The organism is Reyranella sp. GW821-FHT14A01 (genome assembly GCF_058803965.1).
The window spans coordinates 1-55,881 of record NZ_JBXAPM010000022.1; the positions used below are offsets into that span (position 1 = coordinate 1).

Here is a 55,881-nt window from a genome sequence, read left to right on the forward strand (position 1 = left end):
CGCCACTCCAGTGGCGCTCATGAATCATGATTGCGCCACTGGAGTGGCGCGCTCCAATGATTCAGGTCGTCATGACAGAAGCAGCATCCGCACGAGCGGCAAGGTCACGAAGGCCAGGATCGTGTCGACCATGATGACGAAGGCCAGCGTCTCCTCGTCGAGCTTGAACTTGCCGGCGATGACGAAGGACAGGATCTGGCTCGGCATCGCGCCTTCCAGCACGGCGGCGTTGCTGTAGACGCCGGTGATGCCGAGCGGCGCAACGGCCAGGAAGACGACGAAAGGTGAGAAAGCCAGCTTGATCGCCGAAACCGGAATCGCGAGCGCCATCAGCGGTGTCGGCGAGAAGCGCAGCGCCATACCGAGCGACAGCATCAGGATGCCGCTGACCGCCACGGCGAGGATCGAGGCCGTGTCCATGATCAGCGCCGGGCAGGGGATGCCGGACAGCTTCCAGGCGATCGCGACGAACAGCGCCCAGAGCGGCGGCAGCTTCAGCGCCTCCAGGGCGGTCCGTTGGAAGGTGATCGGTTCCTGGCTGCCATAGGCGATGGCGATCATGGCGCCGAGCGAGAGGTTGAGCGACGATTTGGTGATCTCGAACAGGACCGAGACCTCGGAGACGTGGTCGGCCTGGCCGGGGAAGACGCCAAGCAGCACCGGCAGGCCGAGAGCGGTGACATTGCCGAAAGCCGCACCCAGCATCATTGCGCCCTTGGTCGGTCCGGGAATCGGCAGGAAGTGAAAGACCAGGAAGCCCACCGCCAGACAGGACAGCGTGCCGATCGCCGCCGCTGCGGGGATTTCGAGGAACAGGCCGTCGATCGTGCCGTGCATCACCGTCCGGAAGACGAGGGCCGGCAGGAAGACGTAGAGCACCAGTTTGTTCATCGATTGGCGCGTCTGCTCCATGCCGGGAATGAAATGGCGGAGCAGGGTACCCATCAGGGCGATGGCGGCCAGAGGCAGGAACGCGGCGATCATCTGTATCGAACTCTAGTCGAGAAACTCTACCCTGGGCCACAGCTCGCGCCAGCGCTTGGCCTCGACCCGCGCATCGTATTCGTGGCGTCTGGTGCGGCCGAAAGGCGTTGGGCGGCAGCGCAGGTTCAGAAGATCGTCGGTGCCGAGCGGCGCGATCACCGACAGCGTGTCGTCGGTCTCCAGGCGCACGCCGATGCCCGTCACGGTCTCCAGCCAGTAGATCATCGAGTCGGCGGTATCGCGATGCGGCGGCAGGTCCTTCCAGACATGCATGCGCGCCTGGTTGCGCACCTGCCACGGCAGGCCGGGCAGCAGCGTGTCGAGCCGGCGCTCGAAGGCCGCCTCGCTCTCCCGCGAAACGTCGCCTGCGTCGAAATAGATGACGTCGATATCCACAGGCAGTCGTGCCGGCACGATGCCGTGCAGGTGGTCCCAGACGCGATTGCGCACGAATCCCGCGGCAATACACCAGTCCGGCAGCGCCAGTTCACGCACCGCACGAAGCTGTTCCATCGCGATGGCGTCTTCTGCGATGATGCGGGCGACGATCGCTGAGCTTTGGGACATGGCTCAGTCTAGCCGGCCTCGATGGGGATAATGCCAAGCTTTCGATTCGAATTGCGTTGTGAAGGACGTGTCGCCGGCATCGACGAAGCCGGTCGCGGGCCGCTGGCCGGGCCGGTCTATGCGGCGGCGGCCGTCATCGATCGTGCACGGGCGGCGCGCAAGCTGCTGCGCATGATCGACGATTCCAAGAAGTTGACGCTCGAACAGCGCGAGGAAGCCTACGAGGCGATGATCGCCTCGGGCGTCGTGCAGTTTGCCGTGGCCGAGGCGAGCGTCGAGGAGATCGACCGCATCAACATCCTGCAGGCCACGTATCTCGCCATGCGCCGCGCCGTGCAGGCGCTGGCCGAGCAGCCGGAGGTCGTCCTGGTCGACGGCAACCGCGCGCCGCCGCAACTGGGCTGCCGTGCCGAGACCATCGTCGGCGGCGATGCGCATTCCTATTCGATCGCCGCCGCCTCGATCTTCGCCAAGGTGACACGCGACCGCTACATGCACGCGCTGGCGGTGACCTATCCCGGCTACGGCTGGGAGACCAACCGTGGCTATGGCAGCCAGGAGCATCTCGAGGCGCTGTCGCTGCTGGGGCCGACGCCGCATCATCGGCGCAGCTTCGCGCCCGTCACGCGGCTGGTGTGAGCACCATGGGAATCGGATCGATCCGCAACCTAGACTATGTCGTCCTGCTCTGCGAGGACCTGGTCCGCGCGCGGCAGTTCTATCTCGACGTGATGAAGCTCCGCATCGAGCGCGAGACGCCGCGCTGGGTGAGCTTCCATGTCGGCTCGGGTTTGCTCTGCCTGCGGCCGCGCACGCTCGAAGGTGTTTTCCAGGACGGGCCGGCCGGCCCGACGGGTTCGGCGTCGGTGCAGCTCGCCTTCCGCGTCTCGCCGCCCGAGATCGACGAATGCCAGGCGGAGCTTGCCGCCAGGGGCGTCGCATTGATGGGCCCGCCGCGCGACATCCCGTCCTGGGGCCATCGCGCGATCTTCTTCCGCGACACCGAAGGCAACGTCATCGAGATCTACGCCGAAGTCTGACGTCTGGAGACCGCGATCATGCTCAAGCTTTACTACGCCGCCCATTCCTGCGCGCTCGCCACGCACATCGTGCTGGAGGAGGTCGGTGCCGACTATTCGACGGTGCGCATCGAGTTCGCCAAGGAACAGCAGAAGTCGGCCGAATATCTCAAGGTCAATCCGAAGGGCCGCGTCCCGGCGCTGGTGACCGACAAGGGCATCCTGACCGAGACGCCGGCGATGCTGGTCTATGTCACGCAGAGCTTCCCGGCGTCGCGGCTCGCCCTGATGGACGATCCCTTCGCCTTCGCCCAGGTGCAGTCGTTCAACTCCTATCTCTGCTCGCACCTCCACGTGGCGCACGCGCACCGCATGCGCGGCCATCGCTGGGTCGATGCCGACGATGCGGCGTCGATCGCCGCCATGCAGCGCAAGGTGCCGGAGTCGGTCGGCGGCGCCTTCGAGCTGATCGAGCGCGAGATGCTTAAGGGCCCGTGGGTGATGGGCGAGCACTACACGATCTGCGACCCCTATCTCTTCACCCTCGCCCAGTGGCTGGAGAAGGACGGCGTCGATCCCGCCCGCATCCCGCGCGTGGTCGATCACCGCCAACGCATGTCGGAGCGGCCGGGCGTGAAGGAGGCGATCGCCGAGGAGCTCGCCTGAGGTGGTTCGTTCGGACCGGGCAAGGCCCGGCTCGTTCCTGACGTTCATCAAGGCCGCACACACGATCGTGTGGGCGTTCTTCGTCGTCTGTATCCTGGCGATCTGGGTCTTCGCCGCGCGAGCGGAATTTCTCAGTGCCGCGCTGTCGATCGGGATCGTCTTCGTCGAGGTCGTCGTGTTGGGATTCAACGGTTGGCGATGCCCACTCTCGGCCGTTGCCGCGCGCTTCACGGACGATCGTCGCGCGAATTTCGACATCTATCTTCCGCAATGGCTGGCGGCGCACACCAAGCCCATCTTCGGCCCGCTGTACGGGGCGGGCATCGCATTCACTCTCGCGCGATGGGCCCTTGTGCCGTCGTAGACGACCGTTGCGCGCGATGTCCCCTTGACCGAATGTTTTTCACCGCCTCGATGAGGTCACGCCATGCCCCGACTCGTTCCGTCACTGATCCTGATTCTTGGCCTCATAGCGGCCGGTGCCGCATCGGCCCAGCAGCCTCCCTCTCCGAGAGAGGCGATCGAGAAGAGCAGGGAAGCCGCTGTTGAGCGCGCCCGTGCGATGGGGCCCGAACTCAAGGCGCTGCGGGACGAGATGACGGCGCAGGTCGGTGAGTTGCGGGCGCTGGTCGACAGGAAGGTCGACGAAGCCGGTGCCAAGGCGATGACCTACGCCATATGGGCGGCCGTGGGCTTCTTCGCGCTGATGGTCCTTGCCTCCGTGCTGGGCGGGGTGATCGTTGCGCTGCTGTTCCGGCGCAACCGCGCCTAACTTGCCAACACCAGATCGCTCGCCTTCTCGGCGACGGCGGTCACGGCGGCGTTGCTCATCGCAGCCGGCAGGCCGGGCAAGACCGACGCATCGATGACGCGCAATCCCTCGACGCCTTTGACGCGCAGGGCGTCGTCGACGACGGCGCCGATGCGGCAGGTGCCGACGGGATGGTGGAACGAATCCGTGGCCCGGCGAATGAAGTCGTGCCGGTCTGCTTGGTTCGCCCAAGCCGGCCCGGGATAGACCTCCATCGCCCGCCAGTCGTCGAACGCTGCGGCGGCGCCGATGTCGCGCGCTATGTCGACACCCTTTGCCAGCAACGCGATGTCGTCGGGCTCGGACAGATAGCGCGGATCGATCAGCGCCGGCGCGCGCGGATCGCGAGAGGCGAGCCTGACGATGCCGCGGCTGCGCGGCCGCAGGAGGCAGGGCACGAGGACATAGGCCGGCGCGGGCAGGGGGCCGACGGTCGGCCGCACGAACGGCACCGACAGGCACATGACGAGAATCTCGGGGCTCTCGCCGGGAGTCGCGTGCGGCACGTAAAGCAATGAGTCGGCGTGATTGTAGTGCGAGAGCGGAACGTCGCGACGCGCCTGGTAGGCCACGCCGGCCAGCAGCGGATGATCCTCCAGATGGCGGCCGACATCAGGCAGGTCGACGGCGCTTGCGATCCCAAGCGCACGCAACTCATCGGCCGGGCCGATCCCCGACAGCATCAGCAGGCGCGGCGAATCGATCGCGCCGGCACAAAGCAGGACATCCCGCTCGGGTCGAACGATCCCGCCGGCCAGGCGGACGCCGCGGCATCGGCCGCGCTCGATCTCCAGGCCGAGCACCTCGGTGCCGGCGAGCAGATCGACCGACGCGTCCCCGGAACCGCTCTCGAGGCTGTCCAGATAGGCGGTCGCGGCATCGTCGCGCGCATGGCCCCTGATGCTGAGCTGGTTCCAGCCGACGCCGGTGGTGAGTTCGCCGCCCAGGTCGGGTGTCATGGGGAATCCCGATTGCTGTGCGGCCGCCATGAAAGCCGCGGCGACCGGCGTGCGATCCGTGACGTCAGCCAGCGACAGGACATGCAGCGGGCCGTTGCCGCCCCGCCAGGCATTGGCGCCGCCGGAGAAGGTTTCGGCGCGCTTGAAGTAGGGCAGGAGGTCGGCGTGACGCCAGCCCGTCGGCCAGCGATCATAGGCTGCCGCATGGCCGCGCTGGTAGGCCAGCGCATTGATGATGCTCGATCCGCCCACCGCCTTGCCGCGCGGACAGGTGATCGCGCGACCGCCAGCCCGGGTTGAGGCGTCGTCACGTATCGCCAGTCCAGCGCGCTCTCCTGGAGCCGGGGCCAGTCCGGCGGGACCGCGACCGCCGGCAGGTCCGCCTGCAAGCCGGCCTCGACGAGGAGCACCCGCCGCCCGGCCCGCCCCAGTCGATGCGCCAGGACGCAGCCCGCCGATCCCGCGCCCACGATCACATGGTCATAGGCCGCACGGAGTTGCTCGGGCGAGGTCAGCGTGCGGATGCCGGTGGCCGCTCTCGCCGGAGACGAGAGGCCCGAAAGCGCGATGCCGCCCGCCATCGCCGCGCCCAGCGCTTCGCGGCGTCCCAACCGGCCCCTGCCGTCGCTGTCTTCGAATGATCGTGTTCCGCTCATGCCTACCCGATGCGCCCCCGTGGCTGCCGGCTCGACATGGTATGTAAGCAGCGGCTCGCGTTAAGTCAGTCCTCAGTGAGCGGTCTTGCCGCCGATCGCGCTCAGTCGGGCGAACATCTCGTCCGATAGCTTGAGGTCGGCGGCGGCCAGGTTCTGCTGCAGGTGATCGACCGAGGACGTGCCGGGGATCAGCAGGATGTTGGGCGCGCGGCGCAGCAGCCAGGCGAGCGCCACCTGCATCGGTGTCGCGCCCAGTTCCTTGGCGATGTCCGAGAGGCTCGATGATTGAAGCGGCGTGAAGCCGCCGAGCGGGAAGAAGGGCACATAGGCGATACCCTGGTCTGCGAGTTCGTCGATCAGCGCATCGTCGCCGCGATGGGCGATGTTGTACTGGTTCTGCACGCAGACGACCGGCGCGATGGCTTGCGCTTCCTTCACTTGGGCACGCGTGGCGTTGCTGACGCCGAGATGGCGGATCAGGCCCTGCCGCTGCAGCTCGGCCAGCGCGGTGAACTGCTCCGCGATCGAGCCTTCGCCGGGCCCATGGCCGTCGCCCATTATGACGCGCATGTTGACGACGTCGAGCGCCGGCACGCCGAGGTTCTTCAGGTTGTCGTGAACCGCGCGGGTGAGATCGGCCGGCGTCTGCGCCGGGTTCCACGAAGCGTCGCTGCCACGCACGGCGCCGACCTTGGTCACGATCGTCAGGTCGGCGGGATAGGGATGCAGAGCCTCGCGGATGATCTGGTTGGTGACGTGCGGGCCGTAGAAATCGCTGGTGTCGATATGGTTCACACCGCTCTTCACCGCCTCGCGCAGGACGGCGACTGCGGCGGCCCGATCCTTGGGCGGACCGAAGACGCCGGGGCCGGCGAGCTGCATGGCGCCATAGCCCATGCGCTTCACGGATCGGTTGCCCAGTTGGAAAGTGCCGGCGGCGGTAATGTCGGTCATGAAAACCTCCGAAGTTGAACAGATCCTACATAGGCGTCGTGCATTACAACGATAATCCCGCATAATCGGAACAGGCTGTGCGGGAATATGGACAATGACGGCTGACCTCAACGATCTCTCGGCCTTCGTGGCGGTGGCGCGCGCCGGCGGATTTCGCGATGCCGCGCGGCTGGGCGGCGTGTCGGCCTCCAGCCTGAGCGGCGCCGTGCGGCGGCTGGAGGCGCGGCTCGGCATGCGCCTGCTCAACCGCACGACCCGTAGCATCGCGCCGACCGAGGCGGGCTCCCGTCTCCTCGAACGGCTGAGGCCGGCGCTGGGCGAGGTCGAGGCGGCGCTCGACATCGTGAACAGTCTTCGCGACCGGCCGGTCGGAACGCTCAGGCTCAACGTGCCCGGCACCGCGGCGCGCCTTGTGCTGCCCAAGATCGTCGCGCCGTTCCTCAAGGCCTACCCGGACATAAGGCTGGAGGTCGTCGTCGAGGACGGCTTCGTCGATATCCTGGCGGCAGGCTGCGACGCGGGCATCCGCTACGACGAGCGGCTGGAGCAGGACATGATCGCGGTGCCGATCGGCCCGCGTGTGCAGCGCTTCGCGACGGCCGCCTCGCCCGCCTATCTCGCGGCGCGCGGCCGGCCGGAGCATCCCCGCGATCTGCTCGGCCACGCCTGCCTGCGCGGGCAATTCTCCAGCGGGGCGATGCCGACTTGGGAGTTCGAGCGCGATGGCGAGATCGTCCGGGTCGACCCCACCGGGCCGTTGGTTGTCAGGCTGGGCGCCGCAGTGGATCTCGCGATCAGCGCCGCCGTCGACGGGGTCGGTATCGTCCATCTTTTCGAGGAGTGGCTGCGCCCTCATCTCGACAGCGGTGCGTTGGAGCCGGTGCTGGCTCCCTGGTGGCAAAACTTCTCCGGACCCTTCCTCTATTATCCCGGTCGTCGTCAGCTTCCGGCGCCGCTGCGCGCCTTCGTCGACTTCATCCGGAATTAGGGGCGTCGGGCCGCCTCAAGGGCTGGTGGGTCGGTTGGTTTGTTGCGACTCCATCTTGTGGATTGATCTCGTAAACAATTGAATCAATTGTAATTTCTTGACCAGAACTCCCTGTGGACTCATTTTCCACAGATGATCGAAGACAAGCAGGACCGTGTATTCGTGGGCGATTGCATCGAGCTGATGCAGGCCCTGCCCGAAGCTTCCGTCGACATGGTCTTCGCCGACCCGCCCTATAATCTCCAGCTCGGCGGCGACCTGCTGCGGCCCGACAACAGCAAGGTCGATGCGGTCGACGACGACTGGGACAAGTTCGGAGACCCCTCCGCTTCGGTCGGGGCAAGCTTTGCCCTCTACGACCAGTTCACGCGCGCCTGGCTGGCCGCCGCGCGCCGCGCGCTGAAGCCCGAGGGCACGCTCTGGGTGATCGGCAGCTACCACAACATCTTCCGCATCGGCACGGCGCTGCAGGACCAGGGCTTCTGGCTGCTGAACGACATCGTGTGGCGCAAGTCGAACCCGATGCCGAACTTCCGCGGCAAGCGCTTCACCAACGCGCACGAGACGCTGATCTGGGCGGCGCGCGACAAGGCGGCCAAGCGCTACACCTTCAACTACGATTCGATGAAGGAGCTGAACGAGGGCGTGCAGATGCGCTCCGACTGGCTGCTGCCGCTCTGCACCGGCGGCGAACGCCTGAAGGGCGAGGACGGCAAGAAGGCGCATCCGACGCAGAAGCCCGAGTCGCTGCTGTTCCGCTGCATCATGGCCGCCTCCAATCCCGGCGACACGATCCTCGATCCGTTCTTCGGCACCGGCACCACGGGCGCCGTGGCGCGCCGCCTTGGCCGCCGCTTCATCGGCCTCGAGCGCGATCCCGACTATGCCGCGATCGCGCGCAAGCGCATCGCCGAGATCGAGCCGCTGGCGCGCGAAGACGTGACGCCCAAGCCCAGCAAGCGCGCCGAGCCGCGTATTCCGTTCGGCGTGCTGATCGAGGCTGGCCTTTTGCAGCCCGGCACCGTACTCTCGGACCAAAGCGGCCGACTGCAGGCCCGCGTGCGCGCCGACGGCACGCTCTCGGCCTCCAATTCGATGGGCGACCATCGCGGCTCGATCCATCAGGTGGGCGCTGCGGTGCAGGGCGCCCCGGCCTGCAACGGCTGGACCTTCTGGCACATCGATGTCGCCGGCGCCCGCCGCCCGATCGACCATCTACGCCAGCAGGTCCGCGCGGGCCTCTAGCAGGCGAATAAACGAAATAAACGAAATATTCGAAACAAACGAATCGAGAGGGACGGCTCCCGTGTTGGGGTAACCCGGTAACGATCTAAGCCTTGACGGCGTGCTCGATCACCTTGCGCATGACCGTCGGGAGGGCGCGTTCGTCCAGCCGGTCGAGTTCGCACCAGCTCGTGCCGGGGGCCAGCGCCGCGAGCCGGCCGGTTGTGGCGATGGCGCGGGCGACCGTGAGTTCCAGATGGAAGTGCGTGAAGGTGTGACGCACCAGGCCGTTCATCACCGTCCAGCGCGCGGGGACCGGCGTCTCCGCCATCGCGCTGGCCTCTACGAAGGGACCCTCGCGCCAGGCGCTTGACGGCACTTCGTCCATGCCGCCGAGCAGGCCCTTGACCGGCCGCTTGCGCAGCAGCACCGCGCCGTCCTTGCGCAGCAGCACGAAGGCGAGGCCGCGGCGGGTCGGCTTCTCGGCCTTGGGCGCGCGGCGCGGCAGCTCCTCGGCGATGCCGAGCTTGCGGCCCTTGCAGCCCTGCATCAGCGGGCAGATGACGCAGCGCGGGTTACGCGGGATGCAGACGGTGGCGCCGAGATCCATCATCGCCTGCGCGTAGTCGCCGGCCCGCTGCTGCGGCACCAGCCGCGCGGCGCGGACCTGGATGTCGGGCTTGGCGTCGGGCAGCGGCGTCTCGATCGCATAGAGGCGGGCGATCACCCGCTCGACATTGCCGTCGACCGCCGACGCCGGATGGTCGAAGGCGATGGCCTGGATGGCCGCCGCCGTGTAGCGGCCGATGCCGGGCAGCGCGAGAAGGCCCGCCTCGTCCTCGGGGAACCGGCCGCCATGGGCACCCGCCACGGCCTGGGCGCAGGCGTGCAGGTTGCGCGCGCGCGCGTAGTAGCCGAGGCCCGCCCAAGCCGAGAGCACATCGTCCAATGGTGCCTCGGCCAGCGCCTCGACCGTGGGCCAGCGCTCGATGAAGCGGCGGAAATACTCACCCACCGTGGCGACGGTGGTCTGCTGCAGCATGATCTCCGACAGCCAGACACGGTAAGGCTCCGTGCGTTCCCCCGGGGCTGCGCGCCAGGGGAGGGTGCGACGATGTCGATCATACCAGGCGAGCAGTCGGGCGGCGTGGGTCATGGTCACTTGCGGGGGCGTGGCCTACCATACGGAGCGGCGTTTGAAAGGGTCCATGCGCGAAAACGGCTTCCGTGCGATCGGCGGTCTGGCCCAGAAGCTCACCTCCGGCATGGCCCGCGGGGGAGCGAAGGGAGGCCGTGGCGCTTCCCTCGCCCGACTGAAGGCCGACTGGCCGGCGGTCGTCGGGCCGGAGCTTGCGCGCACGACGCTGCCCGATGCGCTGCTGGCCGGCCGCGGCGCGCGGGCCGGCAAGGCGTTGCGGTTGAAGGTGGCCGGTGCTGCTGCCCTCGAGGTCCAGCACAGGAGCGGCCAGATCGTGGAACGGGTGAATGCCTATTTCGGGCACAAGATGATCGACGATGTGCGGATCGTGCAGGGCGTCATCTCCGCGCCGCCGCCGGCGCCGAAGGTGCCGCGTCGCGATCCCGTGGCCGAACGCGAGGTCGCCAGCCGCGCGGCCAGTGTGCAGGACCCCGACCTGCGCGCGGCGCTGACGCGCCTGGGTGCCCGCATCGCCACGAACCGGCGCGGCCTTCTGCTCGCCGGGCTCGGCGGCCTGGCCACGCTGGGGCTCGGCGATGAATTGCGGGCGCAATCCCCGGATCAGGCCAGGCTGCTCGATCCGCAACCGGACGATCACGTGCTGGGCAAGGCGGACGCACCCAACGTGCTGATCGACTATGCCTCGTTCACCTGCCCGCACTGCGCGACCTTCAACGCCGCGGTGATGCCCGTCCTGAAGCGGGACTGGATCGACACCGGCAAGCTGAAGCTGATCCACCGCCACTTTCCGTCGGACGCCATCGCCACGCGCGCGGCCCTGCTGGCGGAGTGTGCCGGGCCGGACAGGTTCTTCGCCGCCGTCGACACCCTGTTCCGCACCCAGGTCCAATGGCTGACCGCGCCCGACCCGGCGGCCGACCTGATGACCGTGCTCGCGAAGCAGGGTGTGAGCGAGGCGGAAGCGCAGGCCTGCGTCGCCAACGACCGGCTTTTGGACAAAGTGATCGCCGACGTGCAGTCCGGCCAGACGCTGGGGGTTCAATCCACCCCCTATTTGTTCATCAACGACCAGCCATACGCCAATCCGGGCGGGATGGATGCCATCGTATCGATTTTACGCCAGGTGGGCCGTTAACGTTTGACTCCCCACAGGCGTAATTCCCAAGATGTAGTGGAGAGGGCAGAGGAAAATGCGGAATATCTTGATCGTCGCCGGCGGGGTCGTGGCGGTGGCTGCGATAGCGGCTGGCGTCTACTTCGGCACCCGTGCGCCTGCGCCCGGTCCGACTCCGGTCGCCGCCGCGTCGGCCCCCAACAAGGCCGCCCTCGAGACCGTGCAGCCCGGCGACCATGTGCTGGGCGACCCGAAGGCGCCGATCACGGTCATCGAGTATGCGTCGCTGACCTGCTCGCACTGTGCGCATTTCCACACGCAGATCCTGCCCGACATCAAGAAGAAGTGGATCGATACCGGCAAGGTGAAGCTGGTCTATCGCGACTTCCCGCTTGATCAGATCGCGGCCAAGGCCGCCCAGATCGCCGAATGCGCCGGCAACGACAAATATTTCGGCGTGGTGGACATCATCTTCCGCGGCCAGCCGCAATGGGCGACGGCGGCCGATCCGCTGGCCGAGCTCGCCAAGCCGCTGCGCATCGCCGGCATGGGCGAGAACGAGATCAAGGCCTGCCTCGCCAACGACGCGATGAGCAACGCCGTGATCAAGGACTACCAGGGCGGCGAGGCGATGGGCGTCAACTCGACGCCGACCCTGTTCATCAACGGCCAGCTCTATCGTGGGTCGCGCTCGGTCGAGGAACTCGACGGCGTGTTCTCCAAGCTCGCCAAGTAAGCAACAGAACAAGACAGGCGTGGTGTAATGGTCCAGTTCGACAAGCTCCGGCTCTCCGGCTTCAAGTCCTTCGTCGATCCGACGGAGCTCAGCATCGAGCCCGGCATGACCGGGATCGTGGGGCCGAACGGCTGCGGCAAGTCGAACCTGGTCGAAGCGCTGAAGTGGGTGATGGGCGAGACCTCCGCCAAGCAGATGCGCGGCAGCGAAATGGAGGACGTCATCTTCGCCGGCTCCGGCCAGCGGCCGGCGCGCAACATCGCCGAGGTGATGCTGTCGCTGGACAACAAGACGCGCACCGCGCCGGCGATGGTGAACGATACTGACCAGCTCGACGTCGTGCGCCGCATCGAGCGCGGCCACGGTTCGGCCTATTCGGTGAACGGCAAGGAAATCCGCGCCCGTGACGTGCAGACGCTGTTCGCCGATGCCGCCACGGGTTCGCGTTCCACGGCGCTGGTCAGCCAGGGCCGCATCGGCACGCTCATCAACGCCAAGCCGGCCGATCGCCGCTCGGTGATCGACGAGGCGGCCGGCATCACCGGTCTTTACGCTCGCCGTCACGAGGCCGAGCTGCGCCTGCGCGCCGCCGAGCAGAACCTCGCCCGCGTGCAGGACGTGCTGGTCGCCCTCGAAGAGCAGCATAAGGGGCTGAAGCGCCAGGCCCGTCAGGCCAGCCGCTACCGCAACCTGTCCGACCATATCCGCCGCGCCGAAGCCGCCGTCTTGGCGCTGAAGCTCGCTAATGCCGAGCGCGATCTCGCGGAATCGGCCGAGCGCCTGAAGGAAGCCGAGGCGCAGGTCTCTGACCTCACGCGCCTGGTCGGCCTCGCCACCACCGCGCAGGCCGAAGCCGCCACCGCGCTGCCGCCGCTGCGTAACGACGAAGCGGCCGCCGCGGCCGCGCTGCAGCGCCTGCGCGTGGCCCACGATGCGCTGACCGCCGAGGCCGAGCGCGTGGCCTATGCCCAGCTCGAAGCCGAGACCCGCCTGCAGCAGACCGTGCAGGACCTCACGCGCGAGATGGGGCGCAAGAACGACGCGGAAGCCGCCATCGCCGAGCTCGACAGCCAGCGTGAGCGTTTGGAGGAGGAGCGGTTCGGCGAGGAGGATCGCGCCGCTGCCGCCGAGGAGGCGCGCGATACCGCGCGCAGCGAGACCAACGTGGCCGAGGTCGAGCTCGATCGCCTGACCCGCCAGATCGCCGACGACGAGGCGCTGCGCCAGAGCGTGTCGCGTGAGATCGCCGAGTTGCAGGACCGGCTGCGCCGCCTGACGTCGCGCCGCGACGAGGTCACCGCGCAGCAGCGCCAGATCGAGACCGAACTCTCGAACCTGCCGGCGCTGCCGGAGGTCGAAGCGGAACTCGAAGCGGCCCGCGCCGCGCTCGAGGAAACGCGCCTCACCAGCCAGGAATCGATCGAGGAGGCCCGTGAGGCCGAGCGCTACGAGTCCGAGGCCGCGCGGCAGGCCGTCGCCAAGGCCGAAGCCGAGCGCCTCGACATGGAAAAGGCCCGTGCGGCCGAGCGGCAGGCCGCGGAAGCCAGCCACGCCACCGCCGTCGAGACGCTGCAGAAGACCAACGCGCGCCTGACCAAGCTGCGCGCCGAGGAAGCCGGCGTCGCCGCCGCGCTGAAGTCGGCAGCCGATTCGCTGTGGCCGCCGCTGCTCGATGCGCTCAACGTCGAGCCGGGCTTCGAGAAGGCCTTGGGCGCGGCGTTCGGCGACGAGCTGGAAGCTTCGTCGGATCGTGGTGCGCCGGTGCACTGGCTGCCGCTCGACCCGCTGGCCGAGGTGCCGGCTCTGCCGGAAGGTGCGACGCCGCTCGGTGCGCATGTCGGCGCCCTGCCGGAACTGGCCCGCCGTCTCGCCTTCATCGGCATCGTGGCCAACGACGAAATCGGTGCGGCGCTGCAGCCCGGCCTCAAGCCCGGCCAGCAGCTGGTCAGCCGCGAGGGCGCCGTCTGGCGCTGGGACGGCTACACGATGCGCGCCGGCGCGCCGTCGACCGCCGCCGTGCGGCTGAGCCAGCGCAATCGCCTGGCCGAGATCCGCCATCAGATCGACGGTGTCGTCGCCGAGCACACGATCGAGCAGGCGAGGGTCGACGCCGAGAAGAGCTGGCTCGCCGCCGCTCGCGACGCCGAGAAGACCTGCGTCGACCAGGCCCGCGCCTATGAGCGCAGCGTGGCCGAGGCCGCGCGCCGCAAGGCGCAGGATGCCGGCGAAGCGACCCGCGCTGCCGAGCGCGCCGCGCAGTCGGCCATCGGCACGGCCGAGCGGCTGGCCACGCAGGCGCGCGACCGTCACGTCGAGATCGCCCGTCGCACCGACCAGCTTCGCACCCGCCTCGCTGGCATCGAGACGGCGGTGGCGGAAGCGCTGGGCGACATCGCCGAAGTCGAGATGCGCCGCACCTTCCGCGAGGCGCGCCTGTCGTCGATCTCCGACACGCAGGCCGACCGCGCCGAGGCCGGCGCGCTGCGCGTGCGCATCGCCGAGCTGCGGGCCGCGCTCGTCGAGGCCGAGGGCCAGTGCGACCGTCTCGCGCGCGAATCGAAGATGCGGGTCGAGCGGCTGGCGCAGATCGCGCAGGATCACGAGGGCTGGAGCAAGCGCCTGAGCGAGGCCGATGGCCAGATCGTCGAACTCGACGCCCGCCGCGAGCAGACCGCGGCCACGATCGCCGACTTGGCGGCCAAGCCGGCCGAGATCGAGGAGAAGCGGGTCGTGCTCGGCGAGGAGATCTACAAGGCCGAAGCCAACCGCCAGGAGACCGCCGATCGTCTGGCGATCGGCGAGACCCGCCTGGGCGAGGCCGACAAGGCGCTGCGGCAGGCCGAGACCGAGATGGGCCAGGCGCGCGAGACCCGTGTCCGCCGCGAAGGCCAGGTCGAGCAGGCCACCAAGGATCGCGAGGCGGTGGTCGAGCGCATCATCGAGCGGCTGCGCTGCGAGCCCGACGGCGTGATGGCGCTGGCCGAGGTCCAGTCGATCGAGGAACTGCCGGAACTCGACAAGGCCGAGCACAAGCTCGAGCGTCTGGTGCACGAGCGCGAGACGATGGGCGCCGTCAACCTGCGGGCCGAAGAGGAAGCCAACGAACTCGAGCAGCAGATCACCGGCATGACGAGCGAACGCGACGACCTGGTCGCCGCCATCGGCCGCCTGCGCCAGGGCATCCAGAGCCTCAACCGCGAGGGCCGCGAGCGCTTCCTCGCCGCCTTCGAGCAGGTGAGCGGCCACTTCCAGCAGCTCTTCACCAAGCTGTTCGGCGGCGGCAAGGCCGAACTGCGGCTCACCGAGTCGGAGGATCCGCTCGAGGCCGGCCTCGAGATCCATGCCTCGCCCCCGGGCAAGAAGCTGCAGGTCATGTCGCTGCTGTCGGGCGGCGAGCAGGCGCTGACGGCCCTGTCGCTGCTGTTCGCGGTGTTCATGACCAACCCGGCGCCGATCTGCGTGCTGGACGAGGTGGACGCGCCGCTGGACGACCTGAACGTGGAGCGCTTCTGCGGCCTGGTGAACGACATCGCCGGCCGCACCGACACGCGCTTCCTGATCATTACCCATCATCGCGTCACGATGGCGCGCATGGATCGCCTCTACGGCGTGACCATGGCCGAGCGGGGCGTCTCCCAGCTCGTCTCGGTCAACCTGCAGGAGGCCGATCGCATGGTGGCCTAGGGCCGCCCAAGAGTTCAGCTCAAACAAGCAAGACTATCTTCCTCTCAAAACAACTGGGCGCCGGCTGGCCTGACGGCGCCCTTTTCTTTGCCTGCCTTCCCGAGGCCACCCTTCTCAGGGCAGGAGCGGGCCTGTAGTGTCCGGCCCATGCCCGATACGCTCAGCACCAACGCCACCGATGTCATCGAACTGACGCGTACGCTCGTCCGCTGCGAGAGCGTGACGCCGCGCGAAGCCGGTGCCCTGCAGCTCCTGGAGCAGACGCTGGCGCCGCTCGGCTTCACGTGCGAGCGCATGGATTTCACCGAGACCGGGACCGACGATGTCGCCAACCTCTATGCCCGCATCGGCACTGAGGGTAAGCACTTCTGCTTTGCCGGCCATTCCGACGTGGTGCCGGTGGGCGACCTCTCCTCGTGGACGATCGGACCGTTCGCCGCCGAACTGTCGGGCGGTTACCTGTTCGGTCGCGGCGCGGCCGACATGAAGGGTGCGATCGCCGCCTTCACCGATGCCGCTGCACGCTTCCTCAGCAAGCGCGGCCGCGATTTCGGCGGATCGATCAGCCTGCTGATCACCGGCGACGAGGAAGGCCCGGCGGTGAACGGCACCGTGAAGATGCTGCAGCGGCTGGCCGAGCGCGGCGAGACGATCGATGCCTGCATCGTCGGCGAACCCACCAGCTCGAAGCGTTTCGGCGACATGATGAAGATCGGCCGGCGCGGCAGCATGACGGTCGACCTGGTCGTGCGCGGCGTGCAGGGCCATGTCGCGTATCCCGAGCGGCTCGACAATGCCATCCATCGCCTGTCGGCGATCATCGAGGCGCTGGTGCGCGAACCGATCGACAAGGGCAGCACTCATTTCCAGCCGACCTCGCTGCAGTTCACCACCGTCGATGTCGGCAACCCGGCGACCAACATCGCACCGGGCACCGCCAAGGCGCGCTTCAACACGCGGTTCAACGATCTCTGGACTTCGAAGACCCTGCTCGCTCACCTCAAGGAGCGCATCGAGCGCGCCAACGCTGCACTCGGCGGCAACGGCATCGTCGAATACAGCGTCCAGGTTTCCGGCGAATCCTTCTACACGCCGCCGGGACCGCTGAGCGATCTCGTCGCCGGCGCGGTCCGCGACATCGCCGGCGTCGAGACCGAGCTGTCGACCACCGGCGGCACGTCGGACGCGCGGTTCATCCGCAGCTACTGTCCGGTGCTCGAATTCGGGCTGGTCGGCGAGAGCATGCACAAGGTCGACGAGAAGAGCGCCGTCGCCGATCTCAAGACGCTCGCCCGCGTCTACGAAACGGTGCTCGACCGTTACTTCGCGGCCTGAGGACGTGCTCAGCGCGGCTGAAATCGCCCGGGGGATGCAGGGTGCGCTCGGGCTCCTGAAGCGCGACCCGGCGGCGCCGTCCTGGTTCGACAACACACTGGAAGCCTGCGTGCGCTCGTTCCAGGTGATGATCCTGGTCGCGCCGCTGCATGCGACGCTCCTGCTGATCCGCTATTCGAGCGTCTCGACGACATCCGACGATCTCGAGATCGTGCTGGTCGAAGCGCTTCGCTACGTCGTCGACTGGTTGCTGTTTCCCGTCCTGTTCTACGAGATCGCGCGGCGGCGGAACTGGCTCGGCCATTTCCCGCGCTACATCTCGGCGCTCAACTGGGTGAACCTGCCGGCCATGATCGTGGCGGTGATCGGCGTGGTGCTGGCCACGCTCCTGCCCGACTCGCTTGGCAATGCCATTCGCTACGCCCTGCAGGGGCTGTTCTTCTACTGGTTTCTCGTGACGACGCGGACGATGGTCGGTGTGAACTGGCCGATCGCCTTTCTCTTGCTGGTCGTCAACTGGGTGCCGTCGGTCTTCCTGTCACTGATCGTCGATCGCTTCCTCGGGGTCGCCGCTGCGGTCGGCGCCTGACTCGTAGAGCACTTCCATAAGGCACAGCCCGTGCGGCGGCGCCGTCGGGCCGGCACGGGCGCGGTCCCGGGCGGCCAGCGCTTCCTCGACATCGCGGCGGGTCCACTGGCCGCGGCCGACGAGATGCAGCGTGCCGACCATGATGCGCACCTGGTTGTGCAGGAAGGAGCGCGAGCCGACATCGACATGAATCTCCTCGCCGTGGCGCCTGACCTTCAGCAGGTCGAGCGTCTTCAGCGCCGAAGGCGACTGGCAGGAGGTCGAGCGGAAGCTGTTGAAGTCGTGCCGCCCCACCAGCACGGTCGCAGCATCCGCCATCAGGTCGACGTCGAGCGATCCCGGCACGTGCCAGAGCTGGCCGCGATCGAGTGCGGGCGGCGCCCGGCGGTTGATGATGCGATAGCGGTAGCGCCGCCACGTCGCGGAGAAGCGCGCGTGGAAGCCCGGCGGCGCAGGCTCGGCGACGAGGACGGAAACCGGCTGCGGCTTCAGGTGGAAGTTGATCGCCGAGCGGATGGTCTCCACCGGGCGCTCGCTCGACAGGTCGAGATGAACGACCTGGCCGCGCGCATGCACGCCGGTGTCGGTGCGGCCGGCGGCCTGCACGGGCGGACGTTCGCCGGTGAAGGCGAACACGGCCTCTTCGAGCGCGGCCTGGACGGAGGGACCGTTGGGCTGGCGCTGCCATCCGACGAACGGCTCGCCGTCATATTCGATGGTGAGCTTGTAGCGCGGCACGGTGTCAGGTCGGCAGGGACGCGACGGCGGGCGGCATCAGCACCGTGTCGGCCTCCAGCGCGAAGCCGCGCAAAAAGGCATCCGCCGACTGAGCCGACTTGCCGGGCCGCTGCAGCTTCAGGAGCTTCAGCCCGCCGACGCCGCAGGTCACGACCGGGAACCCGTCGCGCGCGATGCTGACACTGCCCGGCGCGCCGCCGGCCAGGGTGAGCGCCGCCGCCAGCACCTTGATACGCTCGACGCCGCCGTCTTTTGGCGCCTCGAACGAGGTGCCGGGCCAGGGATGGAAAGCACGCACCTTGCGCTCCAGCTCGGCCGCCGGACGCCGCCAGTCGAGCACGCCTTCTTCCTTGCCGAGCTTGTGGGCATAGGTGACGCCGTCGGTCGGCTGGACCACCGGCTCGATGCTCCGGCGCAGCAGCCCGTCGAGGGTCGAGACGACAAGCCGCGCGCCGAGATCGGCCAGCCGGTCGTGCACGCTCTCGGCGGTGTCGGCGGCGGAGATCGGCGTGCTCTCGGCCAGCAGCATCGGCCCGGTGTCGAGGCCTTCGTCCATGCGCATGGTGGTGACACCGGTCTCGGCATCGCCGGCAAGGATCGCACGATGGATGGGCGCCGCGCCGCGCCAGCGCGGCAGCAGCGAGCCGTGGATGTTGATGCAGCCCAGCACCGGCGCATCGAGGAAGCTTTTCGGCAGGATATGCCCGTAGGACACGACCACGGCAGCGTCGAGGTCGAGCGCCTTGAAGGCTTGGGCCTCTTCGTCGTTCTTCAGGGTGCGCGGCGTGCGCACCGGCAGGCCGAGTTCGTCGGCGAGTTCGTGGACCGGCGTCTTGCGCTCCTGCTGACCGCGGCCGGCGGGCTTGGGCGCCCGCGTATAAACAAAAGCGACGTCGTGGCCGGCCTCGACCAGAGCACGGAGGGCCGGCACGGCGAAGGCGGAAGTGCCGAGGAACGCAATCTTCATCGCCGCACCTTATAGGCAGCCGCGCGGCGGTGAGCTAGGTATGCCGCCGTAATGGAGTCCAGTCCCCCCTCGACCGGCAAGGGCCCACTCGCCAACCTCGCCGCGCGCCGCGCCGCGGGCGAGATCCACGCCGATCCCGTGCAGGAAAAAGTCGTTCTGCGATTGCAGGCGATCCACGACCAGCTGGGCGCCATGGCTTCCGCGCAGCCGGTCAAGCCAGGCTTCCTGGCCCGTCTCGGCTTCGGTCACGTGCCGAAACCGCCGGAAGGACCGCACGGCCTCTACATCTGGGGCTCGGTCGGCCGCGGCAAGTCCATGCTGATGGACCTCTTCTTCGCCGACGCGCCGGTGACCAGGAAGCGCCGCGTGCACTTCCACGAATTCATGCTCGAAGTACAGGCGCGCCTGCACAACCGCCGCGAGGAGCTGGCGGCCAAGGGTGCGCCGCCGGAATCCGACACGATCGTGCCGATCGCCAAGCAGATCGCGGCCGAGACGCGGCTGCTCTGCTTCGACGAGTTCCAGGTGACCAACATCGCCGATGCGATGATCCTCGGTCGCCTGTTCGAGACGCTGTTCGAGGAGGGCATCACCGTGATCGCCACCTCCAACCGCGCGCCCGACGATCTCTACAAGAACGGCCTGCAGCGCGACCGCTTCCTGCCCTTCATCGAGCTGGTGAAGCAGCGTCTCGAAGTGCTGGAGCTAGGCGGTGCGCAGGACTACCGGATGGGCCGGTTGCGCGAACTCGATCTCTACCTGACGCCGCTCGGCGCCTGGGCGACCAAGAAGCTCGACGAAGCGTTCCGTGCGTTGAGCAACGGCGCCGACGGCGATCCGCGCGTGCTGCGCACGCAGGGGCGCGATGTCGAGGTGCCGCGCGCGGCGCCCGGTGTCGCGATGGCGCATTTCATGGACTGGTGCGCCAAGCCGATGGGCGCGGCGGACTTCCTGTGCATCGCCGATAATTTCCACACGGTCATCGTGGCGGAGATTCCCAGGATGGGACCCGACAGCCAGGACAAGGCGGTTCGGTTCGTGACGATGATCGATACCTTTTATGAGAAGAAGGTGAAGTTCATCTGCTCGGCAGCGGCGCTGCCGGCCAAGCTCTATCTCGAGGGTGACGGCGCGTTCGAGTTCCAGCGCACCGTCTCGCGTCTCATGGAGATGCAGAGCCCCGAGTATCTGAACCTCGATCACATCGCCTAATTGTGATTGTGGGCCGGTGGGCCTGCAGCATAGGCTCTGCCGCGTTTTTCAGACTGAGGAGGCAGGACATGGACGGCGATCGCATGATTTCCCTGAACGAAGGCGGCCTGTCGCGGCGCAATGCCATGAAGGCGACGGCGACCGGCGCGGCGCTCGGCACCACCTTCGCCCTGTCGGTGCAGCCGATCCAGGCGCAGACGATGATCACCACGCCGGCGGATGGCCTCACGGCCGGCGTCGTCAAGGTGAAGACCAAGGACGGCAAGGAAATGGACGCCTATCGCGCCATGCCGGCCACGGGCCAGGCCTTCGCCACGATCCTCGTCGTGCAGGAGATCTTCGGCGTGCACGCGCACATCGCCGATCTCTGCCGCCGCTTCGCCAAGGCCGGCTACTACGCCATCGCGCCGGAACTCTATTTCCGCCAGGGCGACGCCAAGGCCGTCAGCGACATGCAGGCGCTGCTGCGCGACATCGTCTCGAAGGTGCCGGACGCGCAGGTCATGGGCGATCTCGACTCGACCGTCGACTTCGCCAAGGGCGAGGGCAAGGCCGACACCGCCAAGCTCGGCATCACCGGCTTCTGCTGGGGCGGCCGTATCGTCTGGCTCTACGCCGCCCACAACGCGGCGCTCAAGGCGGGCGTGGCGTGGTACGGCCGTGTCGTCGCCGCAGCGAATAACGACGCGGCCATGACGCCCAAGAATCCGATCGACATCGTCAAGGATCTCAAGGCGCCGGTACTCGGCCTCTACGGCGGCGCCGACACCGGCATCTCGAATGAAAGCGTCGACCAGATGCGCGCGGCGCTGAAGACCGGCAGCCCGGCCGCGCAGAAGTCGCAGATCGACACCTATCCCGACACGCCGCACGGCTTCAACGCCGACTACCGCCCGTCCTTCCGCAAGGAGCAGGCGGAGGACGGCTGGAAGAAGGCGCTTGCCTGGTTCAAAGCCAACGGTGTCTGATCGGCTTATGGCCGAAACGATAAATCTCAAGACCCGATCGGGCCTGACATTCACCGTGGATGTCGACGGTCCGGTCGGTGGGCCGCTCGTGCTGATGCTGCACGGGTTTCCCGAATCGAGGCATAGCTGGCGGGCGGCCCTGCCGGCGCTGGCAGCGCACGGCTATCGCGCCGTCGCACCGGATCAGCGGGGCTACTCAGCCAATGCGCGGCCCGATCCGGCCGATCTTTCCAACTACGCCTTCGACAAGTTGATCGACGACGCGATCGAGATCGCGGCGGCGGCCGGCTACGAGGGCAAGCGCTTCCATCAAGTCGGCCATGACTGGGGCGGCCAGGTCTCCTGGGGTGTTGCCGCGACATATCCCGAGCGCGTCGCCTCGCTCACCATCCTGTCGCGGCCGCACCCGCAGTCGTTCCGGCAGGCGCTCCTCAAGGAAGACGGCGACCAGAAGCATCGCTCGCGGCACCATCGCGCGTTCCTGGAGCCCGAGACCGGCAAGCTGCTGCTGGCCGACAATGCCAAGCGCCTGCGCGACGGGCTGTTCGGCCAGGGCGTGCCGTCGGACGCGCTCGAGGAGCATCTCTCCGTGCTCGGCAATTCCGAGGCGCTGGAAGCCGCACTCGCCTGGTATCGTTCCAACAAGGGGCTGGCGGCCGATATCGGGACCATCACGGTGCCGACTCTCTACATCTGGGGCGATGCCGATGCGACGGTCGGACCGGACGCGGCCTACGGCACGGCGGAATTCGTGAAGCCGTCTTTCGCGATGGAAGTGCTGCCCAATGTCGGCCACTTCGTGATGGACCAGGCGCCGGCCAAGGCGACCGATCTCCTGTTGGCGCACCTGGCGAAACACCCCGTCTGAAGCCGCCTGCCTTGCTGCTGTGGGCGAATCGCGCTACCACGCGACGCCTTTAAGAACGGGAGTTTTTCGCATGGCTCGCAAGAAGATCGCGCTGATCGGCGCCGGACAGATTGGCGGCACGCTCGCGCTGCTGGCCGGTCAAAAGGAACTGGGCGACATCGTCCTGTTCGACGTTCCCGCCGCTGAAGGCACCGCCAAGGGCAAGGCGCTCGACATCGCCCAGCTCAGCCCGGTCGAGGGCTTCGATGCCAAGTACAGCGGCACGTCCGACTACAAGGACATCGAGGGCGCCGACGTCGTCATCGTCACCGCCGGCGTGCCGCGCAAGCCCGGCATGACCCGCGACGACCTGGTCGGCATCAACGCCAAGGTCATCGATTCGGTCGGCAAGGGCATCAAGCAGCACGCCCCGGACGCCTTCGTCATCGTCATCACCAACCCGCTCGACGCGATGGTCGGCCTGATGCAGGAAGTCACCGGTTTCCCGGCGGCCCGCGTCGTCGGCATGGCCGGCGTGCTCGACAGCGCCCGCTTCCGCTCGTTCCTGGCCGAGGAGTTCAACGTCTCGGTAGAGGACGTCACGGCCTTCGTGCTGGGCGGCCACGGTGACACGATGGTGCCGCTGCTGCGCTACTCGACGGTCGGCGGTATTTCGCTGCACGATCTGGTCGACATGGGCTGGACTACCAAGGAGCGCCTCGAGGCAATCGTCCAGCGCACCCGCGACGGCGGCGCCGAGATCGTGGCCCATCTCAAGACCGGCTCGGCCTTCTACGCCCCGGCCGCATCGGCCATCGCCATGGCGGAGTCCTATCTCCGGGACAAGAAGCGCGTCATTCCCTGCGCCGCGAAGCTGAACGGCGAGTACGGCGTGAAGGGCCTCTACATCGGCGTGCCGGTCGTGATCGGCGCCAAGGGTGTCGAGCGCATCGTCGAGGTCGAGTTCAACGCCGAGGAAAAGGCGATGTTCGACAAGTCGGTCGCCGCCGTGCAGTCGCTGATCGACGCCACCAACAAGATCGTTGGTCGCTAAGTCCGCTGTGAAAACAGGGTCTTTCGACCTTCGTCGAACGACCCTAAACGTTCATCAGTCCGTCGTTGCCAAGGGCTTGTGGCGCTCATAAAGTGCCGCATCCCTTGGTCAGTTTCGTTTAAAAACTGAGGGAAGCATGCCCTTGCGGGCTGTCCCGACGAGAGGACTCGATGAACATCCATGAGTATCAGGCCAAGGCGTTGCTGGCCAAATTCGCCGTCCCCCTTCTGAAGGGCGGCGTTGCCTATACGCAGGACGAGGCGATCGATGTCGCCCGCAAGCTGGGCGGCCCCGTGACGGTCGTGAAGGCGCAGATCCACGCCGGCGGTCGCGGCAAGGGACATTTCAAGGAAGATCCGAACGGCAAGGGCGGCGTGCGCATCGCCAAGTCGGCCGACGAAGTCGGTGCGGCGGCGGCGGCGATGCTCGGCCACGACCTCGTCACCAAGCAGACGGGACCGGCCGGCAAGAAGGTCCAGCGCCTCTACATCGAGGACGGCTGCGACATCAAACGCGAGCTTTATCTCTCCATGCTGGTCGACCGCGCCGTCGGCCGTATCGCCGTGGTCGCCTCGACCGAAGGCGGCATGGACATCGAGACCGTCGCGCACGAGACGCCCGAGAAGATCGTCAGCCAGGCCATCGATCCGGCCGCCGGCTACCAGGGCTACCAGGGCCGCAAGATCGCCTTCGCCCTCGGCCTCCAGGGCAAGCAGGTCGGTGCTTTCGCCAAGCTCCTTGGCAATCTCTACCGGGCCTTCATCGAGCTCGACTGCTCGCTGATCGAAATCAATCCGCTGGTCGTCACCGGCGCGGGCGACATTGTCGCGCTCGATGCCAAGATGAACTTCGACGACAACGCTCTCGAGCGGCACAAGGAGCTGGAGGAGCTGCGCGATCTCGACGAGGAGGATCCGGCCGAGACCGAGGCCGCGAAATACGCGCTGAACTACGTCAAGCTCGACGGCCAGATCGGCTGCATGGTGAACGGCGCGGGCCTCGCCATGGCCACCATGGACATCATCAAGCTCTACGGTTCCTCGCCGGCCAACTTCCTCGATGTCGGCGGTGGCGCCACCAAGGAGCGCGTGACGGCGGCCTTCAAGATCATCCTCAAGGATCCCAACGTCGAGGGCATCCTGGTCAACATCTTCGGCGGCATCATGCGCTGCGACGTGATCGCCGAGGGCGTCGTCGCCGCGGCCCGCGAGGTCAATCTCCACGTTCCGCTGGTCGTCCGGCTGGAAGGCACGAACGTCGAGCTCGGCAAGAAGATCCTCAAGGAATCCGGCCTCAAGATCACTTCGGCAGAAAACCTCGCGGATGCGGCCGAGAAGATCGTCAAGGCCGTGAAGGAGAACAACTGATGGCCGTCCTGGTCGACAAGAACACCAAGGTTATCTGCCAGGGCATCACCGGCTCGCAGGGCACCTTCCATTCCGAGCAGGCGATCGCCTACGGCACCAAGATGGTGGGCGGCGTGACGCCGGGCAAAGGCGGCTCCACGCATCTCGACCTGCCGGTCTTCGACACGGTCGCGGAAGCGGTCGAGAAGACAGGCTGCAACGCGTCGGTGATCTACGTGCCGCCGCCGTTCGCGGCCGATTCGATCCTCGAGGCGATCGACTCGGAGATCCCGCTGATCGTCTGCATCACCGAGGGCATCCCGGTGCTCGACATGGTGAAGGTGAAGCGGGCGCTCACCGGCTCGAAGTCGCGCCTGATCGGCCCGAACTGCCCCGGCGTCATCACGCCGGGCGAATGCAAGATCGGCATCATGCCGGGCCACATCCACAAGCGTGGCAGGATCGGCATCGTCTCGCGCTCGGGAACGCTGACCTATGAAGCGGTGGCGCAGACCACGGCCACGGGCCTTGGCCAGACGACCTGCATCGGCATCGGCGGCGATCCGGTGAACGGCACGAACTTCATCGAATGCCTCGACATGTTCATCCGCGATCCCGAGACCGAGGGCATCGTGATGATCGGCGAGATCGGCGGCGACGCCGAAGTGAAGGGCGCCGAGTTCCTCAAGGCGTCCGGAACGAAGAAGCCGGTCGTCGGCTTCATCGCCGGCCGCACCGCCCCTCCGGGCCGCCGCATGGGCCATGCCGGCGCGGTGATCTCGGGCGGCAACGACACGGCGGAGTTCAAGGTCGAGGCCATGCGCTCGGCCGGCATCAGGGTTGCGGAGTCCCCCGCGGCATTGGGCGAAGAAATGCTTAAGGCCCTGAAGGGCTGACAGGCAGATCGGCCGCCAAGCCTCTGCCAGGCGGCAAACAGATACGGGCCAGGGAGTAAGGGCCATGAGAGCAGAACAGACCTCGTTCCTGTTCGGCGCAAACGCGCCTTTTATCGAGGAACTCTACGCACGGTTCCTCGCCGACCCCCAGTCGGTCGACAGCGAATGGCAGACCTTCTTCGGCGCCTTGGCCGAGCAGAAGGGTGACGTGCTGGCCGAGGTGCGTGGCGCCTCCTGGGCGCCCAATGGCGCACGGGTGATCGGCGCCGTCGATCCCGACGCCGTCCCGGCGCCGGCAAATCGCAACGTGAAAGGCGGCAAGGCGGCCAACGGCGCGGCAGCACCCGCCGCTCCCGCGATCGCCGGCAAGACCGAGGAAGAAATCCGCACGGCCGCGCAGGACACCGCACGCGCGCTGATGCTGATCCGCGCCTACCGGATCCGCGGTCATCTCGCGGCCGACCTCGATCCGCTCGGCCTGGTGCGCCAGGCGCCCCATCCCGAACTCGATCCGGCGACCTACGGCTTCGCCGAGGCCGACTGGGACCGCCCGATCCTGATCTTCGGCTCGCTGGCGCTGGGTGAATCGGCGACGCTGCGCCAGATCATGGAGCGCCTGCGCAAGACCTATTGCGGCAAGATCGGCGTCGAATTCATGCACATCTCCGATCCCGCCCAGAAGGCGTGGATCCAGGAGCGCATCGAGCATATCGAGAACCAGACCGAATTCACCGTCACCGGCCGCAAGATGATCCTCGAGCGGGTCGGCGAGGCCGAGGGGCTCGAGCGCTACCTGCACGTGAAGTTCGTCGGCACCAAGCGCTTCGGCCTCGACGGCGGCGAATCGCTGATCCCCGGCATCGAGCAGATCCTGAAGCGCGGCGGCCAGCTCGGCGTGAAGGAAGTGATGCTGGGCATGCCGCATCGCGGCCGCCTGAACACCCTCGTGCACGTCATGCACAAGAGCTACACCGCGCTGTTCTCCGAATTCCAGGGCCGCTCCTCGCAGCCCGAGGAGATGCGCGGCTCGGGTGACGTGAAGTATCACCTGGGCGCCTCGGCCGATCGCGAGTTCGACGGCAACGTGATCCATCTCTCGCTGTCGCCCAATCCCTCGCATCTCGAGGCGGTGAACCCGGTCATCCTGGGCAAGGCGCGCGCCAAGGAAGACCAGCGCGGCGATACCGACCGCAGCCAGGTCATGTGCATCCTGATGCACGGCGACGCGGCCTTCGCGGGCCAGGGCCTGGTGGCCGAGAGCCTCGACCTCTCCGACCTCGCGGGCTACCGCATCGGCGGCACCATCCATTTCGTCGTGAACAACCAGATCGGCTTCACGACTCTGCCGACCGAGTCGCGTTCCGGTCCCTATTGCACGGAAGTCGCGAAGATCGTGCAGGCGCCGATCCTGCACGTGAACGGCGACGATCCCGAGGCGGTGGTCCATGTCTCGCGCATCGCGACGGAGTTCCGCCAGCATTTCAAGCGCGACATCGTCATCGACATGTTCTGCTACCGCCGGCACGGCCACAACGAGGGTGACGAGCCGATGTTCACCCAGCCGCTGATGTACAAGGAGATCGGCGCGCATCGGTCGGTGAAGGAAGTCTACGCCGCTTCGCTCGAAGCCGCGGGCGTTGTGACGGCCGACGAGGTCGCCGCCATGGACAATGCGCTGCGCGAGAAGCTCGACAAGGCGCTGGAGGCCGCGACCAACTACAAGCCCAACAAGGCCGACTGGCTCGAGGGCAAGTGGGCGGGCATCACGGTTGCGCCGGGCGAGGAGGATCGCAAGGGCGTTACCGCCGTCGGCCTCGACAAGCTCAAGGCTGTCGGCCGGGCGATCTCCGAGCCGCCGGCGCACTTCGAGCTCAATCGCAAGATCGTTCGCCAGCTCCAGGAGAAGCGCAAGACGATCGACACGGGCGAGAACATCGACTGGGCGACCGCCGAGGCGCTGGCTTTCGGCACGCTCCTGTCGGAAGGCACGCCGGTGCGGCTCAGCGGCCAGGACTCCGGCCGCGGCACCTTCTCGCAACGCCATTCGGTGCTGGTCGACCAGGCGACCGAGGCCAAGTACATCCCGCTCAACCATGTCGCGGACGGCCAGGCCCGCTTCGAGGTGATCGACAGCCCGCTGAACGAGGCGGGCGTGCTGGGCTTCGAGTACGGCTACTCGCTGGCCGAGCCCAATGCGCTGGTCCTGTGGGAGGCGCAGTTCGGCGACTTCGCCAACGGCGCGCAGGTCATCATCGACCAGTTCATCTGTTCGGGCGAGAGCAAGTGGCTGCGCATGTCGGGCCTCGTCCTGCTTCTGCCGCACGGCTACGAGGGTCAGGGACCGGAGCACAGCTCCGCGCGCCTCGAGCGCTACCTGCAGCTCTCCGCCGAGGACAACTGGCAGGTCATCAACCCGACGACGCCGGCCAACTACTTCCATGCGCTGCGTCGCCAGATGCGCCGCTCCTTCCGCAAGCCGCTGGTGGTGATGACGCCGAAGTCGCTGCTGCGTCACAAGGATTGCGTCTCGACCCTGGCCGACTTCGGACCGGGCGGCTCGTTCCGCCGCATCCTCGCCGAGACCGACCAGCTGGTCGACAACGCCAAGGTGCGCCGCGTCGTGCTGTGCTCGGGCAAGGTCTACTTCGATCTCGTCGCCGAGCGCCGCAAGCGCAAGATCGACGACATCGCCATCATCCGCATCGAGCAGCTCTATCCGTTCCCGTTCACGCGGCTCGGTGTGCGGCTTTCACAATATCCCAATGCCGAGATCGTATGGTGCCAGGAGGAGGCCGAGAACATGGGCGCCTGGCACTTCGTCGACCGCCGCATCGAGCGCGCGCTGGCGAACATCGACGTCAAGGCGAAGCGGCCGATCTATGTCGGCCGCGCCGAAGCCGCGTCGCCCGCCACCGGTTCGGCGCGCACGCATCTCAAGGAACAGGCCGATCTGGTCGACCGCGCTCTCACGATCGGTTGAGCGCGGGCAGAGAAGAGGAAGTGTAATCATGGCCGTCGAGATCAAGGTTCCCACTCTGGGCGAATCGGTCACCGAGGCGACCGTCGCCAAGTGGTTGGTGAAGGCGGGTGATGCGGTCACCGTCGACCAGCCTCTGTGCGAGCTGGAAACGGACAAGGTCACCGTCGAGGTGAATGCCAGCGTTGCCGGCACCATCACTGAACTCGCCGTCGAAGAAGGCGCGTCCGTCCAGGTGGGCGGCGTGCTTTGCCACATCGAGGCGGGAGCTGCCGGTGCCGCTGCGCCGAAGGCTGCCGCTGCGATCGCGCCCGCGCCGGCTGCACCGAAGCCCGCTGCGCCCGCACCGGCGCCGGCCGCCGCGCCCGCCGGCGCCAATCTTGCCGCCTCGGGGCCCGCGACGCGCAAGCTCGCCGAGGAGAAGGGCGTGTCCGCCGCCGCCATCCAGCCGACCGGCAAGGACGGCCGCGCGACCAAGGAAGACGTGCTGGCAGCACTTTCGTCGATCCCGGCCGCTGCCGCGCCGGCCGCCAAGCCCGCCGCGCCGTCGGGCCCGCGCCTCAAGGCCGACCGCGAGGAGCGGGTGAAGATGACGCGGCTGCGCCGCACCATCGCCAACCGCCTCAAGGACGCGCAGAACACCGCCGCCATGCTCACCACCTTCAACGAGGTGGACATGACCGGCGTGATGGCGCTGCGCGACCGGCTGAAGGACGATTTCGAGAAGAAGCACGGCGCCCGGCTGGGCTTCATGTCGTTCTTCGTGAAGGCCTGCATCGCCGGGCTCAAGGAGCTGCCGGCGGTCAATGCCGAGATCGAGGGCGACGAGCTCGTCTACAAGAACTATTACGACATCGGCGTCGCCGTCGGCACGCCGCAGGGCCTCGTCGTGCCGGTGCTGCGCGATGCCGATGTGCTGGACTTCGCGGGTATCGAGAAGGGCATCGGCGATCTCGGCCGCAAAGCGCGCGACGGCAAGCTGTCGATCGCCGACCTGACGGGCGGCACCTTCACGATCTCGAACGGCGGCGTCTACGGCTCGCTGATGTCGACGCCGATCCTGAACCCGCCGCAGTCGGCCATCCTCGGCATGCACAAGATCCAGCAGCGGCCGATGGTGGTCGGCGGCGAGATCAAGGCGCGGCCGATGATGTACCTCGCGCTGTCCTATGACCATCGCATCATCGACGGCCGCGAAGCCGTGTTGTTCCTGGTCAAGGTCAAGGACTGCCTCGAGGATCCCGAGCGCATGCTGCTCGGCGTCTAGTTCAACAACCGTGTCATCCCGAGCGCAGCGAGGGATCCTTCGCTGCGTTCGATCAAGGATCCCTCGCTGCGCTCGGGATGACACCGATTTTTCGATAATCACGGTGCGTTCATGGCAAACGAATCCTTCGATCTGGTCGTGATTGGTGCCGGGCCCGGCGGCTACGTCGCCGCGATCCGGGCATCGCAGCTCGGGCTCAAGGTGGCCGTCGTCGAGAAGCGGGCGACGCTCGGGGGCACGTGCCTCAACGTCGGCTGCATCCCGTCGAAGGCACTGCTGCAATCCTCGCACCTGTTCGAGGAAGCGGGCCACGATCTCGGCGTGCACGGCATCCTCGTCGAGGCGCCGAAGCTCGATTTCGCCCAACTGATGAAGCGCAAGGGCGAGGTCGTCGAGGCCACCACCAAGGGCGTCGCCTTTCTGTTCAAGAAGAACAAGATCGCCTCCTACACCGGCGCGGGCCGCATCGAGGCGGCGGGCTCCGTCGCGGTCCTCGGCGACGACGGCGCGGTGAAGGATACGCTCGCGACGAAGAACATCCTGATCGCCACGGGCTCGGAAGTGACGCCGCTGCCCGGCGTGACGATCGACGAGAAGAAGATCGTCTCCTCGACCGGTGCGCTCGAACTCGCCGAGGTGCCGAAGCGTCTCGTCGTGGTCGGCGCCGGCATCATCGGCCTCGAACTGGGCTCGGTCTGGCGCCGCCTCGGCGCCGACGTGACCGTGGTCGAGTTCCTCGACCGCATCACGCCGGGCGTCGACGACGAGATCACCAAGTTCTTCCAGCGCACCCTCACCAAGCAGGGGCTGAAGTTCAAGCTCGGCGCCAAGGTCACCAAGGCCGAGACGACCGATGCGGGCGTGACGCTCACCGTCGAGCCGGCGAAGGGTGGTGCGGCCGAGACGCTCGAAGCCGATGTCGTGCTGGTCTCGATCGGCCGCCGTCCCTTCGTGCAGGGGCTGGGCCTCGACAAGATCGGGGTGAAGATGACCGAGCGCGGCCGCATTGCCGTTGACGGCCATTTCCAGACCTCGGTGCCCGGCATCTACGCCATCGGCGACGTGATCGACGGGCCGATGCTGGCGCACAAGGCGAGCGAGGATGGCGTCGCCTGCGTCGAGACCATCGCGGGCCAGAAGGGCCATGTGAACTGGGATCTCGTGCCCTCGATCATCTACACCCAGCCCGAGGTGGCCTGGGTCGGCAAGACCGAGGAACAACTCAAGGCAGCGGGCGTTGCCTATAAGGTCGGCAAGTATCCGTTCACCGCCGACCCGCGCAGCCGCGCGAACGGAACGACGGAGGGTTTCGTGAAGGTCCTGGCCGACAAGGCGACCGACAAGGTGCTGGGCGTCCATATCTTCGGCGCCGAAGCCGGCACGATGATCGCCGAGGCCGCCATGGCCATGGAATTCTCCGCCTCGGCCGAGGATATCGGCCGCGTCTGCCACGCCCATCCCACGGTCAACGAGGCGATGAAGGAAGCCGCCCTCGCTGCCTGGGACAAGCCGATCCATCTCTAGGCCGCCATGCGCAAGCCCCTGATGGTGCTTGCGATCGCTGCCTGTCTGGTGATGTCGGTGGTCGGCGGCTTCGTGCCGATCCTGCAGGGCTGGATCTTCTTCGTGATCGCCCTCTATCTGCTGGCCACCGAATTCGAGACCGGCCGCAGATGGGTGACCTCGGCGCGGCGGCGCTGGCCGAAGCTCGACGAATGGATCGTGAAGGCCCGTGACCACAAATGGGCACCGCGCCACCTCAAGGAATTCGAGGATCTGACGGATCCGTCGAAGTAAAAGTTAACTCTTCCCTTCAAACCCGCGATAGACCGCCTCGGCGATCGGCAGCAGCTCGTCGCGGCTGGCCGTCGCCGTCACCGCGAAGCCGAAACCCTGGTCGATCCAGGCGAAGGTCGAGGCCTCGCCTTCCTTCTGGAAGCGGAACGCGGTCTCCGTGCCGTCGGCGGCGCGGACATAGATGGTGAGCCGCTTGCCGCTGGTATCGTCGTACATGAGCTGGGCCGCTGCGCCGTTGGCGCCCGGCAGCAGGCGGCCGCCCATCAATTTGTAGCCGAAGCGCGAGAGGTCGGGCGCGGCGAGCTTGCGGCCGAGCCGCTTGGAGAGCCACTGCAGCAGATGCGCTTCCTGCTGCACACCGACCTCGACCGGATGGGCAACCTCGACCACGAAGGTGCGGTAGGCGGCATGCGCGCCCTGCGCCACGCTGGCGGTCGGCGCGATCGGCAGCGGTGCCGGGGCGATCTCGTTGGCGAACCAGCCGGCTGTCGCACCGGTCACGAAAATGACGACCGCAGCGGCGGCGGCCGTCCAGCTGCGCGCCCAGAAGGTGCGGCGTGCCGCGCGCAGGTTGGCGATGCGGAGGCGGGTAGGGATGGGCTCGGCGAACTTGGCATCGAGGCGGCTGCGCAGGATGGCGCGCTGGCGACGCTCCAGGGCAATGCGCTCGGCCAGTTCGGGATGGTTGGCGAGATGGGCTTCGACGGCGACGCGGCGCTCGCCGTCCAGCCGCTCGTCGACGAACGCCTGCAGCTCGTCCTCGCCGATGGGATACTCGCTCTTTGGGGTATTGGGGCCGGTCATTTCACTCTCCGCAGGAGCGTGGCGCGCCCCGTCTCCAGCAGCGCGCGCAGCCGCTGCCGGCCGCGCGACAGCCGCGACATCACGGTGCCCGCCGGCACACCCATGACCTTCGCCGCGTCGTCGTATGAAAAATCCTCGACCCCGACCAGCAGCAGAAGCGACTTTTGCTCCTCCGGCAACTGGTCGAGCGCCGCCAGGATATCCTGCACCTCGACGCCGCTTTCCTGCTGAGCGGCCATCGAGGGTGTCGTCGCCTCGTCGAGCTCGACATGGGGCCCGCGCCGCCGGTCCTGCCGCAGCGCCGAGATGTAAAGGTTGCGCTGGATGGTGAACAGCCAGGCCCTGAGGTCGCCGTCGCTCCGGCGCAAGGTCCAGCGCGACAGCGCGCGCTCCAGCGTGTCCTGCACCAGGTCGTCGGCGGCATCGTGGTCGCGCACCAGCGCGTAGGCATAGCGGCGCAGCGCGGGGATCAGCGGTTCGAGCAGGGCTTCCGCATCGGCCATGGCGATACTCTACAACAGGATGGGTGGTGCCGGCCGAAACGGGGCCGGCGCCGGTTCCATTGTCGTTACTTCGCGATGTGCCAGGCGCCCTGCAGGAAGCCGTCGCCGGTCGTGTCGCCGGCCTTGGTGTCCTTGGCGAAGGCGTAGACCGGCTTGCCCTTGTAGGCCCACTGCTTCAGCCCGTCGTCGCGCGTGACGATCGTCCAGTCGCCCGCCGCCTTGGCGCCGTCGGCGACGAGGGCCGGCGGCCAGTTGGTGGCGCATTGCCCGTTGCACACCGACTTGCCCGGCGTGGCGTCCTTGTCGAACGTGTAGAGCGTCATGCCGCTCGCGGTGACGAACATGCCGTTCTTCATCATCGGCGGCGTGGCGGAGGCGGGATCGGCGGCGAAGGCGCTGCCGGCGGCGAGGATCGCCAGGGCGGCGGCGGTCGAGAGGATCGTCTTCAGCATTCTGTGACTCCCATGCAGCTGTTGGTCTGCAGGGAGAGAGACGCCACGCCCGGTGGAATTATTCCGCGCGCGTCTGGATTTTCTTCCACGATGCCGCACGCGGCCTGCGGATGCTACGATGATGTGCAATTCACAATAAGTGCAAACGCCGCCACATCTCTTTAAAATCGTTGTTCCTCCTCAACGACCGGCAGGCTCTGCGCGTGCATCACGAAGCGGCACTGATTTCCACCATCGCCATCGGTTTCGTCCTCGCGTTCGGCTTCGGCTATGTCGCGGACCGGCTTCGCCTCCCGCCGCTGGTCGGGTATCTCGTCGCCGGCATCTTCATCGGTCCCTACACGCCGGGCTTCGTCGCCGATGCGGGGCTCTCGGCCCAGCTCGCCGAAGTGGGCGTGATCCTGCTGATGTTCGGCGTCGGACTGCATTTCTCCGCCTCCGACCTCCTGGCCGTCAAAGGCATCGCCATACCGGGGGCCATCGGCCAGATCGTGCTGGCGACCCTGCTCGGCATCGGCATGTGCTCGCTGTGGGGCTGGAGCTTCGGTACCGGCCTCGTGGTCGGCCTGAGCCTGTCCGTCGCGAGTACGGTCGTGCTGCTCAAGGCGCTGGAGGAGCGCAACCTGGTCGACAGTCCCAACGGCCGCGTCGCCGTGGGCTGGCTGATCGTCGAGGATCTGGCGATGGTGCTGGCGCTGGTGCTGCTGCCGGCCTTCGCCGAGGTGCTGGGCGGCAAGCCGATCCAGGGCCACGAGCCGTCGGGCATGCCGATCGCGCTGGAACTGATGGCCACGCTCTCGAAGGTCGCGGCCTTCGCCGTCATCGCGATCCTGATCGGCCCCAAGGTGGTGCCGTGGATGCTGGCCCGCGTTGCCCGCACCGGTTCGCGCGAGCTGTTCACGCTCTCGGTCCTCGCGGTGGCGCTCGGCATCGCCTATGGATCGGCGCACATCTTCGGCGTCTCCTTTGCCCTGGGCGCGTTCTTCGCGGGCGTCGTGCTGAGCGAGTCCTCGTTCAGCCACAAGGCGGCGGCCGACTCGCTGCCGCTGCAGGACGCCTTCTCGGTGCTGTTCTTCGTCTCGGTCGGCATGCTGTTCGATCCGACGATCCTCTACCGCTCGCCGGGCGCCGTCCTGTCGGTGCTGGCGCTGATCATCTTCGGCAAGTCGCTGATCGCCTTCGCCATCATCATGCTGCTGCGCTACCCGGTCGGCACCGGCCTCATGGTGTCGGCCAGCCTGGCGCAGATCGGCGAATTCTCCTTCATCCTGATCGCGCTCGGCATCTCGGCCGGGCTGGTGCCGAACGAGGGCCGCGACCTGGTGGTCGGCGGCGCGCTCTTCTCGATCATGCTGAACCCGCTGGTCTTCTACGTGGTCGGCCTGCTGCAGAAGCGCGTGGCCCAGCCGGCCGGTGCACCGTTCTATGGCCGGCGGCACTACGAGTCGCTGGGCCGCCAGCTCGCCGTCATCAAGGCTCGCCAGGAAGAGCGCTCGAAGGCCGAGGACCTCAAGCTGAACAGCCTGCTGGAACTCTTCCCCATGCTGCAGCTCGTCGAGCGCCAGGACCAGGAATCGCTGCTGCTGATGTTTCGGCCGAAATCGGCCTCGCCCGGCGACCGCGTCATCCGCCGCGGCGACCGGGCCGACGGCATGTACTTCATCTCGTCGGGTGCCGTCGAAGTGCATGTCGCCGACCGGGTCATCCGCCTCGAGCCCGGCGCCTATTTCGGCGAGATGGCGCTGTTGACCGGCGAGCGCCGCACCGCCGATATCATCGCCGTCGACTTCTGCCAGTTCCTGGTGCTCGACCGGCGCGACTTCAACCAGTTCATGGCGCGCCACCCCGGCGTCCGTGCCGCCGTCGCCAGCATCGCCGAGGAGCGGCAAGCGATGAACATCGCCCCGCCCCAGACGGGCGCACCCGCCGAGGCGGACGACGTTCGAACCTAGAGTCTTTCCAGGCGAGCAAACGAAATAAGCGAAATAAACGAAACAAACGAATCGAAGGCAGCGGCTCCTGAATCAGGTGTCAGGGTACCGTTGCCGGTCAGCCGTTGCCGGTCACGCGGATGACGAGGTTGACCAGCCCGTTGACCGGCTCGCCGAGAATCCAGCCGATGACGTTCAGGTCCCTGCCAAGCTGATTGCCGATCAGGGGCAGGATGAAGATCAGCCCGAGCAGGATCGGCACCCCGAGGGGCTCGAGCCGCGCCAGCGGCAGCGCCAGGCTGTCGGGCAGCAGGCCGACGGCGACCCGCCCGCCGTCCAGCGGCGGCAGCGGGATCATGTTGAAGAGGGCGAGCACGACGTTAATCAGGATCGCGTTCTCGATGTTGAGGATCGTCCACTTCGCGGCGGGCAGCGGCAGGAGAAAAGCGAGATGCGCCAGCAGGCCCGCCGCCAGGGCCAGGAGGATGTTGGTGGCGGGACCAGCCGCGGCGACCCACACCATGTCGCGCTTCGGATTGTTCAGCGCCCGGAAATTCACCGGCACCGGCTTGGCGTAGCCGAACAGGAAAGGCGCGCGCAGGAAGATCAGCAGGCCCGGCAGGAGGATCGTGCCGAACGGGTCGATATGCTTCAGCGGATTGAGGGTCACGCGGCCCTGCTGCCAGGCGGTGGTGTCGCCGAAGCGATAGGCGACGAAGCCGTGCGCGGCCTCGTGCAAGGTGATGGCGAGGATGGCCGGGATCACCCAGGTGGAGATCGTGTAGAGCGTGTCGTTCACTTGCAATCCACCTGTTGTCTCTGCCCTCGCATCGGTTACGGTCCTGCGATGATGGCAAGGCTGATGTTTCTGCTCGCTTTACTATGCGCGATGCCCGCGCTGGCCCAGCAGAATGTCCGTGTCCCCGTCGAACAAAACGGCCGCACGGTCCAGCTGTCCGCGCAGATGTTCCGGCCCGCCAACGCGACGGCGGCGCTTCCCGCGGTCGCGCTGTTCCATGGCTGCGGCGGACCGGGACAGAACACGTCGCGCATGGCGGGGCTGCTCGCCTCGTGGGGCTATGCCGCGCTGGTGGTCGACAGTTTCTCGGCGCGCGGCCTCAAGGATGTCTGCGGGCGCAACTGGCCGACGCCGGCGGCGGCCGAGGCGCGGGCCGGCGACATCGATGCGACGCTCGCCTGGCTGGCGAAGCAGCCGGGCATCGATCCGCGGCGGCTCGGCTACATGGGATATTCCTACGGCGGCGGCGTGGCGATGCTGCGGGCGCTGTCGGGCAAGCCCGAGGATCAGACACACTCTGCGGCGCGCGCCGTCGTGCTGCTCTATCCCGACTGCGCGCTGGCCGATTCGCTGGGGCCGCGCCTTGCGGTGCGGCAGCCCACGTTCTTCGCCATGGGCGCGCTCGACGACTGGACGCCGGTCTCGCAGTGCCGGGCCGTGATGGAGCGGGTCGTGCGCGGCAGGGAGCTGATTGAAACAAAAGTTTATGAAAACGCTCATCACAGCTTCGATGCACTCGGCCTGCCGGTGCGCTATCTCGACGGCGTTGGCAACCGCAGCAAGCCCGGCGGTTGCTGCGGTGCGCATTACGGCGCCCACGAGCCCGCCTGGAGGCAGTTCGTGATCGACGTGAAGGCGTTCCTCGAAAAGGCTCTCAAGCCGTAACGTGGGCCGGCGGGAGCGCATGCGTTCGGTTGTTTGGATTGGCGCACTGACCGCCCTGTTTTTTCCGCTCGCGGAAGCGGGAGCCCAAACCCCGGCCGAGGCCCAGGCCGAGGTGCAGGCGGCATACGACCCGGACGGTACGCGCCATGTCGGCAGAGTCCATAACCGGGTGCGGGCGGCCGAGGCGCGCGAGCAATATTTCCTCGACCAGGAATTCGACGACGCGTCCCGGCGCTACGCCCTGGCGAAGAAGGAGATCCAGAAGTCGACAGGCATCTTCTACTCGCTGACCTCGTCGGCCCTGGGCCAGTGGGGCACGCCCGGCAACGACTATGGCGCGGTGCAGGCCCAGTTCTCGCCGGCGGTGAACTGGAAGCTGTTCAAGGATCCCGAGCTCGGCGCCGGCTCCTTCCAGTTTGCCTACCTCGCGACCCAGTACTGGTCGGGCCAGACCGGCGCCAGCCTGCAGAACCGGCTCAACCTCAACAGCCAGGTCAACGACTATCCGATCAACCAGCTCACCTTCGCGCAGGTGAGCTACACGCACGACTTTCCCGGTCATTTCGTGTCGCTGACGGTGGGGCAGTTTCCCTTCACGAATTTCGACAGCAACGCCTACGCCAACAACGAGCAGGTCAACTTCATCGGCTATTCGCTGTCGCAGAACGGCAGCCAGAACTACTCGCAGGGCAGTCTCGGCGCCTACATCCAGGTCAACCCGACCAAGGAGATCGCTCTCGCCGCGGGTTTCCAGGACGCCAACAACGTCCTGCCGTCCAACTACATCCAGTTCAACACAGTGGGGCAGGGCCAGTATTCCTGGTTCCTCTACGGTGCTTGGTCGCCCCTCTCCGGGAAGCTGAACGGCGGCAGCTACTCGCTGTTCTACTACAACCTGCCGAGCGTCGAGATGCAGCCGCAGGCGAGCTCGGGCCTGTCGTTCAACGCCTCGCAGCCGTTCGGCAAGCATTGGGGCCTGTTCGTTCGCGCCAACACCGCGTGGAACTCGAGCCAGTACATCCAGTCGTCGATCGCGGGCGGCGCGGTCTACAACAATCCGCTGGGCCGCGCGCCGCTCGACCAGATCGGGCTGGGCTTTGCCTGGAACCGGGTCAACCAGACCCTCTATACCGACACCTTCGTGAACCCCAGCGAGACGATGGTCGAGCTTTACTGGTCGTGGTCGGTCAGGCACCTGTTGATCACGCCGGACGTTCAGCTCTATTTCCAGCCGGCGCTCACGCCGACACAGTCCATGGCGGCGGTCTTCTCGCTACGCGTGACGGTGCTGTTCTAGTTCTGGTGACGGATAGATGGCAAAGACGATCTGGCACTGTCACATCGCGATGTCGCTCGATGGCAAGATCGCGCGGGCCGACGGTTCGTTCGACTGGCTGGAGCGCTACCCGCCGCAGGAGTTCGGCTTCGGCGCCCTGATGGCGAGTATCGACGCGATCCTGATGGGACGCGACACCTACGAGGTCATGCGCGGCTTCGGCGACTGGCCCTATGGCGACAAGCAGACGATCGTCATGACGAACCGCCCGCTGGTCGATCCGCCGCCTTCCGTCGAAGCGCGCTCGGGCGATCTCGCGCTGGTGGCGGCCGAACTGGAAGCGCGCGGCTATGGGCGGGTCTGGGTCGAGGGCGGCGCCAAGGTGATCCGCGGCATGATCGCGGCCGGCAAGCTCGACATACTGGAGATGGCGATCGTCCCCATCGTGCTGGGCGACGGCATTCCGCTCATCGCGCCCGGCACGCCGGAGCTTAAGCTGACCTTGACGTCATGCGAGCCGCGCAGCGGTGGCGCGCTCCACGTCTGCTACGAAGCAATTACCTCCCAATAACGAGGTAAACGTCCAAATTGTGACTTCGTCCGCAGCGTGGCGGCACAGCAATTGTGCCGTGGCCCGCCGCGTGTTCAACTGGTCTGCGTTCTTCACCGGTGCTGTATGCGTAACGCATCGAACCCCGCCGTCCGATCGGCGGTTGCGGGTGGTTTTTCCTGACACCAAGCGAAGGAGCGGCCATGGCGACACCGAATGTTCTCATGATCTTTCCGCGCTTCAATCCGAACTCGTTCTGGAGCCTGCAGGCGGCTTGCGACATCCAGGGCGTCCGCTGTCCGGCGCCCCCGCTCGGCCTGATCACCCTGGCGGCGTTGCTGCCGCGCACCTGGAACATCAGGCTCGTCAACCGCAACGCCGAAGAACTCGACGCCGCCGATCTCGCCTGGGCCGACATGGTCATGACCGGCGGAATGATGCCGCAGCGCCTCGATTCGCTCGAAGTCATCCACCTGGCACAGGCGCAGGGCAAGCCGGTGGTGGTCGGCGGGCCCGATGCCATGTCCAGCCCCGAGGTCTTCGAGCATGCGGAATTCCTGGTCATCGGCGAGGCCGAGGGCCTCATCGACCGCTTCGTCGAAGCCTGGGAGTCCGGCGCGCGGACGGGAAGGTTCGAGGGCGAGAAGTTCAAGGCCGATATCACGACGAGCCCGATCCCGCGCTTCGACCTGCTGAACTTCAATCATTATCTCTTCGTCGGCGTGCAGTTCTCGCGCGGCTGTCCGTTCAACTGCGAGTTCTGCGACATCATCGAGCTGTTCGGCCGCGTGCCCCGCTCCAAGACGGTGCCGCAGATGCTGGCCGAGCTGCAGGCGCTGCACGATGCCGGCTATCGCGGCCATGTCGATTTCGTCGACGACAATCTCATCGGCAACAAGAAGGCGTTGAAGAAGTTCCTGCCCGCACTCGAGGCCTGGCAGAAGAGCACCGGCTATCCCTTCATGTTCTCGACCGAGGCGTCGATCAACCTGTCGGACGATGCCGAGTTGCTCGACTTGATGAAGCGGGCCAATTTCTTCGCCATCTTCGTGGGCATCGAAAGCCCCGATACCGCCACGCTCGTCTCGGCCCGCAAGAAGCAGAACACGCGCAGGAGCCTGGCCGAGAGCGTGCACAAGATCCACGCGGCAGGGATGATGGTGGTCGCGGGCTTCATCGTCGGCTTCGACACCGAGGAGCTTCGCGTCGCCGAGACGATGATCGACTGCATCGAGGCCACCGACATTCCGGTTTGCATGGTGGGGCTGCTGACGGCGTTGCCCTCGACCCAGTTGACCCGCCGCCTGGAGAAGGAGGGGCGACTGTTGCCCTTCTCCGACATTGGACTCGGCGACCAGTGCACGGCGGGACTGAATTTCGAGACCCGCCGCCCGCGCATCGACATTCTGAAGGACTATCGGGCGGTTCTCGAAGCGACCTATCGGCCCGCCGCCTACTTCGAGCGGGTTCGCAGATCGGGCCTCAACCTGCGACGCCCCAACCATCCCATAACGGCCCGGCCGGTCGTCAGCCCCCGCGATCGTAATACGCTACTCCGCCTGATGTGGCGCATGACGGTCGGCCGTCCGCTTCTCGCACCGCATTTCTGGCGCACCTTCATCGACATTGCCCGGCACAATCCGTCCGCTCTGGAGGTGGTGGTCATCCAGATCACGCTCTATCTCCATCTCGGACCCTTCGCGAAGACGGTCATGGCGGAGATCGACCGGCAGATAGGCGTCCTCGAGCGTGAACCACAACTTCAGCAACAGAAGCGCGACGCTAGGGTCCTGCAGCGGGCGGTGTAACGGCGCGCCGGAGTGCTGCGCGCGCCAGGAGCCGCGTCGAATCGAGCGTCGGCAAGGGCGAGTTGGCGTCGTTCATGATCAGCGGGATTTCCGTGCAGCCCAGGATGACCGCATCGCAGCCTTCGGCCTTCATGCGATCCATCACGCGCTGGTAGGCGGTGACGGCTTGCGGCGTGAACACGCTCTGGACCAGCTCCTCCATGATGATGCGGTTGGTCTCGTCGCGCTCGGCCTCGGTCGGCCGCAGCCATGCGAGTCCGCGGGCCTCGATCTTCTCCGGATAGACCTCGCTGTCGATCAGCCAGCGCGTGCCGGTGATGCCAAGCTTCCAGTAGCCACGTGCCGCGGCTTCGGCGGCGACCACCTCGGCGATGTGCAGCCAGGGCAGGGGCGAGCGCGGCAGCACGTGCTCCATCGCCTGATGGATCGTGTTGTCGGGGCAGATCAGGAAATCGGCGCCGGCGCTCGCGAGCTTGTTGGCCGAGGACAGCATAAGCTCGGCCACGCCGGCGCGATCGCCGCGATCCAGCCGCTCGACATAGTCGGCCAGCGAATGGGTGTGCATCGAGACTTCGGGATGGGCGTGCGGGCCCATCAACTGGCCGCCCTCGACGCAGATGGTCTTGTAGCAAAGCGCCGCGCCCTCGGCCGAGCAGGCGACGATTCCAATATGCTGCGGCATGGTTCAGCCTTTGGCGCGCGGATGGGCGGCGCGATAGACGGCGGCGAGGCGGGCCGAGTCGACGTCGGTGTAGCGCTGCGTCGTCGACAGCGAGGCGTGGCCCAGCAACTCCTGAATCGTGCGCAGGTCGCCGCCGGCGCCTAGCAGGTGCGTGGCGAAGGAATGGCGCAGCGCGTGCGGCGTCACGCTTTCGGCCAGGCCGAGCTCGCGGCGGATCTCGCGCACCCGCTTCTGCACGATGGCGGGATCGAGCGCGCCGCCGCGGGCGCCGACGAAGACGCGATCCGTGGGCTTGGCCGCGGCGAGCCATGGGCAGTTGTCGCGATAGGCTTTCAGGGCCTGCAGGGCCTGCGGCAGCAGCGGCACCAGCCGCGTCTTGTTGCCCTTGCCGGTGACCGAGAGCGTGTCGCGGCCGTTCTTTAGGAGATCGTCGACCTCAGCCTTGGTGAGCGACAGCGCCTCGCCGATACGCAGGCCGGCGCCGTAGAGCAGGATCAGCACCGCGGCATCGCGCTGGTCGATCCACGGCGCGCGGTCCTGGTCGGACTCGGCCTGCAGCACATCCTCCATGTCGCGCTCGCTCAGCGCCTTCGGCACGGAGCGCGGCAGCTTGGGCGTCTGGATGGTGGCGATGCTCGCATTGTGGGCGAGCTTGTTCTTGTCGAGGAAGCGGAAGAACGAGCGCACCGAGGAGAAGGCGCGTGCCGTCGAGGTGCGGGCCATGCCCTGGCGCGACCGCTCGGCCAGCCAGGCGCGGAACTCGGCGGGCTTCAGTCGGGCCAGCGCATCGAGCGTCGGTATCTCGCCGAGATAGGTCGCCATGAAACCAAGGAAGGTCGCGACGTCGTGCTCGTAGGCGGTGAGCGTGTGGACGGCGAGGCGGCGCTCGCTCTTCAGCCAGTCGCGCCACGCTTCCTGGGCGTCTGCGACGCTCACCCCGGTGTCACTCCGGCAGGTCGAGCCAGGCGCGGATGGTGTTCTCCAGCACCTTCGACAGGAAGAACAGGAGCTCGGTCGACATCTCCGGCCCGAAGGCTTCGGGATCGCGGGCGCCGAAGCACATGACACCGTCGGGCGAACCCGAGGAAACCTGCAGGCGCATCAGCACGTCGGACTTCACGAAGCGCGCGACGTCGCCGAAGAAGGCTTCCTCGCCCGCGATGTTGGAGCGCAGGCGGGCATGTTTGTCCGGACCGATGGCGGCATCGATGGCGCCCGGCGCCAGCACGTAGACGCCGCGCACGGGCACGCGCTTGGGCGCGTCGGCATTGGCCTCGATCGCCATCGTGATGAAATCGACATCGAGCAGCTCCGGCAGCTCGTGCGTCACGACGTGGATCATCTTCTCGAAGGTCGTCGCCTGGATGATGCTGATGACCGCCGCCTGGATGCGGTTCTGGACGATCTGGTTCTGCTTGGAGTTGGCGATGATCTCGGTGCGCTCGTCCTTGAGCTTTTCGATCTCGCCGCGCAGGCGCTTCAGGATCGCCTGCTGCATGTCGATGACGCCCGGCCCCTGGACCCGCGGCGTGACGCCCATCTCGGCGGCCAGCTCGCCGTGCTTGTCGAAGAAGTCGAGATGGGCCTTGAGATAGGCCACGACGTCGTCGGCGGTGATCAGCTTCACCTGCCGGCCCGAGCCGTCGGGCGCCGGAATCGTACCGTCACTGGCCATGCGCCCGCCTCCGGGTCAGAGGATCGACTGGCCGGTCTTGGCCCAGTCGTCGAGGAAGGCTTTTAGGCCATTGTCCGTCAGCGTGTGCTTGAAGAGCTGGCGCAGCACGTTGGGCGGCAGGGTGCCGACATGGGCGCCGAGCTTGGCGGCGGCGATCACATGCTGGGTATGGCGGATCGAGGCCACCAGCACCTCGGTCTTGAAGTGCGGATACTGCCGATAGATCGTCATGATCTCGCCGATGAGATGCATGCCGTCCTGGCCGATATCGTCGAGGCGGCCGACGAAGGGCGAGATGAAGGTGGCGCCGGCCTTGGCCGCCAGTAGTGCCTGCGCCGCCGAGAAGCACAGGGTGACGTTCACCATCGTGCCTTCGGAGGTCAGCACCTTGCAGGTCTTGAGCCCGTCGGGCGTCAGCGGCACTTTCACGGTGACGTTCTTGGCCAGCTTGGCGAGCTTGCGGCCTTCCTCGAGCATCGTCTTGTGGTCGGTCGCGACCGTTTCGGCGCTGACCGGGCCCGGGACGATGGCGCAGATCTCCTTGATCACGTCGAGCATCTGCCGGCCGGACTTGGCGATCAGCGAGGGGTTGGTCGTCACGCCGTCGAGCAGGCCGGAGGCAGCCAGATCCTTGATATCGGCGACATCGGCGGTATCGACGAAGAACTTCATATAAACTACCCCAATGGCCAGTGGTTCGAACTCGCCTGTTGCCACAATTTCTAGCGATTCCCCCTCGGAGCCACAAGCCAAGGGGGCCGCGTCGTCGCGTCTCGAACCGGTGGAAAACACGATCAAGGTCCTGCTGCCGCTGCCCCTCGGCGATGCCTACGATTATCGCGTCCCGGAAGGGATCGAGGTCCTGCCGGGGCATTTCGTCGTCGTGCCGCTGGGCAAGCGCGAAACCGTCGGCGTCGTCTGGGGCGAGGGCACGGGCGATGTCGCGCCGGAGAAGTTGCGCGATGTGATCGCGGTGTTGCCAGCACTGCCGATGGCCGATGCGATGCGCCGCTTCGTCGACTGGGTGTCGGCCTACACGCTGATGCCTGCAGGCGCCGTGCTGCGCATGGCGATGAGCGTGCCCTCGGCGCTCGAAGCACCCAAGACCGAGCTGGTCTATCGACCTGCCGTGCCGACCGACGATATGCCTCTCAAGCTCACCGCCGCGCGGCGTCGCGTGCTGGAGCAGTTGAAGGATGGTCCGGCGATGGCCGCCGCGGAACTGGCGCATCTCGCAGGCGTCGGCACGTCGGTCGTGAAGAGCATGGCAACACTCGGGCTGCTGGAAACGGTGGAGCGCATCGTCCGCCGGTCCTTTCCCCAACCGGACGGGCTGCATGCGGGACCGGTCCTGTCGCCAGCCCAGAAGATCGCCGCCGATGGGCTGGTCGAGAGAGTGAAGGCGCACAGCTTCTCCGCGACCCTGCTCGATGGCGTGCCCGGCGCGGGCAAGACCGAGGTGTATTTCGAAGCGATTGCGGCCTGCCTCGCCGCGGGCCGCCAGGTCCTGGTGCTGCTGCCCGAGATCGCGCTGACGGCACAGTGGCTGAAGCGCTTCGAGGACCGCTTCGGCGCCTTGCCATCGCCCTGGCATTCCGGCCTCACCAGCCTGGAGCGCCGCGAGACCTGGCGCGCCATTGCCGAGGCGCGCGTGGGCGTCGTGGTCGGTGCACGCTCTGCTTTGTTCCTGCCCTTTGCCAATCTCGGCCTCATCGTCGTCGACGAAGAGCATGACAGTTCGTTCAAGCAGGACGAGGGCGTCGTCTACAATGCGCGCGACATGGCGGTGGTGCGCGCGCGCCTTGCCTCCGCACCCATCGTCCTGGCGTCGGCGACGCCGTCGCTCGAGAGCGTCGTTAATGTGAAGAACGGCCGCTACGGCGAAGTGCATCTGCCGGGGCGTCACGGCGGGGCGCAGCTTGCAGCCCTGTCGGCCATCGATCTGCGGCGCCATCCGCCACCCCGCGCGCGCTGGCTGTCGCCGCCGGTGGTCGAGGCGATGAAGGAGACGCTGGCGGCCGGCGAGCAGACGCTGCTGTTCCTCAATCGCCGCGGCTATGCGCCGATCACGCTGTGCCGCGCCTGTGGCTCGGGCCTCGAATGTCCGCAATGCTCCGCCTGGCTGGTCGAGCATCGCTTTCGCCGCACCCTGGTCTGCCATCACTGCGGCTATTCCGAGCCGCCGGCGCAGACCTGCCGGCATTGCGGCGCGGTCGACCAGTTCGTTGCCTGCGGTCCCGGCGTCGAACGGCTGGCCGAGGAGGCATTGGAACTTTTCCCCGAGGCGCGACTCGAACTCTTCACCTCCGACAGCCTGATGAACCGCGACGAGGCCTCGGCAGCGGTCGATCGCATGGAGAAGGGTGAGATCGACATCCTGATCGGCACGCAGATGGCGGCGAAGGGCCATCATTTCCCCAATCTCACCCTGGTGGCCGTCATCGATGCCGATCTCGGCCTGAACGGCGGCGACCTGCGGGCCGCCGAGCGGACGTTCCAGCTCCTCTATCAGGTGGCGGGCCGGGCGGGCCGCGATGGAAGGCCGGGCCGGGCCCTGATCCAGACCCACAATCCCGAACATCCCGTCATGCAGGCGCTGGTGTCCGGCGATCGCGACCGCTTCGTGGAGGTCGAGCTTCATGATCGCGTGACGGCGGGCATGCCGCCCTATGGGCGGCTGGCTTCGCTGATCATTTCCGGGCCGGACCCGGTCGCGGTCGACAATGTCTGCGCCGCGCTGGCCCGCCAGGCGCCGCAGCGGGAGGGCGTCACCATCCTGGGGCCGTCGGTCGCACCGATGGCCCTGCTGCGCGGCCGGCACCGGCGCCGCTTCCTTCTGAAGGCCGGCCGCGACACGGCCGTGCAGCCTTTACTGCATGCCTGGCTGGAAAGGATCGGCCTGCCGGGCTCAGTCCGCCTGCAGGTCGATGTCGACCCTTATTCCTTCCTTTGACCCTCTGCGCCGAAAAACCGCTGTAGAACAGGGCCTTGCCGCCGTTGCGCCGGGAAATGCAGCATGGTAGCAACGCGCGCTTTTCCGGGGTGGGGCGGCAAGCGACGCGGCGCGTTCTGCTAGGGAAAAGGTAGTGAATTCAATGGCTTGCCGGCTGCGTTCCGCAGCAGGGGAGAGGCTCTCGACGTGACCACCGCAACCACCGGCGTTGCCGGACGCTACGCCAGCGCCCTTTTTGATCTCGCGGACGACGCAAAGTCCCTCGATCAGGTCGCGCAGGACCTGGCCACTTTCCGCAAGCTCGTCGCCGAGAGCGCGGACCTCGCCCGGATGATCGCCAGCCCGGTCATTCCGCGCGCCCTGCAGGGCAAGGCGCTGCTGGCCGTTCTCGACGCCACCGGCATTTCGGGTCTGACACGCAATTTCGTCGGCACCGTGGCGGCCAACGGCCGCGCCCGCGACCTGCCGGCCATGGCCTCGGCCTTCCTGGCCGAACTGGCGGCCCGCCGTGGCGAGACCACCGCGATCGTCACCTCGGCCGTTCCGCTTTCCCCCGACCAGTTGCAGCAGCTCAGCGACTCGCTGCGCTCGGTTCTGGGCAGTAACAAGGTTTCCATCGACGCGCGCGTCGAACCCGACATTCTCGGCGGTCTCGTCGTGAAGGTCGGTTCGCGCCTGTTCGATTCATCCGTCCGCAGCAAGCTGCAGCGCTTGCAGCTTGCCATGAAGGGAGTTGCCTAATGGATATCCGTGCCGCCGAAATCTCGGCCATTCTGAAGCAGCAGATCGCCAATTTCGGCACCGAGGCCGAAGTGGCCGAGGTCGGCCAGGTCCTCTCGGTCGGTGACGGCATCGCGCGCGTCTACGGCCTCGACAGCGTCAAGGCCGGCGAGATGGTCGAGTTCCCGGGCGGCATCAAGGGCATGGCGCTCAACCTCGAGAGCGACAATGTCGGCGTCGTTATCTTCGGTGAAGACCGCACGATCCGCGAAGGCGACACCGTCAAGCGTACCGGCACCATCGTCGATGTCCCGGTCGGCAAGGGCCTGCTCGGCCGCGTGGTCGACGGTCTCGGCAACCCGATCGACGGCAAGGGCCCGATCGTGGCGGCCGAGCGCAAGCTCGTCGAAGTGAAGGCGCCCGGCATCATTCCGCGCAAGTCGGTGAACGAGCCGATGCAGACCGGCCTCAAGGCCGTCGACTCGCTGGTGCCGGTCGGCCGTGGCCAGCGCGAGCTGATCATCGGTGACCGCCAGACCGGCAAGACCGCCGTCGCCATCGACACCTTCCTGAACCAGAAGGGCATCAACAAGGGCACCGACGAGAGCCGCAAGCTCTACTGCGTCTACGTCGCGATCGGCCAGAAGCGCTCGACCGTCGCCCAGATCGTGAAGACGCTCGAGGACAACGGCGCGCTGGAATACTCCATCGTCGTCGCCGCCACCGCGTCCGATCCCGCGCCCATGCAGTTCCTCGCGCCCTACACCGGCTGCGCCATGGGCGAGTACTTCCGCGACAACGGCATGCACGCCGTGATCGTGTATGACGATCTTTCCAAGCAGGCCGTCGCCTATCGCCAGATGTCGCTGCTGCTGCGCCGCCCGCCGGGCCGCGAAGCCTATCCCGGCGACGTGTTCTATCTCCATTCGCGCCTGCTCGAGCGCGCCGCCAAGCTGAACGAGAAGAACGGCTCGGGCTCGCTGACGGCGCTGCCGATCATCGAGACGCAGGCCGGCGACGTGTCGGCCTACATCCCGACCAACGTGATCTCGATCACCGACGGCCAGATCTTCCTCGAGACCGAGCTCTTCTATCAGGGCATCCGTCCCGCCATTAACGTCGGTCTCTCGGTCAGCCGCGTCGGCTCGGCCGCGCAGATCAAGGCGATGAAGCAGGTCGCCGGCACCATCAAGCTGGAGCTGGCGCAGTATCGCGAGATGGCCGCCTTCGCCCAGTTCGCCTCGGACCTCGACGCCTCGACCCAGCGCCTGCTCGCGCGCGGCCAGCGCCTGACCGAGCTCCTGAAGCAGGGCCAGTTCGTGCCGATGCCGGTCGAAGAGCAGGTGATCTCGCTCTATTCCGGCACCCGCGGCTTCCTCGACACGCTGCCGGTCGGCCGCATCAACGAGTTCGAGCGCCAGATGCTCGACGCCGTCCGTGCCGAGGGCTCCATCCTCGCCTCGATCCGCGAGAAGCGCGAAATCGTCAAGGAGACCGACGACAAGCTGAAGGCGTTCCTCGCCGACTTCGTCAAGAAGTTCGCCTAACTCCCGAAGGTTTCGATGCCTAGCCTCAAGACCTTCCGCCTCAGGATCCGAAGCGTCCAGTCGACGCAGAAGATCACCAAGGCCATGAAGATGGTCGCAGCCGCCAAGCTGCGGCGCGCGCAGGAGCAGGCCGCCGCGGCCCGCCCCTATGCGGAATCCATGGACAAGATCCTGGCGTCGCTCGGCGCGAGCTTCCAGGGCTCTGCCGGCGGTCCGCGCCTGCTGGTGGGCACCGGTTCCGACCAGGTGCACCTCGTCATCGTCGCCACCGGCGACCGTGGCCTCTGCGGCGGCTTCAACAGCACGATCGTGCGCGAGGCGCGCCGCCAGATCCGCGCGCTACTGAACGAAGGCAAGACGGTCAAGATCTTCTGCGTCGGCCGCAAGGGCCGCGACCAGCTCCGTCGCGACTTCGGCGCGCTGATCGTCGAGACGATCACCGATCTCGGCCGTCCGCGCCTGTCCTTCGGTGATGCCGAGAAGGTCACGGCGCGCGTCATGGAAATGTACGAGGCGGGCGAATTTGACGTCGCCAAGGTGATCTTCAATCACTTCAAGTCGGCGATGACCCAGGTCGTCACCGTGCAGCAGCTCATCCCGCCGCCGATGCCGGAAGCTTCGGCTGCACCGGCCGCCGCCGGCGGCGCGATCTACGAGTTCGAGCCGGACGAGGGAGAGATCCTCGCCGACCTGCTGCCGCGCAATCTCACCGTCCAGATCTTCCGCATCCTGCTGGAGAACTCGGCGAGCTTCTACGGTTCGCAGATGACGGCCATGGACAATGCCTCGCGCAACGCAGGCGACGTGATCAAGAAACTGACGCTGCAGATGAACCGCTCGCGCCAGGCCTCGATCACCAAGGAACTCATCGAGATCATCTCGGGCGCCGAGGCCGTCTAGGCCGGCTGCCACGCAATCGAAGGAAAGGGATCCGCTATGGCTACCAACAACATCGGCACGATCACCCAGATCACGGGCGCGGTCATCGACGTGCGCTTCGACGCCGACCTGCCGAACATCCTGAATGCGCTGCACGTGAATGCCGACGGACGCCTGATCGTGCTGGAAGTCGCCCAGCATCTCGGTGAATCCGAGGTTCGCACCATCGCGATGGATACGACCGACGGTCTGGTCCGCGGCGAGAAGGCGGTCGATACCGGCTCTCCGATCCAGATGCGGGTCGGTCCGGAGACGCTCGGCCGCATCCTGAACGTCATCGGCGAGCCGATCGACGAGCGCGGCCCGGTCGGCAACAAGACCACGCTGCCGATCCATCGTAGCGCGCCCGAGTTCATCGAGCAGTCGACGGAAGCGCAGATCCTGGTCACCGGCATCAAGGTCATCGACCTGCTCGCGCCCTACGCCAAGGGCGGCAAGATCGGCCTGTTCGGCGGCGCCGGCGTCGGCAAGACCGTGACGATCATGGAGCTGATCAACAACGTCGCGAAGGCGCATGGCGGCGTGTCGGTGTTCGCCGGCGTCGGCGAGCGTACCCGCGAGGGCAACGACCTCTATCACGAGATGATCGAGGGCGGCGTCATCAAGCTCGACGGTCCGGGCTCGAAGGTGGCGCTGGTGTACGGCCAGATGAACGAGCCGCCGGGCGCCCGCGCCCGTGTCGCGCTGTCGGGCCTCACCGTCGCCGAGTACTTCCGCGACGCCGAAGGCCAGGACGTGCTGTTCTTCGTCGACAACATCTTCCGCTTCACGCAGGCCGGCTCGGAAGTGTCGGCGCTGCTCGGCCGTATCCCGTCGGCGGTGGGTTATCAGCCGACCCTGGCGACCGACATGGGCGGTCTGCAGGAGCGCATCACCTCGACCAAGAAGGGCTCGATCACCTCGGTGCAGGCCATCTACGTGCCCGCCGACGACTTGACCGATCCGGCGCCTGCCGCGTCGTTCGCCCACTTGGATGCGACGACCGTGCTCAGCCGCTCGATCGCCGAGCAGGCGATCTTCCCGGCCGTCGATCCGCTCGACTCGACCTCGCGCATGCTCGACCCGCGCGTCGTCGGCCAGGAGCACTACGAAACCGCCCGCTCGGTGCAGCGCGTGCTGCAGCAGTACAAGTCGCTGCAGGACATCATCGCCATCCTGGGCATGGACGAGCTCTCGGAAGAGGACAAGCTGGTCGTGAGCCGCGCCCGCAAGATGCAGCGCTTCCTCAGCCAGCCGTTCCACGTGGCCGAAGTGTTCACCGGCACGCCGGGCGTGTTCGTGAAGCTCGAGGACACGATCAAGGCGTTCAAGGGCATCCTCGCCGGCGAATACGACGATCTGCCGGAGCCGGCCTTCTACATGGTCGGAACCATCGAGGAAGCCGTCACCAAGGCCAAGAAGCTCGCGGCCGAGGCGGCCTAAGCAGATGGCCAAGGTCTCCTTCCGTCTGGTGATGCCCGAGCGCGAGCTGCTCGCGACCGAGGCCGACATGGTCGTCGTCCCGGGCAGCGAAGGCGACTTCGGCGTCCTGCCGGGCCACGCTCCGCTGGTCTCGACGGTTCGCCCCGGCGTCCTCGAGGTCTACCAGGGCAACAAGGTCCAACAGCGCTTCCTGGTGGCCGGCGGCTTCGCCGAGGTCACGCCGGAGCGTTGCACGGTTCTGGCCAACGAGGCGGTGCCCTTCGAGCAGGTCACCGTCGCGCAGCTCGACGATCGCGAGCGCACGGCCCGCAACGACATTACTGACGCCGCCACGCCCGCCGAGAAGGCCGCCGCCGAGAAGAACCTGGCCATCGCCCAGGATCTGAAGCGTGCGCAGGCCTTCTACGCCAGCCGCTGATTTCAGCGCCACTGCGCATTTTTCAGTCGAAAAGTGCACCGGTCTGCCATTGAAAGGCGGGCCGGAGGTGGCTTTATTACGCTGGAAAGACAACGCGCCGAGGGTGCTTGTTCATGGGTAACTGGACACTCGAGACGATCGCCTGGGATCGCTTCGATGCGTCGAAGGTGGATTCCGAAATTCTCCGCAACATCAAGGCGGCGGCCCTGGTGGAGCGGAACGGTGCCGACTACGGAATCTATCTCAGCCGCGTCTTTGCCGACGATCCCGAATTCATGAACGCCGTCGACAACTGGGTGGTCGAGGAGATCCAGCACGGCATGGCGCTCGGCCGCTGGGCCCAGCTTGCCGATCCGTCGTGGGATTTCGACGCCGCCTTCGAGCGCTTCCGTACCGGCTACAAGCTGCCGCTTCACGTGAGCGAATCGGTGCGCGGCAGCCAGGCCGGCGAGATGATCGCCCGCTGCATCGTCGAGACCGGCACCAGCTCCTATTACAGCGCCCTCAAGGATGCGACCGAGGAGCCGGTGCTGAAGCAGGTCTGCCAGAAGATCGCGGCCGACGAGTTCCGTCACTACAAGCTGTTCTACGAACATCTCAATCGCTGCCTCCGGCGCGACCGTCTGAACCGCTGGTCCCGCCTGCGCATCGGTTGGGGCCGCCTCGCCGAGAGCGAGGACGACGAGCTGGCCTATGCCTATTTCGCCGCCAACGAACCGCTGGATGCGGTCTACGACCGCAAGCGCAATATGCAGGCCTATGCACGGCGCGCCTATCCGCTGTACCGCCAGACCCACGTGCAGCGCGCCATGGCGATGGTGCTGAAGGCCATCGGGCTGGAGCCGCAGGGCCGCCTCAACAACCTGATGACCCGCGCGGGCCTGTGGTTCCTGCGCCGCAACGCCGCCAAGCTGGCGTCGCTGGGGGCTTAGAAAAATAACTCCATCGTCTCGACGGTTTTCCTACGAGATCAGATCCGAGAATTCCTCGAACACCGCGTCGTAGACGGCCTTCTTGAACGGCACGATCAGCGTCGATAACTCACCGGGCGCGATCCAGCGCCAGGCGGCGAATTCCTGGTCGTGGGCATCGATGTCGATGTCGGCATCCGTGCCGGTGAAGGAGAGCGCAAACCACTTCTGCGCCTGGCCGCGCCAGCGGCCCTTCCAGTGGGCCGGCCGCCGGTCCTCCGGCACGTCGTAGGAGATCCAGCCGGCGCTCTCGCGCAGCAGCAGCGCCTTGGTCGTGCCGACCTCCTCGTGCAGTTCGCGGCAGGCGGCTTCCAGCGGCGTCTCGCCCTTGTCGATGCCGCCCTGGGGCATCTGCCAGGCATCGGGCTGGTTGACGCGGCAGCCGACGAAGACGCGCCGGTCCGGGGCGATCAGCATCAGGCCGACATTGCGGCGATATTCCTCGGGGCGGCCGTTTACAGTTGGAGGCGTGGGCATGATCAGGGGCGGAGCTGGGCAGGTTGCGCCTTCATGCGGGTCATGCAGGCATCGCGGCATTCGAAATGCCCGATGATCGGCACGAATGACAAGGTGGTTTTTCCTTCGTGCCCCTTGTACCAGGCGGCAATCGCGGTGATCGCGTCATCGTCCGGTTGCACGACACCGAAGGCATGGCGCGGCACGCGGTCGGCAGAGGCCTCGGCGACCCACGCGCCCAGCCGGTCGAGGTTGCCGCCCACACCGTCGCCCGAGAGCTTGTAGTCGAGCACGTCGGTGCTGCGGGCGTAGCCGACGCCCAGCTCCTCGGTCAGGCGCTGGATCGGAGTCGTGCCCGGCGTCGGATTGACCTCGATCAGCCCGAGGCCGCGATCGGCGATCTCCATGACCAGCGGCCGCATCACCGTCTCCGACTGCGCGGCGCGGCCGGGCGGCGAGATCACGAGGCCTGCATAGCCCTCGCCGCGCGCCAAAGTGGCGCGCAGGCGGCGCAGGTTCTCCGGACCGTCGACGGTGGCCTCGATCGGGCGGACACCGCGCTCGGCGACGGCGGGATCGTCCATCGGCAGCATCAGGTAGCTCTCGTGGCCGAACAGACGGGCCTGGGCCAGCCAGCGCGGCAGGTCGGGCGTGCCGGGCAGGAACGCCAGGCTGACCTCGGGCGGGAGATCCTCGATCGCGCGCCGCATCGCGGCCTCGTTGAGGCCGACGTTGATCACGAGAAGGCCGAGGCGCGCCGGCGGGCCGGCCGGATCGAAGCGCCGTGCCTGGGCGATCCATGGCATCCATCCGGACGGCGAGACGCGCGGCAGGCGAAGGCCGTCATCGGTCGTCTCGACCATCGCGGTGAGTTCTTCGGCCGGCAGCTTGCGGAATCCCAACGGTCCCGCCGGGCGGCGCGGGGGCAGGGGCAGCGACTGGATTTCCGACGGGGCCGATGTCGATACCGCCGGGGCGTCGTCGGGAGGCGTGGCCTGCGGAGAGGCCGCCACGGCACTGTCGACGATGTGCGGCGTCTTCGCGTCGAGATCGCCAAAGGCGATGCCGGCAGCGCCCGCGATCAGTCCCAGGACCAGAAGGTACGCTGCGGCCAGGCCCCGGGGGCCTGGCCGTTTCCTTGCGACTATGGCGACGCGCCGGCCCGAACTGGCCATGGCGTCATCCTCGACGACCGATCAGTTGGCCTTCCCGCTGTAGAGCGAGATGCCGCGGATCAGGTCGGCCGCGCGCAGCAGCTGGTAGTCGGCAGCCTGCTCCTTCGGCGGCTCGTCCGGATCGCCCGACGGCGTCGCCTGCGGCGTCTGGGCCGCCTTGTCGTCGGTCTTGTCGCCCGGCTTGCCGGCTTCCGGCTTGGCATCGCCCGGCTTGGCCTGCGGCGGCGGCGGGACGACCGGCTTGTCGTTCGGGTTGGTGATCGAGCGGCGCAGATTCTCCTCGCGGAAGCTCGAGCGCTGCTGGATGTTCTCGATCTTCGCGGGCTCGACCTCGATGTCCGGCTTGATGCCTTCCTTCTGGATCGAGCGGCCCGACGGCGTGAAGTAGAGCGCCGTGGTCAGGCGGATCGCGCCGCCGCCGGTCACCTGCATGATGGTCTGGACCGAGCCCTTGCCGAACGAGCGCGTGCCGAGGACGATCGCGCGGCGATGATCCTGCAGCGCGCCGGCCACGATTTCCGAGGCCGAGGCCGAGCCGCCGTTCATCAGCACGACGATCGGCAGGCCGCCCGCGACGTCGCCGGGCTTGGCGTTCCAGCGCTGGACGTCGTCGTTCTTGCGCGCCTTGACCGAGACGATCTCGCCCTTGTCGAGGAAGGCGTCCGACATCGCGATCGCCTGGTCGAGCAGGCCGCCCGGGTTGTTGCGCAGGTCGATGATGTAGCCCTTGAGCTTGTTGCCGGCTTCCTTCTTGAGCTTCTCGACGGCGTCGAGCACGCCGGGCGTCGTCTGCTCGGTGAAGGAGGTGACGCGGATGTAGCCGATGTCGCCGCCTTCGAGGCGGAACTTGACCGGCTTCACCTTGATGGTCTCGCGGGTCAGCGAGACGTCGAACGGGTCCTTGGTGCCGCGGCGGATCGAGACCTTGATCGGCGTGCCGACCTTGCCGCGCATCTTCTCGACGGCTTCCTGCAGGGTGAGGCCCTGCACCGGCTCGCCGTCCAGCGCGAAGATCAGGTCACCCGGCTGGATGCCCGCCTTGGCGGCGGGCGTATCGTCGATCGGCGACACGACCTTGATGACACCGTTGTCCATCGTGACCTCGATGCCGAGGCCGCCGAACTCACCCTTCGTCTGGACCTGCATGTCCTTGTACGACTTCGGGTTCATGTAGCTCGAATGCGGATCGAGCGCGCTCAGCATGCCGTTGATGGCATTCTCGATGAGCTGCTTCTCTTCCACCGGCTCGACATAGTCGCGGCGGATGCGCTCCAGCACGTCGCCGAACAGGTTGAGCTGCTGGTAGAGCTCACTCTTGTCGCCGCCGGCGGCCTTCGGATCGGCCTTGTCCTGCGCGAAGGCGGGAGCGGCCAGGAAAGCCACAGCCGTGGCGAGTGAAGCTAAGCGCAGAAAGGTCATTTGGGTGCCTTCAGGAGGGAAGTCGCCGGGAGCTTGGAGGCCCGGCGATCCGGTGTTTTAGCGTTGGAGGAGGATACAGGGGCGTCTTTGGCAGGATCAAGGCGCCGGGGCCCGGCGCCGCTTCACAAATCAGGCAGAGGCTGCGGCCGCTGGGCGCGGGTCGCCAGGACGGTCGGCCGGGAGGCCGTCGAAAGCATCGACTTGCCGGTCATTTCCGCAGGCTGCGGCACACCCATCAGGGCCAGCATCGTCGGCGCGACGTCCGCCAGCTTGCCGTCGGCCAGCGAATGGACCGAGGCCGGGGCATTGAACAGCAGGGCGGGCACGCGATTCAGCGTGTGCTGCGTGTGTTTCTGGTGCGACTGCTCGTCGTACATCTGCTCGGCATTGCCATGGTCGGCGGTGACGAACATGATGCCGCCGGCCGCCTGGATGGCCTGCATCAGCCGGCCGAGGCAGCCATCGACGGCTTCGACCGCTTTGGTCGCCGCGCCGAGGTCGCCGGTATGGCCCACCATGTCGGTGTTGGCGTAGTTGACCACGATCAGGTCGAACTTGCCCGAGCCGATCGCCTCGACGAGCTTGTCGGTGACTTCCGGCGCGCTCATCTCCGGCTTCAGGTCGTAGGTCTTCACCTTGGGCGACGGGACCAGGATGCGCTCCTCGCCGTCGAACACGCGCTCCTCGCCGCCGTTGAAGAAGAAGGTGACGTGCGCGTATTTCTCCGTCTCGGCGATGCGAAGCTGCTTCAGGCCGGCGCGCGACACCGTCTCGCCGAGGCCCATCTTGATGATCTCGGGCGGGAACAGCGTCTGCAGGAACGGATTGAGCGCGGCCGAATAGTCGACCATGCCGACCTTGGTCGCGAAGTTGACGACCCTGTTGCGGTTGAAGCCGTCGAAGCGCGGATCGAGCAGCGCCGTCAGGATCTGGCGCGCGCGATCGGAGCGGTAGTTGAACATCAGGAGGCCGTCGCCGTCCT

General features: G+C 67.0%; 53 protein-coding genes and 1 pseudogene (1 of these 54 only partly in view). 34 read left to right on the forward strand and 20 right to left on the reverse strand.

Features of this window, described 5'->3' with window-relative positions:
• Positions 1–69 precede the first annotated feature (69 nt).
• Together AC1ROX_RS28510 and AC1ROX_RS28515 are read right to left on the reverse strand one after the other, a co-directional pair.
• Complete coding sequence (locus AC1ROX_RS28510; RefSeq protein WP_493131730.1) at positions 70–984, reverse strand: AEC family transporter; 915 nt, start codon at positions 982–984, stop codon at positions 70–72.
• Between the two features lie 12 nt (positions 985–996).
• Positions 997–1,551 (reverse strand): nucleotidyltransferase family protein, encoded by a 555-nt coding sequence (locus tag AC1ROX_RS28515; RefSeq protein WP_493131732.1) that lies wholly within the window; start codon positions 1,549–1,551, stop codon positions 997–999.
• Between the two features lie 30 nt (positions 1,552–1,581).
• On the opposite strand from AC1ROX_RS28515, the gene rnhB reads away from it, so the two are divergent.
• The 5 genes from rnhB to AC1ROX_RS28540 all read left to right on the forward strand — a co-directional run bounded on the left by rnhB (position 1,582) and on the right by AC1ROX_RS28540 (position 4,008).
• On the forward strand, positions 1,582–2,190 hold the full coding sequence (gene rnhB, locus AC1ROX_RS28520) for a ribonuclease HII (RefSeq protein WP_493131734.1): 609 nt from the start codon (positions 1,582–1,584) through the stop codon (positions 2,188–2,190).
• Between the two features lie 5 nt (positions 2,191–2,195).
• On the forward strand, positions 2,196–2,591 hold the full coding sequence (locus AC1ROX_RS28525; protein WP_493131736.1) for a VOC family protein: 396 nt from the start codon (positions 2,196–2,198) through the stop codon (positions 2,589–2,591).
• Positions 2,592–2,609: 18 nt separating this feature from the next.
• Entirely contained in the window at positions 2,610–3,236 is a 627-nt protein-coding gene (locus AC1ROX_RS28530) for a glutathione S-transferase family protein (protein ID WP_493131738.1), read from the forward strand.
• 1 nt (position 3,237) lies between these two features.
• Positions 3,238–3,600 (forward strand): hypothetical protein, encoded by a 363-nt coding sequence (locus AC1ROX_RS28535; RefSeq protein ID WP_493131741.1) that lies wholly within the window; start codon positions 3,238–3,240, stop codon positions 3,598–3,600.
• A 63-nt stretch (positions 3,601–3,663) separates the two neighbouring features.
• Positions 3,664–4,008 carry a hypothetical protein gene (locus AC1ROX_RS28540; RefSeq protein WP_493131744.1) on the forward strand — a complete coding sequence of 115 codons (345 nt, stop codon included), beginning with the start codon at positions 3,664–3,666 and terminating at the stop codon, positions 4,006–4,008.
• Here AC1ROX_RS28540 and AC1ROX_RS28545 read toward each other — a convergent pair.
• From AC1ROX_RS28545 to AC1ROX_RS28555, 3 genes and pseudogenes are all read right to left on the reverse strand, one after another.
• The gene (locus AC1ROX_RS28545; RefSeq protein WP_493131867.1) at positions 4,005–5,465 is read right to left on the reverse strand and encodes a GMC family oxidoreductase; all 1,461 of its coding nucleotides are present in this window, start codon (positions 5,463–5,465) and stop codon (positions 4,005–4,007) included. The two genes, AC1ROX_RS28540 and AC1ROX_RS28545, sit on opposite strands and share 4 nt — an antisense overlap.
• Positions 5,402–5,662 (reverse strand): annotated as a pseudogene (locus AC1ROX_RS28550) (NAD(P)-binding protein); the annotation flags it as partial. The pseudogene AC1ROX_RS28550 and the gene AC1ROX_RS28545, both read right to left, overlap by 64 nt.
• 72 nt (positions 5,663–5,734) lie before the next feature.
• Positions 5,735–6,616 (reverse strand): aldo/keto reductase family oxidoreductase, encoded by an 882-nt coding sequence (locus tag AC1ROX_RS28555; RefSeq protein WP_493131746.1) that lies wholly within the window; start codon positions 6,614–6,616, stop codon positions 5,735–5,737.
• Positions 6,617–6,710: 94 nt separating this feature from the next.
• Between AC1ROX_RS28555 and AC1ROX_RS28560 the strand changes: the two genes are divergently transcribed.
• Positions 6,711–7,604 (forward strand): LysR family transcriptional regulator, encoded by an 894-nt coding sequence (locus AC1ROX_RS28560; RefSeq protein WP_493131748.1) that lies wholly within the window; start codon positions 6,711–6,713, stop codon positions 7,602–7,604.
• 132 nt (positions 7,605–7,736) lie between these two features.
• Positions 7,737–8,849 carry a site-specific DNA-methyltransferase gene (locus AC1ROX_RS28565; RefSeq protein ID WP_493131750.1) on the forward strand — a complete coding sequence of 371 codons (1,113 nt, stop codon included), beginning with the start codon at positions 7,737–7,739 and terminating at the stop codon, positions 8,847–8,849.
• 85 nt (positions 8,850–8,934) lie between these two features.
• Here AC1ROX_RS28565 and mutY read toward each other — a convergent pair whose 3' ends face one another.
• Positions 8,935–9,984 (reverse strand): A/G-specific adenine glycosylase, encoded by a 1,050-nt coding sequence (gene mutY, locus AC1ROX_RS28570; protein WP_493131752.1) that lies wholly within the window; start codon positions 9,982–9,984, stop codon positions 8,935–8,937.
• Between the two features lie 52 nt (positions 9,985–10,036).
• Here mutY and AC1ROX_RS28575 point away from each other — a divergent pair, with 52 nt between their 5' ends.
• The 5 genes from AC1ROX_RS28575 (at position 10,037) to AC1ROX_RS28595 (ending at position 17,445) form a co-directional block, all read left to right on the forward strand.
• Complete coding sequence (locus tag AC1ROX_RS28575; RefSeq protein WP_493131754.1) at positions 10,037–11,122, forward strand: DciA family protein; 1,086 nt, start codon at positions 10,037–10,039, stop codon at positions 11,120–11,122.
• A 55-nt stretch (positions 11,123–11,177) separates the two neighbouring features.
• On the forward strand, positions 11,178–11,837 hold the full coding sequence (locus AC1ROX_RS28580; protein ID WP_493131756.1) for a DsbA family protein: 660 nt from the start codon (positions 11,178–11,180) through the stop codon (positions 11,835–11,837).
• 27 nt (positions 11,838–11,864) lie between these two features.
• Complete coding sequence (locus tag AC1ROX_RS28585) at positions 11,865–15,521, forward strand: chromosome segregation SMC family protein (protein WP_493131759.1); 3,657 nt, start codon at positions 11,865–11,867, stop codon at positions 15,519–15,521.
• 147 nt (positions 15,522–15,668) lie between these two features.
• A complete protein-coding gene (gene dapE, locus AC1ROX_RS28590) occupies positions 15,669–16,856 on the forward strand; it encodes a succinyl-diaminopimelate desuccinylase (protein ID WP_493131762.1) in 1,188 nt (395 codons plus the stop codon).
• Positions 16,857–16,890: 34 nt separating this feature from the next.
• A complete protein-coding gene (locus AC1ROX_RS28595; RefSeq protein WP_493131764.1) occupies positions 16,891–17,445 on the forward strand; it encodes a hypothetical protein in 555 nt (184 codons plus the stop codon).
• Here AC1ROX_RS28595 and truA read toward each other — a convergent pair.
• A complete protein-coding gene (truA, locus tag AC1ROX_RS28600; RefSeq protein ID WP_493131766.1) occupies positions 17,395–18,183 on the reverse strand; it encodes a tRNA pseudouridine(38-40) synthase TruA in 789 nt (262 codons plus the stop codon). The two genes, AC1ROX_RS28595 and truA, sit on opposite strands and share 51 nt — an antisense overlap.
• A 4-nt stretch (positions 18,184–18,187) precedes the next feature.
• Positions 18,188–19,150: a methionyl-tRNA formyltransferase gene (gene fmt / locus AC1ROX_RS28605; protein WP_493131768.1), complete on the reverse strand. Its 963-nt coding sequence runs from the start codon at positions 19,148–19,150 to the stop codon at positions 18,188–18,190.
• Positions 19,151–19,201: 51 nt separating this feature from the next.
• On the opposite strand from fmt, the gene zapE reads away from it, so the two are divergent.
• The 10 genes from zapE to AC1ROX_RS28655 all read left to right on the forward strand — a co-directional run bounded on the left by zapE (position 19,202) and on the right by AC1ROX_RS28655 (position 31,514).
• The gene (gene zapE, locus AC1ROX_RS28610) at positions 19,202–20,362 is read left to right on the forward strand and encodes a cell division protein ZapE (RefSeq protein ID WP_493131771.1); all 1,161 of its coding nucleotides are present in this window, start codon (positions 19,202–19,204) and stop codon (positions 20,360–20,362) included.
• A 68-nt stretch (positions 20,363–20,430) separates the two neighbouring features.
• Positions 20,431–21,330, forward strand: coding sequence for a dienelactone hydrolase family protein (locus tag AC1ROX_RS28615; protein WP_493131773.1), 900 nt, complete (start codon positions 20,431–20,433; stop codon positions 21,328–21,330).
• 7 nt (positions 21,331–21,337) lie between these two features.
• The gene (locus AC1ROX_RS28620) at positions 21,338–22,198 is read left to right on the forward strand and encodes an alpha/beta fold hydrolase (protein WP_493131775.1); all 861 of its coding nucleotides are present in this window, start codon (positions 21,338–21,340) and stop codon (positions 22,196–22,198) included.
• A 70-nt stretch (positions 22,199–22,268) separates the two neighbouring features.
• Entirely contained in the window at positions 22,269–23,231 is a 963-nt protein-coding gene (gene mdh / locus AC1ROX_RS28625) for a malate dehydrogenase (protein ID WP_493131777.1), read from the forward strand.
• A 170-nt stretch (positions 23,232–23,401) separates the two neighbouring features.
• The gene (sucC, locus tag AC1ROX_RS28630; protein ID WP_493131779.1) at positions 23,402–24,598 is read left to right on the forward strand and encodes an ADP-forming succinate--CoA ligase subunit beta; all 1,197 of its coding nucleotides are present in this window, start codon (positions 23,402–23,404) and stop codon (positions 24,596–24,598) included.
• Positions 24,598–25,473, forward strand: a complete 876-nt coding sequence (sucD, locus tag AC1ROX_RS28635; protein WP_493131781.1) for a succinate--CoA ligase subunit alpha — start codon at positions 24,598–24,600, stop codon at positions 25,471–25,473. The genes sucC and sucD overlap by 1 nt, the downstream gene beginning before the upstream one ends.
• Before the next feature lie 64 nt (positions 25,474–25,537).
• Positions 25,538–28,453, forward strand: a complete 2,916-nt coding sequence (locus AC1ROX_RS28640; RefSeq protein ID WP_493131783.1) for a 2-oxoglutarate dehydrogenase E1 component — start codon at positions 25,538–25,540, stop codon at positions 28,451–28,453.
• A gap of 28 nt (positions 28,454–28,481) precedes the next feature.
• Positions 28,482–29,717: a 2-oxoglutarate dehydrogenase complex dihydrolipoyllysine-residue succinyltransferase gene (gene odhB / locus AC1ROX_RS28645; RefSeq protein WP_493131785.1), complete on the forward strand. Its 1,236-nt coding sequence runs from the start codon at positions 28,482–28,484 to the stop codon at positions 29,715–29,717.
• Between the two features lie 111 nt (positions 29,718–29,828).
• Positions 29,829–31,241, forward strand: coding sequence for a dihydrolipoyl dehydrogenase (lpdA, locus tag AC1ROX_RS28650; protein ID WP_493131787.1), 1,413 nt, complete (start codon positions 29,829–29,831; stop codon positions 31,239–31,241).
• A gap of 6 nt (positions 31,242–31,247) precedes the next feature.
• Complete coding sequence (locus tag AC1ROX_RS28655; RefSeq protein ID WP_493131789.1) at positions 31,248–31,514, forward strand: hypothetical protein; 267 nt, start codon at positions 31,248–31,250, stop codon at positions 31,512–31,514.
• A 3-nt stretch (positions 31,515–31,517) separates the two neighbouring features.
• Here the strand turns inward: AC1ROX_RS28655 and AC1ROX_RS28660 are convergent, their stop codons facing one another.
• The 3 genes from AC1ROX_RS28660 to AC1ROX_RS28670 form a co-directional block, all read right to left on the reverse strand.
• Positions 31,518–32,318 carry an anti-sigma factor family protein gene (locus tag AC1ROX_RS28660; RefSeq protein WP_493131791.1) on the reverse strand — a complete coding sequence of 267 codons (801 nt, stop codon included), beginning with the start codon at positions 32,316–32,318 and terminating at the stop codon, positions 31,518–31,520.
• Complete coding sequence (locus AC1ROX_RS28665; protein WP_493131794.1) at positions 32,315–32,821, reverse strand: sigma-70 family RNA polymerase sigma factor; 507 nt, start codon at positions 32,819–32,821, stop codon at positions 32,315–32,317. Before AC1ROX_RS28665 ends, AC1ROX_RS28660 begins: the two co-directional genes overlap by 4 nt.
• Positions 32,822–32,886: 65 nt before the next feature.
• Positions 32,887–33,273 (reverse strand): COG4315 family predicted lipoprotein, encoded by a 387-nt coding sequence (locus AC1ROX_RS28670; RefSeq protein WP_493131796.1) that lies wholly within the window; start codon positions 33,271–33,273, stop codon positions 32,887–32,889.
• A 203-nt stretch (positions 33,274–33,476) separates the two neighbouring features.
• Between AC1ROX_RS28670 and AC1ROX_RS28675 the strand changes: the two genes are divergently transcribed.
• A complete protein-coding gene (locus AC1ROX_RS28675) occupies positions 33,477–35,225 on the forward strand; it encodes a cation:proton antiporter domain-containing protein (RefSeq protein WP_493131869.1) in 1,749 nt (582 codons plus the stop codon).
• 97 nt (positions 35,226–35,322) lie between these two features.
• Here AC1ROX_RS28675 and AC1ROX_RS28680 read toward each other — a convergent pair whose 3' ends face one another.
• Positions 35,323–36,003: a site-2 protease family protein gene (locus AC1ROX_RS28680; protein WP_493131798.1), complete on the reverse strand. Its 681-nt coding sequence runs from the start codon at positions 36,001–36,003 to the stop codon at positions 35,323–35,325.
• A 90-nt stretch (positions 36,004–36,093) separates the two neighbouring features.
• Here AC1ROX_RS28680 and AC1ROX_RS28685 point away from each other — a divergent pair, with 90 nt between their 5' ends.
• From AC1ROX_RS28685 to AC1ROX_RS28700, 4 genes are all read left to right on the forward strand, one after another.
• Positions 36,094–36,888, forward strand: coding sequence for a dienelactone hydrolase family protein (locus tag AC1ROX_RS28685; protein ID WP_493131800.1), 795 nt, complete (start codon positions 36,094–36,096; stop codon positions 36,886–36,888).
• Positions 36,889–36,907: 19 nt separating this feature from the next.
• Positions 36,908–38,185, forward strand: coding sequence for a carbohydrate porin (locus AC1ROX_RS28690; RefSeq protein ID WP_493131802.1), 1,278 nt, complete (start codon positions 36,908–36,910; stop codon positions 38,183–38,185).
• A gap of 16 nt (positions 38,186–38,201) precedes the next feature.
• A complete protein-coding gene (locus tag AC1ROX_RS28695; RefSeq protein WP_493131804.1) occupies positions 38,202–38,735 on the forward strand; it encodes a dihydrofolate reductase family protein in 534 nt (177 codons plus the stop codon).
• Between the two features lie 182 nt (positions 38,736–38,917).
• A complete protein-coding gene (locus AC1ROX_RS28700; protein ID WP_493131806.1) occupies positions 38,918–40,522 on the forward strand; it encodes a B12-binding domain-containing radical SAM protein in 1,605 nt (534 codons plus the stop codon).
• On the opposite strand, the gene AC1ROX_RS28705 is transcribed toward AC1ROX_RS28700, so the two are convergent.
• From AC1ROX_RS28705 to fsa, 4 genes are read right to left on the reverse strand one after another with little or no spacing between them, the layout of a single operon-like run.
• Positions 40,497–41,204 carry an aspartate/glutamate racemase family protein gene (locus tag AC1ROX_RS28705; protein WP_493131808.1) on the reverse strand — a complete coding sequence of 236 codons (708 nt, stop codon included), beginning with the start codon at positions 41,202–41,204 and terminating at the stop codon, positions 40,497–40,499. The genes AC1ROX_RS28700 and AC1ROX_RS28705 overlap by 26 nt on opposite strands.
• A gap of 3 nt (positions 41,205–41,207) precedes the next feature.
• The gene (locus tag AC1ROX_RS28710; RefSeq protein ID WP_493131810.1) at positions 41,208–42,140 is read right to left on the reverse strand and encodes a tyrosine recombinase XerC; all 933 of its coding nucleotides are present in this window, start codon (positions 42,138–42,140) and stop codon (positions 41,208–41,210) included.
• A gap of 7 nt (positions 42,141–42,147) precedes the next feature.
• A complete protein-coding gene (locus AC1ROX_RS28715) occupies positions 42,148–42,879 on the reverse strand; it encodes a DUF484 family protein (RefSeq protein ID WP_493131812.1) in 732 nt (243 codons plus the stop codon).
• A 15-nt stretch (positions 42,880–42,894) separates the two neighbouring features.
• The gene (gene fsa, locus AC1ROX_RS28720; RefSeq protein WP_068192649.1) at positions 42,895–43,551 is read right to left on the reverse strand and encodes a fructose-6-phosphate aldolase; all 657 of its coding nucleotides are present in this window, start codon (positions 43,549–43,551) and stop codon (positions 42,895–42,897) included.
• 109 nt (positions 43,552–43,660) lie between these two features.
• On the opposite strand from fsa, the gene AC1ROX_RS28725 reads away from it, so the two are divergent.
• From AC1ROX_RS28725 to AC1ROX_RS28755, 7 genes are all read left to right on the forward strand, one after another.
• Positions 43,661–45,832, forward strand: coding sequence for a primosomal protein N' (locus AC1ROX_RS28725; protein ID WP_493131814.1), 2,172 nt, complete (start codon positions 43,661–43,663; stop codon positions 45,830–45,832).
• A gap of 186 nt (positions 45,833–46,018) precedes the next feature.
• Complete coding sequence (locus tag AC1ROX_RS28730; RefSeq protein WP_493131816.1) at positions 46,019–46,573, forward strand: F0F1 ATP synthase subunit delta; 555 nt, start codon at positions 46,019–46,021, stop codon at positions 46,571–46,573.
• A complete protein-coding gene (atpA, locus tag AC1ROX_RS28735; RefSeq protein WP_493131818.1) occupies positions 46,573–48,099 on the forward strand; it encodes a F0F1 ATP synthase subunit alpha in 1,527 nt (508 codons plus the stop codon). Before AC1ROX_RS28730 ends, atpA begins: the two co-directional genes overlap by 1 nt.
• 15 nt (positions 48,100–48,114) lie before the next feature.
• Positions 48,115–48,999 (forward strand): F0F1 ATP synthase subunit gamma, encoded by an 885-nt coding sequence (locus tag AC1ROX_RS28740; protein ID WP_493131820.1) that lies wholly within the window; start codon positions 48,115–48,117, stop codon positions 48,997–48,999.
• Between the two features lie 36 nt (positions 49,000–49,035).
• Positions 49,036–50,460: a F0F1 ATP synthase subunit beta gene (gene atpD, locus AC1ROX_RS28745; RefSeq protein ID WP_493131822.1), complete on the forward strand. Its 1,425-nt coding sequence runs from the start codon at positions 49,036–49,038 to the stop codon at positions 50,458–50,460.
• Positions 50,461–50,464: 4 nt separating this feature from the next.
• Positions 50,465–50,878 (forward strand): ATP synthase F1 subunit epsilon, encoded by a 414-nt coding sequence (gene atpC, locus AC1ROX_RS28750; RefSeq protein WP_493131824.1) that lies wholly within the window; start codon positions 50,465–50,467, stop codon positions 50,876–50,878.
• Between the two features lie 113 nt (positions 50,879–50,991).
• Positions 50,992–51,810, forward strand: a complete 819-nt coding sequence (locus AC1ROX_RS28755; RefSeq protein ID WP_493131826.1) for a ferritin-like domain-containing protein — start codon at positions 50,992–50,994, stop codon at positions 51,808–51,810.
• A gap of 30 nt (positions 51,811–51,840) precedes the next feature.
• Here AC1ROX_RS28755 and AC1ROX_RS28760 read toward each other — a convergent pair whose 3' ends face one another.
• From AC1ROX_RS28760 to gpmI, 4 genes are all read right to left on the reverse strand, one after another.
• The gene (locus AC1ROX_RS28760) at positions 51,841–52,326 is read right to left on the reverse strand and encodes an RNA pyrophosphohydrolase (RefSeq protein ID WP_493131828.1); all 486 of its coding nucleotides are present in this window, start codon (positions 52,324–52,326) and stop codon (positions 51,841–51,843) included.
• A gap of 2 nt (positions 52,327–52,328) precedes the next feature.
• Positions 52,329–53,480: a divergent polysaccharide deacetylase family protein gene (locus AC1ROX_RS28765; RefSeq protein ID WP_493131830.1), complete on the reverse strand. Its 1,152-nt coding sequence runs from the start codon at positions 53,478–53,480 to the stop codon at positions 52,329–52,331.
• A gap of 21 nt (positions 53,481–53,501) precedes the next feature.
• Positions 53,502–54,899: a S41 family peptidase gene (locus AC1ROX_RS28770; protein WP_493131832.1), complete on the reverse strand. Its 1,398-nt coding sequence runs from the start codon at positions 54,897–54,899 to the stop codon at positions 53,502–53,504.
• 122 nt (positions 54,900–55,021) lie between these two features.
• Positions 55,022–55,881, reverse strand: partial view of a 2,3-bisphosphoglycerate-independent phosphoglycerate mutase gene (gpmI, locus tag AC1ROX_RS28775; protein WP_493131834.1) — the 3' portion only. It continues 739 nt past the right edge of the window; only the last 860 of its 1,599 coding nucleotides appear in the window; its start codon lies off the right edge, out of view — the gene reads right to left on this strand; the stop codon is at positions 55,022–55,024.

What these genes read in the sequence shown, in the direction of transcription:
- AC1ROX_RS28525 (WP_493131736.1), top strand. Translation starts at nt 2,196, where the DNA reads ATGGGAATCGGATCGATCCGCAACCTAGACTATGTCGTCCTGCTCTGC.
- AC1ROX_RS28640 (WP_493131783.1), top strand. Translation starts at nt 25,538, where the DNA reads ATGAGAGCAGAACAGACCTCGTTCCTGTTCGGCGCAAACGCGCCTTTT.
- AC1ROX_RS28580 (WP_493131756.1), top strand. Translation starts at nt 11,178, where the DNA reads ATGCGGAATATCTTGATCGTCGCCGGCGGGGTCGTGGCGGTGGCTGCG.
- AC1ROX_RS28700 (WP_493131806.1), top strand. Translation starts at nt 38,918, where the DNA reads ATGGCGACACCGAATGTTCTCATGATCTTTCCGCGCTTCAATCCGAAC.
- odhB (WP_493131785.1), top strand. Translation starts at nt 28,482, where the DNA reads ATGGCCGTCGAGATCAAGGTTCCCACTCTGGGCGAATCGGTCACCGAG.
- fsa (WP_068192649.1), bottom strand. Translation starts at nt 43,551, where the DNA reads ATGAAGTTCTTCGTCGATACCGCCGATGTCGCCGATATCAAGGATCTG.
- AC1ROX_RS28670 (WP_493131796.1), bottom strand. Translation starts at nt 33,273, where the DNA reads ATGCTGAAGACGATCCTCTCGACCGCCGCCGCCCTGGCGATCCTCGCC.
- AC1ROX_RS28620 (WP_493131775.1), top strand. Translation starts at nt 21,338, where the DNA reads ATGGCCGAAACGATAAATCTCAAGACCCGATCGGGCCTGACATTCACC.
- atpD (WP_493131822.1), top strand. Translation starts at nt 49,036, where the DNA reads ATGGCTACCAACAACATCGGCACGATCACCCAGATCACGGGCGCGGTC.
- AC1ROX_RS28755 (WP_493131826.1), top strand. Translation starts at nt 50,992, where the DNA reads ATGGGTAACTGGACACTCGAGACGATCGCCTGGGATCGCTTCGATGCG.
- AC1ROX_RS28765 (WP_493131830.1), bottom strand. Translation starts at nt 53,480, where the DNA reads ATGGCCAGTTCGGGCCGGCGCGTCGCCATAGTCGCAAGGAAACGGCCA.
- mdh (WP_493131777.1), top strand. Translation starts at nt 22,269, where the DNA reads ATGGCTCGCAAGAAGATCGCGCTGATCGGCGCCGGACAGATTGGCGGC.
- dapE (WP_493131762.1), top strand. Translation starts at nt 15,669, where the DNA reads ATGCCCGATACGCTCAGCACCAACGCCACCGATGTCATCGAACTGACG.
- AC1ROX_RS28585 (WP_493131759.1), top strand. Translation starts at nt 11,865, where the DNA reads ATGGTCCAGTTCGACAAGCTCCGGCTCTCCGGCTTCAAGTCCTTCGTC.
- AC1ROX_RS28685 (WP_493131800.1), top strand. Translation starts at nt 36,094, where the DNA reads ATGCCCGCGCTGGCCCAGCAGAATGTCCGTGTCCCCGTCGAACAAAAC.
- AC1ROX_RS28510 (WP_493131730.1), bottom strand. Translation starts at nt 984, where the DNA reads ATGATCGCCGCGTTCCTGCCTCTGGCCGCCATCGCCCTGATGGGTACC.
- rnhB (WP_493131734.1), top strand. Translation starts at nt 1,582, where the DNA reads ATGCCAAGCTTTCGATTCGAATTGCGTTGTGAAGGACGTGTCGCCGGC.
- AC1ROX_RS28705 (WP_493131808.1), bottom strand. Translation starts at nt 41,204, where the DNA reads ATGCCGCAGCATATTGGAATCGTCGCCTGCTCGGCCGAGGGCGCGGCG.
- AC1ROX_RS28760 (WP_493131828.1), bottom strand. Translation starts at nt 52,326, where the DNA reads ATGCCCACGCCTCCAACTGTAAACGGCCGCCCCGAGGAATATCGCCGC.
- AC1ROX_RS28690 (WP_493131802.1), top strand. Translation starts at nt 36,908, where the DNA reads ATGCGTTCGGTTGTTTGGATTGGCGCACTGACCGCCCTGTTTTTTCCG.
- zapE (WP_493131771.1), top strand. Translation starts at nt 19,202, where the DNA reads ATGGAGTCCAGTCCCCCCTCGACCGGCAAGGGCCCACTCGCCAACCTC.
- AC1ROX_RS28665 (WP_493131794.1), bottom strand. Translation starts at nt 32,821, where the DNA reads ATGGCCGATGCGGAAGCCCTGCTCGAACCGCTGATCCCCGCGCTGCGC.
- AC1ROX_RS28540 (WP_493131744.1), top strand. Translation starts at nt 3,664, where the DNA reads ATGCCCCGACTCGTTCCGTCACTGATCCTGATTCTTGGCCTCATAGCG.
- AC1ROX_RS28575 (WP_493131754.1), top strand. Translation starts at nt 10,037, where the DNA reads ATGCGCGAAAACGGCTTCCGTGCGATCGGCGGTCTGGCCCAGAAGCTC.
- AC1ROX_RS28530 (WP_493131738.1), top strand. Translation starts at nt 2,610, where the DNA reads ATGCTCAAGCTTTACTACGCCGCCCATTCCTGCGCGCTCGCCACGCAC.
- mutY (WP_493131752.1), bottom strand. Translation starts at nt 9,984, where the DNA reads ATGACCCACGCCGCCCGACTGCTCGCCTGGTATGATCGACATCGTCGC.
- AC1ROX_RS28660 (WP_493131791.1), bottom strand. Translation starts at nt 32,318, where the DNA reads ATGACCGGCCCCAATACCCCAAAGAGCGAGTATCCCATCGGCGAGGAC.
- atpC (WP_493131824.1), top strand. Translation starts at nt 50,465, where the DNA reads ATGGCCAAGGTCTCCTTCCGTCTGGTGATGCCCGAGCGCGAGCTGCTC.
- lpdA (WP_493131787.1), top strand. Translation starts at nt 29,829, where the DNA reads ATGGCAAACGAATCCTTCGATCTGGTCGTGATTGGTGCCGGGCCCGGC.
- sucC (WP_493131779.1), top strand. Translation starts at nt 23,402, where the DNA reads ATGAACATCCATGAGTATCAGGCCAAGGCGTTGCTGGCCAAATTCGCC.
- AC1ROX_RS28555 (WP_493131746.1), bottom strand. Translation starts at nt 6,616, where the DNA reads ATGACCGACATTACCGCCGCCGGCACTTTCCAACTGGGCAACCGATCC.
- AC1ROX_RS28695 (WP_493131804.1), top strand. Translation starts at nt 38,202, where the DNA reads ATGGCAAAGACGATCTGGCACTGTCACATCGCGATGTCGCTCGATGGC.
- AC1ROX_RS28740 (WP_493131820.1), top strand. Translation starts at nt 48,115, where the DNA reads ATGCCTAGCCTCAAGACCTTCCGCCTCAGGATCCGAAGCGTCCAGTCG.
- atpA (WP_493131818.1), top strand. Translation starts at nt 46,573, where the DNA reads ATGGATATCCGTGCCGCCGAAATCTCGGCCATTCTGAAGCAGCAGATC.
- AC1ROX_RS28715 (WP_493131812.1), bottom strand. Translation starts at nt 42,879, where the DNA reads ATGGCCAGTGACGGTACGATTCCGGCGCCCGACGGCTCGGGCCGGCAG.
- AC1ROX_RS28655 (WP_493131789.1), top strand. Translation starts at nt 31,248, where the DNA reads ATGCGCAAGCCCCTGATGGTGCTTGCGATCGCTGCCTGTCTGGTGATG.
- AC1ROX_RS28595 (WP_493131764.1), top strand. Translation starts at nt 16,891, where the DNA reads ATGCAGGGTGCGCTCGGGCTCCTGAAGCGCGACCCGGCGGCGCCGTCC.
- sucD (WP_493131781.1), top strand. Translation starts at nt 24,598, where the DNA reads ATGGCCGTCCTGGTCGACAAGAACACCAAGGTTATCTGCCAGGGCATC.
- AC1ROX_RS28565 (WP_493131750.1), top strand. Translation starts at nt 7,737, where the DNA reads ATGATCGAAGACAAGCAGGACCGTGTATTCGTGGGCGATTGCATCGAG.
- AC1ROX_RS28770 (WP_493131832.1), bottom strand. Translation starts at nt 54,899, where the DNA reads ATGACCTTTCTGCGCTTAGCTTCACTCGCCACGGCTGTGGCTTTCCTG.
- AC1ROX_RS28560 (WP_493131748.1), top strand. Translation starts at nt 6,711, where the DNA reads ATGACGGCTGACCTCAACGATCTCTCGGCCTTCGTGGCGGTGGCGCGC.
- AC1ROX_RS28615 (WP_493131773.1), top strand. Translation starts at nt 20,431, where the DNA reads ATGGACGGCGATCGCATGATTTCCCTGAACGAAGGCGGCCTGTCGCGG.
- AC1ROX_RS28515 (WP_493131732.1), bottom strand. Translation starts at nt 1,551, where the DNA reads ATGTCCCAAAGCTCAGCGATCGTCGCCCGCATCATCGCAGAAGACGCC.
- fmt (WP_493131768.1), bottom strand. Translation starts at nt 19,150, where the DNA reads ATGAAGATTGCGTTCCTCGGCACTTCCGCCTTCGCCGTGCCGGCCCTC.